This window comes from Streptomyces exfoliatus (assembly GCF_000725545.1).
GTDB classification, from domain to species: domain Bacteria; phylum Actinomycetota; class Actinomycetes; order Streptomycetales; family Streptomycetaceae; genus Streptomyces; species Streptomyces exfoliatus.
This window is the reverse complement of sequence record NZ_JNZP01000017.1, coordinates 112733-170177: the sequence shown is the minus strand read 5'-3', so window position 1 is coordinate 170177 and position 57445 is coordinate 112733. Positions and strand designations below refer to the sequence as shown.

Here is a 57445-nt window from a genome sequence, read left to right as displayed (position 1 = left end):
CCAGTAGTGCGGGATGCCGGCCTCGGCGTACTTGCGGAGCTTTACGGTGCGATCGCGGTGGGCGGATTCGGGGGAGACGGCCTCGACGACGAGTTTCACGTTCTCCGGGGCGTACCAGGTGCGGTCGGGTTCGTAGGGCAGGTCCGTCAGTAAGAGGTCCGGCTCGGGGCGGTTGCGGGCGTCGAGGCGGATCGTCATCTCCCGTTCGACCTCGAAGCCGGCCGGCGCCTGCGCCATGAGTGTGGTGGTCAGGGCGGTGACGAGGCGGCCGTGCCAGGCACGCTGGGGCGACATCATGAAGACGAGTGCTCCGTCGATGAGCTCGGTGTGGCGGGGCGCCTCGGGGAGGCGGTCCAGGTCCTCCGCGAACCAGCCCTCCGCGCGTGGCGGACGCATCCAGTCGGGCAGTGCGGTCATGGGACAACCCTAGCGATCGTGGCTGTCATGGAGAGGTGTAGTACTGCTCAATCCACGGAGACGTTCCGGCGCGCTCCGGTCGCTTGAGCTGGGCACGGGAAAGAGGGGCGGGGCGTGGGGGGCGGGATGTGCGGGAGGCGGTGGCCGAAGGGGCGCGGTTGTATGCGGCGGCTCAGGTGGTGTGCGGTGATCACGGTAGGGCCGTCGAGGCGGTGCAGGAGGCGCTGAAGCCGCTCCAGGATGAGGCGGTGGCGTGGGAGCTCGATGCCACCCCTGTTGCCCGGCTCCAGCAGGTCACTGAGGGCCGGCTGCGCTTGGAGAGCATCGAGCGGAGCGGACTGAGGACGGTCGGCCGCGTGCTCGAAGCGGGCCCCTACCGCTTGCGGCAGATTCCCGGGATCGGTCAACGGACCGCAGACCAGATCCTCGCGGCCGCCCAGCGCCTGTCCGAGGCCGTGCACGAGGCCGTTGCCGTTCGCATCGATGTGGACCGGCCGGAGCCGCGGACCACCGCACTCGTCATTGCCCTGAACCTCTTGGTGGAGGCGGGTCAGACGGGCGACGGGCGGTCGGCATGGCCGAAGGCCTGTCGCAACGGCTCGGTCCGCTGCTGGCCGACGCCAGACCGGCGGCTGGACGGTTCCGGATGTTCCTTTGCCTGGGTCGACTTCGAGCTGCGCTCCGCCGAGTACTACAGCCTGCTCGCCGAGATCCCCGGTCGGGCGCCGGACGTGGGCGCTGCCCAGGGGTTCCTGCCCGACGAGCTCGCCGAGCGGGTACGGCGCCAGCGCCTCGACGATTCCGGCCTGCGCGTCTCACTGCGCGGGTACCAGGAGTTTCGGTGCGAGGTTCGTCCTCGCTCAACGCAAAGTGGTGCTCGGCGACGAGATGGGGCTCGGTAAGACCATCCAGGCGATCGCGGCGCTGACGCATCTGGCCACCAAGGGACAGAGCCACTTCATGGTCGTCTGTCCGCCGAGCGTCCTGGTGAACTGGGTACGCGAGGTCGAGGCCCGCAGCACGCTGCGGTGCATGCTCCTGCATGGCCCCGACCGCCATGAAGCGTTCGCCGACTGGAAGGGGCGGGGCGGGGTCGGGGTGACCGCCTTCGACGCGCTACGCGGATTCCCCACCCCGGGTGGCGGCGAGGTCGGGATGCTCGTGGTGGACGAGGCGCACTCGGTGAAGAACCCGAAGACGCTGCGGGCCCAGGCGGTCGCCCAGTGGGTGGAGCGCTGTGAGCACGCCCTCTTCATGACCGGCACCCCGATGGAGAACCGGGTCGGGGAGTTCCGCAACCTGATTCGGATGCTCCGTCCCGGCCTTGCCGAATCTCTGAGGGAGAGGGACGCCTCGATGGGCCCGGTCGCCTTCCGTAGGGCCTTGCACCCGTCTATCTACGGCGCAACCAGAGGGATGTACTGGCGGAGCTGCCCACCCTCCCATGCACCGATGAATGGGAGGAGTTGAGCGTCTCCGACGAGGAGGCCTACCGGGAGGCGGTGCGCGCCGGCAACTTCATGGCGATGCGCAGGGCCGCGTACACGCGCCCCGAGAAGTCGGCCAAGCTGGGGCGGCTCGGCGAGATCGTCCGGGAGGCCGGCGAGAACGGGCAGAAGACCGTGGTCTTTTCCTACTTCAAGGACGTGCTGGGCATGGTGGGGGAGGCCCTCGCCGGCGGTGTGCCTGTTCACGGTCCGCTCACCGGTGGAGTCCCGTCCGTGCGACGGCAGCAAGTCGTCGACGACTTTGCGGCGGTGCCCGGGCCCGCGGTACTGCTGGCGCAGATCCAGGCGGGGGGCACCGGCCTCAATATGCAGGCTGCGTCCGTGGTCGTCATCTGCGAACCTCAGATCAAGCCGACCCTTGTAGGAGCGGGGCGTGCGGTGTCCTGTCGTGATTCGGACAGTGCGGGCGGTACGGAGAACTCCACGTCACAGGTGACCCCTCCACCCCACGTATCCTCGACTGTTGGGGAAACGGGGGCGAGGGATCCGGAGGTATGACAGGTGGAGTTCCGGCTGCTCGGCTCCGTCGCGCTGGTGACGGAGGACGGGGACGTAGCCTTGGGGCCCGCCAAGCGGTCCAGCCTGCTCGTCATGCTTCTGCTGCGGCCCAACAGCGCCGTCAACGTCGGTCAGCTGATCGACGCGCTGTGGGAGGAGGAGCCGCCCACCCACGCCAAGACCGTGCTCCAGGGGCACGTCTCGCGGCTGCGGGCGCTGCTCGCCGAGCACGGGGCGGAGGCGTACGGGGTCGAGCTGGCCACCCAGGGCTCGGCGTACGTGCTGCGGATGCCCGAGTCGCTGGTGGACGCGCACCGGTTCGAGGAGCTCGTGGGGCTCGCCCAGGTGCAGCGGCGGCCCGCCGACGCGGTCCGGATGCTGCGGGAGGCACTGTCGTACTGGCAGGGGCCCGCGCTCACCGGAACCGTGCACAGCAGGCCCCTCGAGGCGGCGGCCGGCGGCCTGGAGGAGATGCGGCTCGGCTCGGTGGAGGCGCTGGCCGAGGCGTACGGGGAACTCGGGGAGCACGCGAGAGCCGCCGCCGTCCTCCGTACCGAGGCCGTCGCCCATCCGCTGCGGGAGTCCCTCGCCGCCGCGCTGATGCTGGCCCTCGGCCGTTCGGGCCGCCAGTCGGACGCGATCGACTGGTACCACCGCACCCGGCGGCTGCTCGCCGAGGAGCTGGGCGTCGACCCCGGCGAGACGCTCAGCGAGGCGTACGCGACGCTGCTCCGCTCCGCCGGACCGGTCTCCGTGCCCCGCCCCGCCGTCCCGGCCGCCCAGCTCCCCGCGCCCGAGGGGCTGCCGCGGGCGCCGCGCGGGTTCACCGGGCGCGGCGCCGAACTCGCCGCGCTCGACCGGGCGGTCCTCGGCGGGGACGGTCCCGTCTGTCTCGTCACCGGCCCTGCCGGTGTCGGCAAGACGGCCTTCGCCGTGCACTGGGCGTACGAGCGGCGCGCCGACTACCCCGACGGGCGGATCTTCGCCGATCTGCGCGGCTTCAGCGACACCGCGGCGCCCGAGACCGCCGCCGTACTGCGTGAGTTCCTGCTCGCGCTCGGCGTCGCGCCGCAGCGGATCCCGGAGACCGTCGAGGCGCGCGGCGCGCTGTTCCGTTCGCTGACCTCCGGCCGCCGGCTGCTCGTCGTCCTCGACAACGCCCGCTCCTCCGAGCAGGTCAGGCCGCTGCTGCCCGGCGGCGACCACTGCACCACGCTCGTCACCAGCCGCGACCGGCTCGGCGGCCTCATCGCCTCCGACGCGGCCCGGCCGGTCCCGCTCGGGCACCTCCCGCCGGCCGATTCGGCGGCCCTGCTCACCACCGTCCTCGGCGAGACGCGGGTCGCCGCCGAACCGGCCGCCGCCGCCCGGCTCGCCGGGCTCTGCGACGGACTGCCGCTCGCGCTGCGCGTGACGGCGGCCCGCCTGGCCGAACGGCCGGGGTGGACGCTCGACGCGATGGTCGGCGAACTCGCCGACGAACAGGGCAGGCTCCTGCTGCTCGACGTCGAGGACCGGGGCGTCTCCGCGGCGCTCCGGCTCACCGTGCAGCAGCTGCCCGACTCCGCGGCCCGGCTGTTCCGTGCCATCGGCCTGCACACCGGCTCCGACCTGGACCGGTTCGCGGCGGGCGCGCTCGCCGGGACGTCTCCCACGCAGGCCTCAGTCGACCTGGACCGGCTCGCCGCCGCCCATCTGCTCACCGAGGCGGTGCCCGGCCGCTGGACGCCGCACGACCTGGTGCGCCTGTACGCCCGCCATCTCGCCCCGGACGCCGACCCCGAGGGCCTGCCCCGCCTCCTCGACCACTACCTCTACACCGGCCTCGCCGCCGACGCCGCCGCCGAGCCGGGCTCCCAGCCCTGCTACTCGCTGCCCGCCGACGCCCGGCGGCCCGCCGCCACGCGGGAGTTCGAGGACAGGACGGCGGCCCTCGACTGGTACGTGGCCGAGCGCCCCGCCCTGGAGGGCGCGGTCGCCGCCGCGGCGGCCCTCGGCCTGCACGACCGGGCCTGGCGGCTCGCCCTGGTGCAGTGGCCGCTGATGCTCATGCGGATCGGGGACGGCTGGACGCCCCTCCTGGAGGCCGGGCTCCTCTCGGCCGAGGCCGTGGGCGACTTCGACGCACAGTCGCGGGTGCGCGCGCTGCTCGGCTGGATCCTGCACGAGGAGGGTCGGGACGCCGAGGCGCTCGTCCATCTGGAGAAGGCGCCCGGCCTGGCCGCCCGGGCCGGCGACACGGTCAGCGAGGCCATCGCCTACGTCAACTACGCGGCCGTCCTGGACTCCACAGGGGAGCACGAGCGCGCCGGGCTGCTCATGGTCCACGCGGTGTCGCTCGCCGACCGCACGAACCATCCCTCCACCCAGGCGCTCACCCTCCAGCACCTCGCGGGGCACTGCCTGAAGGCGGAGGACTACGAGGCCGCGCTCGCCCACACGATTCGCGCCGGGGAACTCGTCGCACCGGACGCGGTCGTCGTCCAGGCGCAGCTGCAGATCGTCCGGGGCGAGGCGCTGGCGGGCACCGGTCGCCTTGAGGAGGCCGCTGACCAGCTGGAACGCGCGATCGTGGCGGCCGACGCGGCCGGTTTTCCCGAGGGTTCGGCGCGGGCGGCGGCGCGTCTCTCGCGCCTGTCAGCGGAACGTTAGCGGTACGCAAGCGGGACGGCAGCGCGGAACGGGAAGCTGAACACAGCACCGAGTACGTGCATTGACCAACCGCGGTCACCGCGGATATCGCGCTTCACGGGGGAGAACCACCATGCGTACCCACAAGTCCACCGTCCTGGCCGCCGCCGCCTTCGCCGCCCTCTCGCTCGGGCTGACCGCCTGCGGCGGCGGTGACGCCGGCGCCAAGGACGCGGGGAGCGCGAGCTCCTCGCAGTCGGCGGCAGGCACCACCGGCACCACCACCGGCGGTGGCACGGCCGCGGCCGGCGAGGCGGACCAGACCGGCGCCAAGAGCGGCTCCGGTTCCACGGGCGGCTCCACCGCCACCGGCGGCTCCACCTCCGGAGGCACCGGCACGACCGGCTCCACGGCCGGCGGCTCCACCACCGGCGGCAAGACGTCGGCCACGGCGCCCGCCTGCGCCTACGGCGACGTCAAGGTCACGGCGGCGAAGGCCGACGAGGTCCCGACCGAGCACATCGTCCTCACCGCCACCAACACCTCCAGCCGCTCCTGCACCCTCCTCCAGTACCCGCTGATCGCCTTCGGCCCGATCCAGACCGCCAAGGACGTCCCGGCCGTCGCGAAGAGCAAGCCGGCCGCGCCGGTCGTCCTGAAGCCCGGCGCGCCCGCGTACGCCAACGTGCGCATCGCGCTCGGCGGCGCCCACGAGGACAACAAGGTGGTGCGGGAGTTCAACGTGAACCTCTTCGCCGCCGGCGGCCCGGCCGAGGGCAGCATCGTCGTCAAGGCGCCCGCGGGCGGCCTCGCGGTCGACGAGGCCGTCGCGAAGACGGGCTACTGGACGTACGAGCTCCGCAACGGCGCCGACGAGTTCTAGTCCGCAGCAAGAGCACTCCACGGCCGGTTCCTCGGCATCCGGCCGCCCTCGGTCTCCCGTGCCCCCTGCCCCCGGACCCCCTGCCCCCGGCCCTCGGTCCGGCGCCGGGGGCCCGGGGGCCGGTCCGTGGTGCGACGCGCCCGAATCGGCGCCCGTCAGCACCGCCTGATTGACTGTCAGGCGGCCCGACAGCTGACGCAACGGAGTTCTCCATGTCCTACCCCGAGCCTCGCTACCACGGCGAGACCGGTGAGATCAGCGCCTCCTTCCGGCCCGCCGGAGCGCCCGCCGACCTCACCGCGCAGAACGGGACCGAGACGCGCTATCTGGCCACCACCGCCTCCACGGGCGGTGAGTTCGGGCTCTACCGCGTCGACATGACCCCGAAGGCGGGCGGACCCGCCACGCACTTCCACCGGGGGATCTCGGAGACCTTCTTCGTCCTCGACGGGACCCTCCGGCTCTACGACGGGGACCGCTGGATCGACGCGACCAAGGGCGACTTCCTGTACGTGCCGACCGGCGGGCTGCACGCGTTCCGCAACGACTCCGACGAGCCGACCTCGTTCCTGATCCTCTTCGCGCCGGGGGCGCCCCGCGAGGAGTACTTCGAGAAGGTCTCGACGGTCGCGACGATGGCGGACGAGGAACGCACCGCCTTCTTCGTGAAGCACGACACCTACTGGACGGACTGAGTGCCCCTTCAGAGACCGCGGTCCCTGAAGGGCGGCGCCGGCTCTTCGTAACGCCACAATGAATTCACACGTGACGCAAGTGGCGGGAGGGGAACCGGCGCACTCGCGCATTCCGGGGCGCACGGGTCGTCGCGGCGAGGACAACGCCAGGTGAGCGCGTCCGTGGGCGACTCGACCCGGCATCGGTGGCCCGGGTGGGCGGCCATGACGATCAGCATGTCGGCTGTGTGGCGCGGTTGTTGCGGCTGCGGCGTGACTCTTGTGCGATTCCTATGGATCCGCCAATCTTTCGCTCGGCAGCCGGATGTTCGAGACGGTGCGGACACCTCGTGTCCTCCTTGTCATGTCCCTGCCATTCCCCCACAGCAGCGCACCACCAATGAGGAGGACCCCTCACATGTCAGTGATGCGTGACTCACGCCGCCGAGTCGCCACCGCAGCGGCCATAGCCGTCGCCGCCCTCGCCCTCGGCTCCCTCTCCACCCTCCCGGCCGTCGCCTCACCGGCCGCCGCGGAGGGTGTCATCGAGAACGCCGGAGCCGAAGGCACCATCGCGGGCAGCTACATCGTCACCCTCGACGAGTCGGCCCAGGCCGAGACCGCCGAGGGCCGCGCCGTGGCTTCCAAGTTCGGCGCGAAGATCAAGAGAACGTACACCTCGGCCATCAACGGCTACTCCGTCGAGCTCTCCGAGGCGCAGGCGCGGAAGCTGGCGGCCGACCCGGCCGTCAAGTCCGTCGTCCAGAACCGTGTCTTCACGATCGACGCCACGCAGCCCTCGCCGCCGTCCTGGGGCCTGGACCGGATCGACCAGAAGGCCCTTCCGCTGAACCAGAGCTACACCTACCCGGACACCGCCGGTTCGGGCGTCACGGCGTACATCATCGACACCGGTGTGCGCATCTCCCACACCGACTTCGGCGGCCGCGCCTTCAACGGCTTCGACGCCGTCGACAACGACAACGTCGCGCAGGACGGCAACGGCCACGGCACCCACGTCGCCGGCACCGTCGCGGGCACGGCGTACGGTGTCGCCAAGAAGGCCAAGATCGTCGGCGTCCGCGTGCTCGACAACAACGGCTCCGGCACCACCGCCGGCGTCGTCGCGGGCATCGACTGGGTGACCCGGAACGCCGTCAAGCCGGCCGTCGCCAACATGAGCCTCGGCGGAGGCGTCGACTCCACCCTCGACGCGGCCGTCCGCAACTCCATCGCGTCCGGCGTCACGTACGCCGTCGCCGCCGGCAACAGCAACGCCAACGCGTCGAACTACTCCCCGGCAAGGGTGACCGAGGCGCTCACGGTCGGCTCCACGACCAGCTCCGACGCCCGCTCCAGCTTCTCCAACTACGGCACCGTCGTGGACATCTTCGCCCCGGGTTCGTCCATCACCTCGGCGTGGAACACCGGCGACTCCGCCACCAACTCGATCTCCGGTACGTCGATGGCGTCCCCGCACGTCGCCGGCGCGGCCGCGCTGTACCTCGGGAACAACCCGACGTCCACCCCGGCCCAGGTGGGCACCGCGCTGGTGAACGCCGCCACGCCCAACGTGGTGACCAACCCGGGCACCGGCTCCCCGAACCGCCTGCTGTACGTCGGTGACGGCACCACCACCCCGCCGCCCACCGGCCCGAAGTTCGAGAACACCGGTGACTACGCCATCGCCGACAACGCGACCGTCGAGTCCCCGGTCACCGTCAGCGGCGTCGCGGGCAACGCTCCCTCCACCCTCCAGGTGCCGGTGAACATCGTCCACACCTACATCGGTGACCTCCAGGTCCAGCTGATCGCCCCCGACGGCTCGGCGTACACGCTGAAGGCCTTCGGGACCGGCGGCAGCGCGGACAACATCAACACCGCGTACTCGGTGAACGCCTCCTCGGAGGTCGCCAACGGCACGTGGAAGCTGCGGGTCACGGACAACGCGTCCATCGACACGGGCAAGATCGACTCCTGGGGCCTGCAGTTCTGAGGCCGCTGGTGAGTGACTGACGACGGAGGGGCGGTCGCCTGCGGGCGGCCGCCCCTTCCGTCCGCCGCCACCGAGCACGCCCGTTCCTTCCGTCCGCCGCCACCGTCCTACGGTTCCTTCCGTCCGCCGCCGAGTCCTGTCGCCCCTTCCTGTCGGCGGCCCTTCCGTCCGCCCCGCCCGACCGTCCTGTCCGGCCCTCCACGTACGATGCGCGCTCGATCGTTTGTTCGCGCCGCCCGCCCCGAAACAGGAGCCCGTACCCGTGGAGCCGACCCAGCCGCCCCCGCCGCCGCCGTCACCTCAGGGGGGCCCGCAGCAGGGAGGATGGCCCGCCCCAGGCCCGTACACCTCCCCAGGGATGCCGTACGCGGCCGGCCCCTACGGCGGCGGCCCCGGCATGCCCGGCATCGGCCCCTACGGCATGCCCCGGCGCACCACCAACGGCCTCGCCATCGGCTCCCTCGTCTCCGGCATCGTCTGCTGTCTGCCGCCCCTCGGCCTCGTCCTCGGGCTCCTGGCCCTCCCGCAGATCCGGAAGCGGGACCAGTCGGGCAAGGGACTGGCCATCGCGGGCATCGCCCTCTCCGCCGTCAGCTGTCTGCTGCTCGTCGTCGGCCTCGTCACCGGAGGCTTCAACTCGGTCTGGAGCGGCTTCAAGGAGGGCATGGACGAGGCGTCCCGCTCGAAGTCGCCGCTCGCGCTGCGGACCGGCCAGTGCTTCAACGACGACGGCACGTCGGAGGAGTACACGGAGGAGGTCGAGATCGTCGACTGCGACCGGCCGCACGACGGCGAGGTCACCGGCGGCTTCAAGGTCACCGGCTTCGACAAGTGGCCCGGCGAGAAGGCGATCGACAAGATCGCGGTGGAGCGCTGCGAGCCCCTCAACGCCGCCTACGCCATGGACACCTGGGCCGTCCCCGAGCACGTCTGGCTCTACTACTACCTGCCGAGCAAGGAGAGCTGGCGCCTCGGCGACCGCTTGGTCACCTGCACCCTCGCCACCGAGGAGGAGCCCTTCAGCGGCTCGCTGCGCTCCGACGCCGGCAGCCTGAACGGCGACCAGGAGCACTTCCTGAAGACCGTCAACCCGATCGAGACGGCCATGTACCGGGAGCCGGAGGAGGATCCGGACGAGGACTTCACCGGCAACAAGGCGTGGGCGGGGGAGATGCTCGCCGCGATCGACGCGGCCCGCGCGGGACTCGGACGGCACTCCTGGACCGGGGCCTCCACGGCTCCGGTCGCGGAACTCCGCAAGGACCTCGACGCGGCCTCGAAGGCATGGGGCAAGCTCGCCAAGGCGTCCGACGCGGACGCCTACTGGGAGGCGTACGACGCGGCCTGGGAGGTCCTGCCCGACGGCGCGGACGCACGGGCCGCGCTCGGCCTGACGGACACCCCGCCGGAGGGCGGCGGCGAGGGCACCACGGCCTGAGCCGAGTCGAGCCGGGGTACGCGCGCGTGCGGGTGGATACGTGAACGGGGCCGGGCTCCCTCGGGAGGCCCGGCCCCGTCGCGTGCGGACCTGTGCGGTGGTCCGGGGAGCGGCGGCCCGTGACCGACCGCCGCTCCCGGCCCACCGCGGGCGGCGGGGCCGGTCCGCGGTTCAGGGGCCCGGCCGCCGCGGGGGCGGCCGGGGAAGGGCAGGCGCCGGAACGTCGGCGCCGAGGATGCCGGCGCCGGGTGTCAGCGCCGGGTGAGGCCCCGGTCGATGGCGGTGATCAGCTCGCCGTCCGGGGTGTCCCCGTCGAGCGACCAGACCATCGCGCCGCCGAGCCCGTGCTGCCGGACGTAGGACGCCTTGGTGCGCAGCACGGCCGGGTCGTCGTACGTCCACAGGGTGGTGCCGTCGAAGAGCCAGGCGTGGCCGTTCCGATGGCCCCGGTGCAGCGTGTACGTCCCCGATTCGGCCAGCTTCTTCAGGAACTTGTAGTCCTCGGATCCGGCCGCCCAGGTCGCCGGGGCGGGGCCGGTCGCCGGCTGACCGAGGCCGTCGCCGCCGCCGGTGACGCCCGTCCAGCCCTGGCCGTAGAACGGCATGCCCACCACGAGCTTGTGGGCGGGGGCGCCGCGCCGGAGCCAGGCCTTGACGGTCTGGTCGACGCTGAAGTCGTTCTTGGCGAAGAGCGCGGACTGCTGGGCGGTCGTCTTCTCGCCGGAGACGTGGAAGTCGTACCCCTGGAGGTTCACGAAGTCGAAGTACCGCATGAGGGCGGGGACTTCGAAGCCCGCGTCGATCTTGGCGGGCGCGGTGGGCACGTACGCGCTGAGCTCGTAGTGCCTGCGCTGCGGCAGTGAGCCTCCGTAGGCGTCGAGCTGGGTGCGGAACTCCCGTACGAGCTTGGTGAAGTTGGGCTTGTCCTCGGGGCGGACGACGTTGCCCGGGGCGCCGTCCGAACCCGGCCACTCCCAGTCCAGGTCGATGCCGTCGAAGACGCCGGCGGCCGCTCCCGCGCCGCCGCGGGTGCCGTCGACGGGCAGGTCGCCCTTGATGTACGTGTCGACGCAGGAGGCGACGAGGGCCTTGCGGCCCGCGTCCGTGCGTACGGCGTCGGAGAAGTGGGCCGAGCCGCTCCAGCCGCCCAGTGAGATCATGACCTTGAGGCCGGGGTTCTTCGCCTTGAGCTCGCGCAGCTCGTTGAAGCTTCCGGCCAGCCGCTGGTCGGCGGTGTCGCCGACGCCGTCCACCGAGGCCGCGGCGTCGACGGGGCGCACGTAGTCGGCCCAGGGGTCGGAGCCGGGGGCGTTGCCCATGAGGCACTTGCCGTCAGGGCCGATCACGCCGAAGGCGTAGTTGATGTGGCTGAGTTTGGCGGCGGTGCCACTCGTATCCAGATCCTTTACCTGGAAGTCGCGTCCGTAGACGCCCCATTGGGTGAAGTAGCCGATGCGCTTCAGCTCGGGCCTGTGCCCGGCGGACTGATGCGCTCCCGCTGTGGGGGTCAGGGTGGCGAGGAGGCCGAGAGCGGCGGCGGTGGCCGCGGCGAAGGTCAGCTTGGTCATGGCTCTGGGACGCATGGGCTCGTTCCTGTGCGAGGCGGGATGGCGCGTGCGGTGGGAGCGTGCGGAGGGTGTGTACGGAGAGGTGGGAACGAAAGGGCGGGAGCGAAGGGGCGGGAGCGAAGGGTGCGTGCGGGGCGTGCTGGCAGGAACGTATTGGTATGGACCAATGCGGGTCAAGGGTTCGAACGTCACCTACCGGGGGTGACCGTGGGTAGCAAGGTTTGCCGGTGATGCGTCATCACATCGAGTGAAACTTTGGCCCATGCTTGCGGATCGCGACCCTCGGTCGTCAGTCTGTAGCTGTAAGTCAACCTGAGGGGAGTGTCCAGTGACGTTCGGTGAGCAGCCCGCCTATCTGCGCGTGGCGAGCGATCTGCGGGAGAAGATCGCCAACGGCTCGCTTCCGCCGCATACCCGCCTCCCCTCGCAGGCGCGCATCCGCGAGGAGTACGGGGTGTCGGACACCGTCGCGCTGGAGGCCCGCAAGGTGCTCATGGCCGAGGGGCTCGTGGAGGGGCGCTCGGGTTCGGGCACCTATGTGCGGGAGCGCCCGGTGCCGCGCCGGATCGCCCGCTCCGGCTACCGCCCCGCGTCCGGCGCGAGCCCCTTCCGGCAGGAGCAGGCGGCTGACGGGGCCCGCGGCACCTGGGAGTCGGGCAGCGAGCAGGAGCCGGCGAGCGCCGAGGTCGCCGAGCGGCTCGGCATCGAGCCGGGGGAGCGGGTGATGCGCACGCGGTACGTCTACCGGGACGGGGGCGAGCCCATGATGGTCGCCACCTCCTGGGAGCCGCTCGCCGTCACCGGCCGGACGCCCGTGATGCTGCCCGAGGAGGGCCCGCTGGGCGGCTGCGGGGTCGTCGAGCGGATGGCCGCCATCGACGTGGTCGTGGACAACGTGGTGGAGGAGGTCGGGGCCCGGCCGGGACTGGCCGAGGAGCTCTTGGCGCTCGGCGGGGTGCCGGGGCATGTGGTGATGGTGGTGGAGCGGACGTACTACGCCTCGGGGCGGGCAGTGGAGACGGCGGACGTCGTCGTCCCCGCCGACCGCTACCGGCTCTCGTACCACCTGCCCGTGCGGTGAACCGCCGGTGCGGGGAGCCGTCGGCGGAGGTTCAGGTGACCGCCCCCGCCCGGTGACCACACCCCCGCCCGGTCAGCGAACGTCGTCGTCCGGGCGGTGTCATCGCGAGTTAACGGGGTGTCAACTCGCGTAACCGGCCGGCAATCGCCCGTCGTCGGCGACCGTCACGACCGGCCCCTAATTTCCTCGTCCGTACCCGCGATCCGGTCGGACGACAGGAACCCTCATGACGGACACCGTCACCACCCCCACCTCGGAGCCCGGCGCGGTGGCGCCGCCTCCCGGTCCCCGCCGCAGCTACGCCAAGCTGGCCGCCGACGAGAGCCGCGAGGACTACTCGCTGCGCTACGCCCCCCACTCCTTCCGGCGCTGGTCGCCCGCGACCGTGGCCGGAACAGCCCTCGGCGGCATCGCCTACCTCGCCGACTTCGCGATCGGCGCCTCGATCGTCTTCACCTACGGCTTCGGCAGCGGACTCGCCTCGATCCTCACGGCCGCCACGCTCATCTTCCTCACCGGGATACCCATCGCCCGGGCGTGCGCCACGTACGGCCTGGACATGGACCTGATCACCCGCGGCGCCGGCTTCGGCTACTTCGGCTCGACCCTCACCTCCCTCATCTACGCCTCCTTCACCTTCATCTTCTTCGCGCTCGAAGGCTCGATCATGGCCCAGGCCATGCACCAGGCGGTGGGCCTGCCGGTCGAGATCGGCTATCTGATCACCACCCTGATCGTCATCCCGATCGTCTTCCGCGGCATGGGCGCCCTGGCCAAGGTCCAGGCCTGGACCCAGCCGATCTGGATCGTCGGCATGGTGCTGCCCTTCGTCGTCCTGGCCTTCGAGGCCCCCGACGCCTGGGGCGCCTTCGCCTCCTTCGGCGGTACGGAGGGCGCCGGGGCGGGCTTCTCGTGGATCGGGTTCGGCCTCGGCACGGGCGTCGCGCTCTCCCTGATCGCCCAGATCGGCGAGCAGGCCGACTACCTGCGCTTCATGCCCGCGAAGACGGAGACGAACAAGCGCCGGTGGAACCTGGCCGTGCTCGCCGCCGGACCCGGATGGGTCGTGATCGGGGCCGCCAAGCAGCTCGGCGGCGCCTTCCTCGCCTTCGTCGCCCTGGAGGCCGTCGGCAAGACGCACGCCCTCGAACCGATCGCCCCTCAGATCGAGGCCCTCAAGCCCTGGCTCGGGACGTTCGCCCTGCCCGCCGCCGCGCTCTTCGTGATCGTCTCCCAGGTCAAGATCAACGTCACCAACGCCTACAGCGGCTCGCTGTCCTGGTCGAACTTCTTCTCCCGCGTCACCCACCGGCACCCCGGGCGCGTCTGGTACATCTTCCTCAACCTCGCCATCGCGCTGACGCTGATGGAGATGAACATGTTCGCGGCCCTGAACAAGCTGCTCGGCTTCTACTCCAACGTCGGCATCGCCTGGATCGCGGCGGTCGCCGCCGACCTGGTCATCAACAAGCGGGCCGGCTGGAGCCCCCCGTACATCGAGTTCAAGCGGGCCTATCTGTACGCCGTGAACCCGGCCGGCTTCGGCGCCATGGTCATCGCCTCGGTCGTCTCGATCCTCGCGTTCTTCGGCCTCTTCGGCACGTACGCCCAGGCCTTCTCCACCTTCATCGCGGCCGGTCTCGCCGTCGTCCTCTGCCCCCTGATCGCCTGGGCGACCAAGGGCCGTTACTACCTGGCCCGTCCCAACACGGTGAACGGCCCGGGGGCGGCGGCCGTCGACGAGCGGTCGACCCACCTCTGTGCCGAGTGCGAGACGGCCTACGAGCTGCCCGACATCGCCGACTGCCCGGTGCGGTCCGGCCCCGTCTGCTCCCTCTGCTGCTCGCTCGACGCGACGTGCGGGGACGTCTGCCGCAAGGGCCCCCAGAGCGCGGGCGCTCCCGTCCTCATGCCGGTGCCGACCGTGCCCACGGCGGCCACCGCGGCGGCTCCCGCCGGGACTCAGGGGACGGCTCCCGGGGTGTGACCTTCGGCCTCCCTCCGTCGGTTCCCGGCCGATCCGTATCTCTTTGTGCAATTGCGTATCCGCTGTGTGAAGGTCAGGCGTAAGCTCGGGCATATGCGGATTGCGGTTTCCCGGAGATCCTTGACGGTGCCCGGACCGGCGGAGGGAGAAGCCTGATGGCCGACAGTGGTCCCGTCCTCGTCTGGGTCGTCATTCGGCAGGACGACAACGGCAACCGCTACCGGGTGGGCCGGTACGCGACGAAGGACGAAGCGCAGAGGATCGCGGACAGTCTCGACGACCGCGGCCACAAGCAGCTCTACTCGGTCGAGTACATCGGCAGCCCCGCCCTCTGAGCCGCTCGGCCCCCGGCGCCAGGATGCGTCGGGGGTCTCGTGCGCCGGTACATCCTGGCGACGGCCGCGCACTGCAGCGCCATGGACGCCGCCATGGCCAGGCAGACGCCGGGCAGCCCCGAGCCCGACAGGCCGTACGCGAGGGCCAGTTGAAGCCCCACCCCGCACGTGGTGATCCGCGCGAGGGCGCCGCTGCCGCCGCTGCCTTCGAACACGCCGCCCAGCGTGATGAAGCAGGCGAGCATCACCAGGTACGGCCCCAGGCATCGCAGGTAGACCGTGCCCGCCTCGGCCACCGCGCCCTCGCCGCCGAACGCCCGCATGATCCACGGCCCGGCGGCGAGCAGCGTCAGCGCGGCCGTGAGCCCCAGTGCCCCGGCGAGGAGCAGTGCCTGCCGTCCGATCGCCCATCGCTCGTCGCGTCCGGAGCCGAGGAGATGGGCGGTGCGGATCGAGGCGGCCTGCCGTACCGCGTAGAAGCTCATGGTCGCGACGTACATCGCCTTGGTCGCGATCCCGTAGGCGGCGACTTCCGCGACGCCGATCCGGGCGACGACGGCCACCAGGGCGAGTGCGCCGGTCATCCGCACGACGAAATCGGCCGACATGGGGACCCCCGTTGCCGCGACCCTGCGGGCATCGGCACTCGACGACCCGCCCCCGTTCAGGGCCGCCCCGGCCGCCTGACGGAGGACGGCGTCGCGGCGCAGTGCCATGAGACCGCAGACGAGGGCGACCGTCCGGCCCAGCACCGTGGCGATCGCGGCCCCGCGGACCCCGAGGCCCAGCCCGAGGATGAACAGGGGATCCAGTACGAGGATCAGCCCGTTGGCGAGCAGGGCGAGCCTCATCGGGGTACGGGTGTCGCCCGCGCCTTTGAGGATGCCGTCGATGACGTTGGTCGCGAAGAACACCGCGATTCCCGGCAGCGCGATCGAGAGGTAGCCGGTGGCCAGGAGTGCCGAGCCGTCCTCGCCGCCACCGAGCACGAGTCGGGCGAGCGGCTCACGGCACAGGAACCCGCCCACGGCGACGACGGGTGTGACGATCGCCCACAGAGCCCAGCCGCCGCGCACGGCGGAGCGCATCGCCGCCGGATCCTCCGCGCCCCTGGCCCGCGCGACCAGGACGGTCGTGCCGGAGCCGGCGACGAGGATGACGCCGAGCAGCAGGTTCTCCAGGCTGGTGGCGGCGGCCACCGCGGCCACGGCCGCCCCGCCGAGCCTCGCCACCCAGACCATGTTGATGATCCCGGCCGTGACGCCCGCGAGCAGTTCGAAGTAGACCGGATACGCCAGCGACACCAGCGTGCGCCGGTGGTCTGTCGCCTCCACGCCCCCGGACTTCGCGCCCCCTGACTTCATGGGCCCTGGCTTCATGACGCGCGCCCCCTCTTTTCGCTGTACCTCGAATCGAGGTGCAGCGAAAAGAGGTAGCATGACTGCACGGGGCCGGCAAACATCCGGACAGGTGCGGGAAGGCGGTCGGCGCGTGCTGGAGCTGTCGATTCTGGGTTTCCTCCACGAGGAGCCCTTGCACGGCTACGAGCTGAAGGCCCGCATCCAGGGCCTCAGTGGCCACATCCGCCCAGTCAGTGACGGCGCGCTCTACCCGGCCATCACCCGACTGGTGAAGGCGGGTCTGATCGAGCAGCGCACCGAGCCGGGCAGCGGGGCGGCACCCCGGCGGATCCTGTCCCTCACCGACGCGGGCCGCGCCGACCTGCATGCCCGGCTCCGGCACCCCAAGGACGTCGAAATCACCGACGGCCAGCGCTTCTTCACGGTGCTCTCGTTCCTGCGGCACCTCCCCGACCGGGCGGAGCAGGCCGCGGTCCTCCGCCGCCGGCAGGCCTTCCTCGACACTCCGGCGAGCTTCTTCTACCGCGACGGCGAGCCGGTGCGGGCTGAGCAGGCACCGGACCTCTTCCGCCAGGGCATGCTGCGCATCGCCCGCGCCACCGGCACCGAGGAGAAGAAGTGGCTGGCCGAGGCGATCGGAAGCCTGGAGGGCTGACGGAGGTCGTCTCGCTAGGGTCCTGCCTGACGAGGGTTCCGGACGGCGAAGGCGGAGTGATGACGATTCTGATCGACACGGTGGCGTGGGTGCGGGTGGAGAACGGCAGGATCCTCTGCGCCAGGCCCCGGGGGAAGGACGTCTTCTACATCCCCGGCGGCAAGCGGGAGGGCGCGGAGACCGACCTGGAGACCCTGCTCCGTGAGATCAAGGAGGAGCTGACCGTGCTCCTCGACCCGGACAGCGCGGTGCACGTCGGTACGTACGAGGCCGAGGTGCCCGATCTGCCCGGCGGCGCCGTGGTGCGCATGAGCTGCTACACCGCCGACTATCACGGGACGTTGGCGGTGAGCGCCGAGATCGAGGAGATGGCCTGGTTCTCGTACGCGGACCGCCCCTCGGTCCCACCGGTCGACCAGCTGCTCTTCGACGACCTCAAGGCCGCCGGCCAACTGGCGTGAGCGTGCGTCGGGCCGGGGTCTCCTCTCGGCTCACCGGAGCGCGCGGCGGCGTCTCTCTACGCCGTTCGTGCCACCGTGCGCCCGCTGCTGCGCCCAGCGCGATATCACGCCCCATTTATCGGGTATGTCCTGATTGACTCGTTGAAAGAGGACGTGTGCCTTCCTGCTGACGTACGGCTGGGGAAGTGATCGGGTGTGATCGACACCGACGGCTACCGCGCCGAGTGGAACTTCCCGGCGGAGGCGAACGCCGTGCGCACGGCCCGCCATGCCGTGCGCGAGACCCTGCGGGCCTGGGAACTCGACGCGGCCCTCGGCGATGTGACCGTCCTGCTGGTCAGCGAGCTGGTGACCAACTCCCTGCGGTACGCCTCCGGCCCGATCGGCGTCCGGCTGGTCCGCCCGCGCCTGGACGACGCCGACCCGGCACACCCGCCCGCCCTGCTCGTGGAGGTTTCCGATCCGCTTCCGGATCCGCCGACCGAACGCGCCCCCGGACCCGACGACGAAGGCGGCCGAGGCCTCGGTCTCGTGGCCTGTTCCGCGCGACGCTGGGGGACCCGCAAGGGAAGGACCGGCAAAACCGTATGGTTCGAGCTGGCTCTGCCTGGTGAGTAAACAGGGAGGGACAACGATCACGGACACTCGGCACGAGGCGAACGAGACCACCCTGTGATCGTGAACGTCGTGCCGTCGGGGCCCGCTGTATTGAATACTTCGGGCATGGCCGGTCCGGTGCGGTGAGCTGGAGGGGACGGTCGCGTGAGCGAGATACCTGAGACGGCGAGTGGCGGCGTCATGTGGCAGAGCAGCCCGCCCGGCTCCATCTATGACTACATCCGGGTGGCCTCCTTCTCGATCGGGCCCGACGGCCTCGTCGAGCAGTGGAGCCGACGGGCCGTGGACCTCTTCGGGGTCACCGCCGAGGAGGCCAGGGGCAAGGACCCCGTGGAGGCCTTCATGCCCGCCGACCTGCGCGAGCGCGGCCACCGGCGGGTCAGGGAGATCCTCGACGGCAAGGAGTGGACAGGCCTCGTCCCCTTCCGGATGCCCGGCGACGACCGGCCCCACGGCATCGCCGAGATGTACGTCATGCCCAGCGAGACCCAGTCCGGGGAACGGGCCGCGCTCTGCATAGTCGTCGACGTCCGCGCCCTCCGCCGTATCGAGACCGACCTCGCCGCCTCCCAGGCGATATTCGGCCAATCCCCCTTCGGCTTTCTCCTCTTCGGCACCGACCTCACCGTGAAGCGGGCCAACCGCCGCTTCGCCACCGTCTTCGGCGGCTCCGCCGAGGACCACCGCGGCCGGACCGTCCACGACTACCTCAACCGGTCCGAGGCCGACCGGATGACCGCCGCCCTCCGCAGCGTCCTGGAGACGGGCGAGGCCGTCACCGACTTCGAGATCGTCGGCGCCGCCCCCGGAGCCAGGGACCGCCGCCACTGGTCCATCAACCTCTACCGGGTGCACAGCGGATCCGGCCGCCCCATCGGCGTGGCCGGGCTCGGCATCGACGTCACCCGCCGCCACAACGCGGCCAGGGAAGCGGCCAGCGCCCGCCGCAACCTGGCCCTCCTCAACGAGGCCGGCGCCCGCATCGGCAACTCCCTCGACCTGGAGGCCACCGCCCGCGAACTGCTCGACGTCGCCGTCCCCGGCTTCTGTGACCTGGCCTCCGTCGACCTCTACCAGGGCCTGCTGACCGGCGACGAGGCACCGCCAGGCCGGTGGGGAAGCTCCCACGACGTCGGCTACGGGGCCGGCAGCGCCGAACTCCGCAGGGTCGCCGTCGCCAGCGCCGTCTCCGACACCCCCCTCAGAACCGACGGACGGCACGACCAGGACCGCGGCTGTTGCGGACCCGAACCCATCGAGGTCGGCGCCGTCCACCGCTACCCCTTCAACTCGCCGTGCGCGGGCGCCCTGCGCACCAGCCGCCTCCGGACCGTGCCGGGCGCCGACGGCGACATCGTCCAGTCCACCCTGGTCGTCCCGATGGTCGCCCACGACATCGTCGTCGGCCTCGTCCAGTTCTCCCGCACCAAGGGCAGCGAACCCTTCGGGGAGCGCGACCGGGCCCTCGCCGTCGAACTCGCCGCCCGCGCCGCCGTCTGCATCGACAACGCGCGCCTCTACCGCCGCGAGCACGAGCGCGCCCTGATCCTCCAGCGCAGCCTGCTCCCGCCCGGCGACCCCGAGGCGGCCGGGCTCGACATCGCCTGCCGCTACCTCCCCGGTACCACCGCCACCGAGGTCGGCGGGGACTGGTTCGACGTCATCGAACTCCCCGGCCACCGCACCGCCCTCGTCATCGGGGACGTCATGGGCCGGGGCCTGCGCGCCGCCGTCGCCATGGGCGAACTCCGCACCGCCGTCCGCACCCTCGCCCAGCTCGACCTGGAACCGGCCGAGGTCCTCTCCCACCTCGACGAGATCGCCCGCGGCCTCGGCGCGCCCATCGGCGCCCAGCAGTCCCGCACCCACAAGTCCCGCGGCCCCGAACTCTCCGAGGTCTACCTCGCCACCTGCGTCTACGCCGTCTACGACCCGGTCACCCGCCGCTGCACCTTCGCCAACGCCGGGCACCTCCCGCCGGTGCTCGTCGAACCCGGCGAGGCGGCCAGGCTGCTCGACGTACCCCCCGGGATGCCGCTCGGCGTCGGCGGCGAGCCCTTCGAGGAGGTCGAGGTCGAACTGCCGGAAGGCGCCCTCCTCGCCCTCTACACCGACGGGCTCGTCGAATCCCGCGACCACCCCCTCGACGAGGGCCTGAGCGCCTTCCGGCGCGCCCTCACCGACCCCGCCCGCCCCCTGGAGGACGTCTGCGACCGGGTCCTCAACACCTTGGAGACCGGACACGGCGAGGACGACATCGCCCTCCTCATGGCCAGGATCCAGGGCCTGCCCACCGAGGCGGTCGGCGACTGGCGGCTCCCCAGGGAACCCCGGTCGGTCGGCAGGGCGCGGGAACTCGCCCGCACCCAGCTCAAGGCCTGGGACCTCGAACCCCTCGTCGACACCGTCGAACTCCTCGTCAGCGAGCTCGTCACCAACGCGCTGCGCTACGGCGAGGGAGAGATCCGGCTGCGGCTGCTCCGCGACCGCACCCTCGTCTGCGAGGTCTGGGACGCCGGTCTGGTCCAGCCGCGGCGCCGCCGCGCCAAGGACACCGACGAGGGCGGGCGCGGCCTCCAGCTGGTGGGACTGCTCAGCTCCTCCTGGGGCTCGCGGCGCACCCCGCGCGGCAAGACCGTCTGGTTCGAACTGGCCCTGCCGGACGGCGAAGGCGCGGGGGAACCCACCGTGGAACAACTCCTCAGCATGTTCTGACCGCCGCCGCACCCGGCCGGCCGCACGGCGCAGCCACGTACCGATCAGCCCTTGAGCGCGGCCAGCCGGGCCTCGATCTCGGCGCTGTCGCCCAGCGCGTCCAGCTGCTCGAACTGGGCGTCCAGCGAAGAGGCGGCGAGCTCCTGCTTGCCCATCGCCCGCGCCTCCTCCCGGCGCACCTTGTCCTCGAAGCGGCTCAGCTCGCTGGTCGGGTCGAGGAGGTCGATGCTCTTCACCGCGTCCATCATCGTGTTCTGAGCCTGGGCCGACCGGGCGCGGGCCACCAGCTCGTCGCGCTTCGCCTGCAACTCGCCGAGCTTGGCCTTCATCTGGTCCAGGCCCGTCCTGAGCTTCGACACCACCTCGGTCTGCGCGGCGATCGTCGGCTCCGCCGTCCTCGCCTCCTTCTCCGACTGGAGCTGGCGGCCCAGCGCCACCTTCGCCAGGTTGTCGAAGCGGTCCGCCTCCGCCGTCCGCCCGCCGCCCCGCAGCTCGTCGGCCTTCCGGCTGGCGGCGAGCGCCTTGCCGCCCCACTCCTTCGCCGCCGTCACGTCCTCCTGATGGTCCTGCTCCATCAGCCGGAGATTGCCGATGGTCGAGGCCACCGCCTCCTCCGCCTCCGCGATGTTGTTCGAGTAGTCGCGGATCAGCTGGTCCAGCATCTTCTGCGGATCCTCCGCCTGGTCCAGCAGCGCGTTGATGTTGGCCTTCGCCAGCTGGGTCACGCGGCCGAGAACGGTCTGCTTGGTCATCGCTCTTCTCCTTGGGTTCCTCGAGAGGGAAAGACGAGGGCAGGACACGGCTCGCGCCGCCCTCAGAAACGGCCGCCGCCGCCCAGCCGGCCGCGCGTGCCGCTGCCGCCGAAGCTGCCGGGCCCGCCGCCGAAGCCTCCGCCCCCGAACCCCCCGCCCGAACCCCCACCGAACCCCCCACGTCCGCCTCCCCTTCCCCCGCCGAACAGTCCGCCGAGGATGATGCCGCCGAGCACGGCCCCGCCGAGCCCGCCGCCACCGCTTCCTCCTACTCCTGATACACCGCCCAGGCCGTTCGGGTTCCCATAGGTCCGGACGTCCTGCTCGGCCAGGTCCTGGGCGCGCCGCGCGAGCACGTCCGCCTGCTGGGCCTCCGCGAGGGCGGCCTGCGGGTCGCCGGCGTCACCGAGGCCACGCGCCTTCTCCCAGCGGCGCTGCGCCTCGGCAAGGCGCGTACGGGCCTCGCTGCCCACGGCGCCCCGATGGGTGGTGATGTAGTCCGAGGCCGCCCCGATCGCCGAGCGGGCCGTCAGCATCACCTGATCGAGGAGCGCGCGGGCGCGCCGGCTGCCCGATTCGCGCTCCCGCGCGCCCTCCAGGGCCTCGTCGAGCGCCGCGTCGGCCTCCTCGACCCGGCGCAGGGCGTCGAGCGGGTCGTACCGCCCGGTGTCCACGACGCGCCGCACCTCCGCGACCACCGACTCGGCGCGGGCGATCCGGCCCTGGAGATCGGCCGTGGACACCCCTTCGGCCGTCCCCTTCAACAGGCCCCGGGCGTCCGCGAGGTCCGCGTCCGTCTCCGTCAGGGCGCCCGGCAGCCTGCCCACCGCCTCGGCCAGCTCCTGCGCCCGCCGGTCCACGGCCTCGATCAGCCGGGCCGCCTGGTCCACGGCGCCCTCGGCCGCCCGGATGTGCACGGCGGCCCCGCCGTTGTCACCGGCGTCGATCTGCTGACGGGCCTGGTTGACATGGGTCGTCGCGAACACGAGCCGGTCCTTGGCCTGTTCGGCGGCGCTCGCGACGGGCGCGGCGGCCGTCTCCGCGTACCGCTCCCGCATCGCCGTGAGCGCCGCCTCGGCCGTGCCCGTCCGCCCGGTCTGCTCACGGAAGGCGGCCTCGACCGCGTCCAGCGCCTCGGGCGCGCTCCGCTCCAGGGCCCGGAGCCGGTCGAAGTCCTCGCTCTCCGCGTCGAGGCGGGCGTTCGCCTCCCCGCAGCGCCGCAGGATCTCCTCCAGCATGGACCGGCGGGTCGAGTCGTCCTCGGGAAAGGCGTCGTCGAGCTTCTGCCGCAGCCGGAACGAGGCCGTCAGCTGCTCCCCGGCGAAGGTGACCGCCTCGGTGAAGGGACGTACCGCCTCCTCGCCGAACTGGGCGGAGGCGAAACCCAGTTCCTCCTGACTGGTGCGGACGGCGTCGTCGGTGGCGACCAGCGTCCTGCGGGCCTCGCCGTCGAGCTCGTCGAGGGACGGCGGCGCGGGCTCCTTCGGGGCGCCCCAGCCCTGACCGCCCTGTGGCGTGGTGCGGGTCTCCGTCCGCCGGCGCCGCTTGACGTACGCGTACGCCCCCACGGCCCCTGCGCCGCCGACGAGGACCAGCGGCAGGAGCAGGTCGGCCCCCGAGGTCCCCTCGTCGGCCGCGCCGCCCGGGTCGGTCGGCCCCGGTGTGATGGTCGGAGCGGGGACGGGCTGTCCCGCGAGGACGGCCGCGTACCCGTCGGCGGCACCGATGGCGGCCCCCGCCCAGTCGTTCTGCCGCAGCGCCGGTTCGATCGCGGTCCGCGACACCTCGTCGAGCTGGCCCTGCGTGAAGCGCGAGCCGGGGTCGGCGGAGTAGCCGTACTGGCGGTCGTGGGTGGCGACGGCGAGCAGGACGTCGTCCGTCCCGAGGCCGTTGCGCTCCGCCGTGGCGTCGGCCCAGGTCTGCCCCGAGCGGCCGGAGAAGTCCCGTACGTAGACGACGAAGAGCTGGACGCGCCGGTCGTCGTAGAGCCGGTCGAGGGCCTGGACCACGGAGGGGCGCCGGTCGCCGAGGGCGCCCACGCGGTCGGTGATCTGGCCGTCCCGGGACAGGACGAGGGGGTCGTCGGCGTGGGCACCGTGAACGGCGGGCACGAGGAGCCACCACGCCGCCACCAGTACCGCGAGAAGGGCTCGGGTGGCTTTTCGTGTCACAAAGGGGAGGTTATGTCCGCGTATGTCACCCCGCGACCGGACGACTGGAGGGCTGGACCGGCAAACGTCCGGGCGGCCGGCCGGACGGACATCCGGACGAGCGGAGGCCGGCCGTCCGTACGGAAACCATTCTGCACAGCCCGGCGTCACTGTCAGTAGCCGCCGCTACGGTGTGAGGCGGTGGTACCAGTGACACGACGGCTCTTGGGGGACTCGGGTGAGTGGACGGCTGAGGAGTATGTGGCGAAGGGGGCGCTGGTTCGTGCTCGGGCTCGTCCTCGTCCTCGTGGTGCCCCCGCTGTTCGGCGCGCTCGCCCTGCGCGTCAGTTACGCGGGCGACCTCAGGGAGGACGCCCGGACGCGGGGCAAGGACGCCATCTGGCTCGGACACGCGTGGGTCGACGGGCGGCGCAAGGACGCCGACCTCGCCGCGTTCGCCGAGCGGATCAAGGGCACGGGCATACGCGACCTGTACGTCCACGCCGGACCCCTGGAGCACGACGGCACCCTGCCCGCCGCCCGGTACCCCCGTGCGAAGTGGCTCATCGACGCGGTGCACCGCACGATGCCCGGGATACGCGTGCAGGCGTGGCTCGGCGACATTCTGGCCACCGAGGGGCCCGACGGACTCCACCTGGAGAAGGCCGGGTCCCGGGCCGCCGTGGTCACCTCGGCCCGGCAGATCCTGGACGCCGGCTTCGACGGGGTCCACTTCGACCTGGAGCCGCTGCTGTCCGACGACGCCCACTACCTCTCCCTCCTCGACGACCTCGGGAAGCTGACCCGGTCGCGGACGGCGCTGCTCTCGGTCGCCGCCCACCAGATCGACCCGCTGCCCGGCCTCCACTCGGTGAACGGCGCGGTCAGCGGCAGCGAGAAGTGGTGGTCGCAGGAGTTCTTCGGCCAGGTGGCCCGGCGCGTCGACCAGATCGCCGTCATGTCGTACGACACCTGGATGCCGCTGGAGAGCCTCTACGGCGGATACGTCGCCCAGCAGACCAGCCTCGCCCTCGAAGTCACCCCCGAGTCGACCGACCTGCTGATGGGCCTCCCCTTCTTCCACGAGGACGACCTCGGTCACCACGACAACGCGGAGACCGTCGACGCGGCCGTCAGGGGCACCAGACTCGGCCTCGGGCGCACCGACCCCGGCCGTCAGCGCTTCGGCGTCGCGCTCTACGTCGACTTCGCCGCGAAGGAGGGCGACTGGGCGGCCTACCGTGCGGGCTGGCACTGACGCCGCCGAGCCGGTGGTGCAGGATGGGGCGCATGGCCCGGGGAGGCCGTGGCCGAGGGGGGAGCACGTCATGACCAGCCGTCTGCTGATGCCGGTCCGCGCCGATCGAACCCGCGGGGGAGCGGTCCCGGAGGCTCCCGCGGCCGCCGAGGTCGCCGGGTCCACCCGGCCCACCGCGATCCTGGACCTCGGTGACCCCCTGGTCCGCGCCCTCACGGCGCGGGTGCGGAGCGAGTCCGAGGCGCGGGGAGCGGTCACGGACCGCGCCCGGCTCCAGGTGGCCCACGGGATCATCGCCGCGACGGTACGGCCGGTGTACTCCGTGGAGGACCTGCGCCGGGTGTCGCGGACGCTACGGCTCGGCCGTGGCTCCTGCAGCCAGCGGATGGCGGCCCTGGAGGCGGTCGCCCGGTCGCTCGGCGTGCCGACCAGGGTGCGGGGCCTGCTCGTCGACGGTCACTTCTGGTACCCGCGCTTCCCGAAGCTGCGCCGGTTCGTGCCCGAGGAGGTAGTCCTGGCCTGGCCCGAGTTCCGGCTCGACGGCACCTGGGTGCCCATCGCCGAGCTGTTCACCGGTCAGGCCCCGCCCGAGCAGGGCGGCGGCTCCGGCGGAGGTTTCACCAACTCCGGCCCCGAGACGCTCTTCGAGGCCGTCGCCCGGACCGGCGTCGACTGGGACGCCCCGGCCGCCTGCGCCGGCACCGCGCCCTGCGACCTGTCCGCCCACCTCCGCACGGACCTCGGCCGCTTCACCTCGCGCGACGAGCTGTTCGCCCGGCACGGCCAGACCCTGTGCCTCCCCGCCCGCACTCTGGCCCTCCTCCGCCTTGCGAGGCGTTCCCTGGGCCCTGCGGGCCTGGGGAGACCCCATGCACCAGACCCCGCTCCCTGATCCGGCCTGATCCAAACGAAAAACCCTAGGCCTTCCGCCGCCTGATGGTGTTGCCGAGCCACACGAGCGGGTCGTACTTCCGGTCCACGACCCGCTCCTTCATCGGGATCAGCGCGTTGTCCGTGATGCGGATGGACTCCGGGCACACCTCCGTACAGCACTTGGTGATGTTGCAGTAGCCGAGCCCGTGCTCCTCCTGCGCCGTCCGCCGCCGGTCGGTGCCGGCCTCCTCCGCCGCGTCCAGCGGGTGCATGTCGAGCTCCGCGATCCGCATGAGGAAGCGGGGCCCCGCGAAGGCCTCCTTGTTCTCCTCGTGGTCGCGGACGACATGGCAGGTGTCCTGGCACAGGAAGCACTCGATGCACTTCCTGAACTCCTGCGAGCGCTCGACGTCCTCCTGCCGCATCCGGTACTCGCCAGGACCGAGCCCGGCCGGCGGTACGAAGGCCGGGATCTCCCGCGCCTTCGCGTAGTTGAAGGAGACGTCCGTGACCAGGTCGCGGACGACGGGGAAGGCGCGCATCGGCGTCACGGTGATCACCTCGTCCCGTGCGAACACCGACATCCTGGTCATGCAGAGCAGTCGCGGCCGGCCGTTGATCTCGGCCGAGCACGACCCGCACTTGCCCGCCTTGCAGTTCCAGCGCACCGCGAGGTCCGGTGTCTGGGTGGCCTGCAGGCGGTGCACGACGTCGAGGACGACCTCCCCGTCGTGCACCTCCACCGTGTAGTCGGTCAGCTCGCCGCCGTCGGCGTCGCCCCGCCAGATCCGGAAGCTCGCGTCGTACGTACTCATGCGCCAAGGCCCCCTTCCAGTTCGTCCTCGGCGAGGTACTTGGCCAGCTCCTCCTGCTCGAAGAGCGCGAGCAGGTCGGACCGGATCGGCTCCGTGAGGGTCCGTTCGAGCGCGATCCCGCCCCCGTCCGACGTCCGGCACAGCAGGTTCACCGGCCGCCAGGCGCGGTCCATCGCCGGGTAGTCCTCGCGGGTGTGCCCGCCCCGGGACTCGGTGCGTTCCAGGGCGGCGCGGGCCACGCACTCGCCGACGAGCAGCATGTTCCGCAGGTCCAGGGCCAGGTGCCAGCCGGGGTTGAACTGCCGGTGGCCCTCGACCGAGATCCGGCGGGCCCGCGCGCGCAGGGCGGCGATCCGTTCCAGGGCCTCGGCCATCTCGCCCTCCCGCCGGATGATCCCGACGAGGTCGTTCATCGTCTGCTGGAGCTCCTGGTGGAGCGTGTACGGGTTCTCGGGAGCGTGCCCGTCGGGCCCGGCGAACGGAGCCAGTGCCTCCGCCGCCGCGGCCTCGACGTCCGCCGCCTCGACACGCGCGGCCACGACCCTGCCGGAGGCGCCCGACATCGCGTACCGCGCCGCGTGCAGACCGGCCCGCCGTCCGAAGACCAGCAGGTCGGAGAGGGAGTTCCCGCCGAGCCGGTTGGAGCCGTGCATGCCGCCGGCGACCTCTCCCGCGGCGAAGAGCCCCGGCACGCCGACCGTCGCCGCCGTCTCCGAGTCGACGGCGACCCCGCCCATCACGTAGTGGCAGGTCGGCCCGACCTCCATCGCCTCCGCCGTGATGTCGACGTCGGCCAGCTCCTTGAACTGGTGGTACATCGAGGGCAGCCGGCGCCGGATCGCGTCGGCCGGCATCCGGGTCGACACGTCCAGGAACACCCCGCCGTGCGGAGAGCCGCGTCCCGCCTTCACCTCGGAGTTGATGGCCCGGGCCACCTCGTCGCGCGGCAGCAGTTCGGGCGGGCGCCGGTTGTGGTCGGGGTCCTCGTACCAGCGGTCGCCCTCCTCCTCCGTCTCCGCGTACTTCTCCTTGAAGACGTCGGGGACGTAGTCGAACATGAAGCGCCGGCCGTCGGAGTTCCGCAGCACCCCGCCGTCGCCGCGGACGGACTCGGTGACGAGGATGCCCTTCACCGACGGCGGCCAGACCATGCCGGTCGGGTGGAACTGCACGAACTCCATGTTGACCAGGGGCGCGCCGGCGAGCAGCGCGAGCGCGTGCCCGTCGCCCGTGTACTCCCACGAGTTGGACGTCACCTTGAAGGACTTGCCGATGCCGCCGGTCGCGAGGACGACGGAGGGCGCTTCCAGGACGAGGAAGCGGCCGGTCTCCCGTTCGTAGCAGAACACCCCGGCGACCTTCCCGTCGGCGTCCTTCAGGACCCGGGTGACGGTGAACTCCTGGAAGACCTTCAGGCGCGACTCGTGGTCGCCGGTCTCGCGGTGGTCCTCCTGCTGGAGTCCCACGGTCTTCTGCTGGAGGGTGCGGAGCAGTTCGAGGCCTGTCCTGTCGCCGACGTGGGCGAGCCTCGGGTACTCGTGGCCGCCGAAGTTGCGCTGGGAGATCCGGCCGTCCGGTGTGCGGTCGAAGAGCGCGCCCCAGGTCTCCAGCTCCCAGACCCGCTCGGGTGCCTCCTGGGCGTGCAGCTCGGCCATCCGCCACTGGTTGAGGAACTTGCCGCCGCGCATGGTGTCGCGGAAGTGGGTCTTCCAGTCGTCCTGCGGGTGGACGTTGGCCATGGAGGCGGCGATGCCGCCCTCGGCCATCACGGTGTGCGCCTTGCCGAACAGGGACTTGCAGATGACGGCCGTACGGGCGCCCGCACGGCGTGCCTCGATCGCGGCGCGCAGTCCCGCGCCGCCCGCGCCGACCACGACCACGTCCCACTGCTCTCGCTCGACGTGCGTCATCTCAGAAGAACCTCGGGTCGTCGAAGGTGCCGGTGGCGAGCAGGTACACGTACAGGTCGCAGAGGGCGACGCTGATGAGGGAGGACCAGGCGAGCAGCATGTGGCGGGCGTTCAGCCGGCCCGTCCAGGTCCACAGCCGGTAGCGGACGGGATGCTTCGAGAAGTGCCGCAGACGGCCGCCGACGATGTGCCGACAGGAGTGGCAGGAGAGGGTGTACGCCCAGATGAGAGCGATGTTGACGAGGAAGAGGAGCGTCCCGAGCCCGGCGTGGCCCCATGCGTAGTCGGCGTTCCGGAAGGTGAGCACGGTGTCGTACGTGAGGATTCCGGCCACCGGAAGGGCCGCGTAGAAGAAGTACCGGTGGAGGTTCTGCAGGATCAGCGGGAGGCGGGTCTCGCCGGTGTACGTCCGGTGGGGCTCGGCGACCGCGCAGGCCGGGGGAGACGCCCAGAAGCCGCGGTAGTACGCCTTCCGGTAGTAGTAGCAGGTCAGCCGGAAGCCCAGGGGGAAGACGAGGATCAGCAGGGCGGGGGAGAGCCCCCACCAGCTGCCGAAGACCTCCCAGTTCGGGCCGCCGCGCATGGGGACGCAGTTCTCCGCCAGACAGGGCGAGTAGAACGGCGAGACGTAGGGCGCCGCGTAGTAGTCGGCGTTGGCGAACGCCCGCCAGGTCGAGTACGCGACGAAGGCGAGCAGTCCGGCGGCGGTGGCGGCGGGGGAGAGCCACCAGCGGTCGGTGCGCAGATGGCGGGCGGCGATGGAGGCGCGCCCCGCGGAGCGCACCCCCGTCGCGGCCCCGGGGGGTTCCGTACCTGTGGCCAACAGGGCCTCCTCGGCTCTACGGCTCTACGGCTCTAGGCCCCAAGCAGTCCCGGCCCCAAGCTCTCCGGGCCCCAACGGGCCTCTACACGTCTCTACGGCGCGTGGCGGTCGCGTGCTCCCAGTCCCTCGTCGTCGGTGTCCGTCCACAGCCCGGAGTCGTACGGGGCGTCGGGGATGGTCACCAGACCCTCGGCGCGGGCCTCGGACGAGGACGGCGACGGGGGCGCGCCCGGCTCGCCTCCGACCCGGCGTTCCAGCTCTTCGACCGTGTGTTCCAGGTCTTGCAGGCGGCGCTTGACGGCCGCCAGGTCGTCCTGAACGGACATGGTTGCCCTCACTTCCACGAGCGCGGGTCACACGCGAGTGTCGCGCGTCACATCCCGCTTGTGAAGCCGTGTGTACGTGATTCCACCCGTCCGGAGCGCCCCGGTCTCCGGCGGTTTGGGCCGCACGGGTGGTGTTTTCCGGACGTGCCGCCGTGTCGTCGTGGCCGGATCCGCTTCGTCCTTTTCAGTGTATGAGCAATAGGTGTGATCATCTCCAAATGGAATGAATCTGGACGAAGGGGTACAAGTCATGTCCCAGATCGGCGCCCCTCGCGGGAGGACATGCTCCAGGAGCCCCCGCTCCCGCACGCTCCGCTCCGTCGCCACCCTCACCAGCGCCGTCCTCGCCGTCACCGTCCTCGCCGGGTGCAGCTCTGGCGACGACGCCGGCGAGGCCCCGGCCGCGGCCGCGGACAACGCGCCCACCGCGCGCGACCAGGTCGCCGACGGAGGCACCGTGCGCTGGGCCGTCGACGCGCTGCCCACCACCTTCAACACCTTCCAGGCCGACGCCGACGGCACCACCTCCCGCGTCGCCGGGGCCGTACTCCCCTCCCTCTACACGCTCGACGAGCGCGGCAGGCCCCGGATGAACCCCGACTACCTGGAGTCCGCGCAGGTCGTCGAGACGGAGCCCAAGCAGGTCGTCCTCTACAAGCTGCACCAGCAGGCGGTGTGGAGCGACGGACGCGAGATCGGCGCGCCCGACTTCGTGGCCCAGTGGCGGGCGCTGAGCGGCCGCGACACGGCGTACTGGACCGCCCGCAACTCCGGCTACGAGCGGATCGAGAAGATCGAGCGGGGGAAGAACGACCTGGAGGTACGGGTCACCTTCTCCAAGCCCTACGCCGACTGGCAGTCCCTCTTCACCCCGCTCTACCCGAAGCAGGTGATGGGCTCCCCGGGCTCCTTCAACGACGGAGCCCGCACCACCCTCAAGGCCACCGCAGGACCGTTCCTGCTGAAGGGGGTCGACCGCAAGAACGGCAACGTGACCCTCACCCGCAACCCCCGCTGGTGGGGCGCGCCCGTCAAGCTCGACAGCCTCGTGCTCAAGGCCGTCCCTCGGGCCGACCGGGCGGACGCCCTCGCCGCGGGCACCCTCGACCTGGCCGAGATCGACCGGTCCACCGCCGAGCGGATCGCCCTCGCGCTCCGCGACGCCCGCGCCGGACGCGGTGGCGCGCAGGCGGCCCTCGCCCACGGCCCCGGATCCGCGATCACCCCCTCCAAGGCGCTGTGGTCCTGGGCCCTCGCCCACGGCTCCGACGAGGAGAAGGCGGAGGAGGTCCAGGCCGCCCGCAAGGAGAACCAGCAGGCCATCGCCGCCTACGCGAGCGCGCAGGACACCCTGGCGACGTACGTGGTCCGCAAGTCCCTGGAGCCCGCCTACACCCAGCTCTCGCTGAACGGCGAGTCCGGGCCGCTCGCGGACGAGCGGGTACGGCGCGCGGTGGCCCGTGCCATCAACCGCCAGGAGTTGGCCGAATCCGTACTCAAGCCGCTCGGCCTCCCCGCGAGCCCCCCCGGCAGCCACCTGGCCCTCGCCGGCCAGGCGGCGTACGCGGACAGCAGTGACGCCCTCGGCGACCAGGACACCAAGGAGGCGCGGGCGCTCCTCGCCGACGCCGGCTGGGTCCCGGGCGGGGCGGTACGGAAGCCCGCGGGCACCAAGGCGGGCAGCGAGGCCGAGAAGAAGGCGGGCGAGAAGGACGCCAAGAAGGAGACGGGCGAGAAGACGGGCGAGAAGACGGGCGAGAAGACGGGCGAGAAGGACGCCGATAAGGAGGACGCCAAGAAGAAGGACGCCGACGCCGCCTCCGACGAAGGCCTCTACATCGTCGGGGACGACAAGCCGGGCGAGCGCCGTGCCGCCCCCGCCCCCGTCATCGGCGCCGGCGGCCCCGAGAGCGGCACCCACGTCCTCGCCCCGGCCCCCGCCGCCGCCCGCCAGAGCGCCGCCCTCCTGGCCCGCGCCGAGGCACTCGACACCGGTACGGGCTCCGGCGCCCGCGCCGCCCACCCGGCCGCCAGGACCGACAAGGGCGTCGCCGGGGCCTACGCCCCGCGCGGCACCGCCGCCCCCGCGACCGTGCCCGAGGCCACCAAGGCCCTCGGAAAGGACGGCAAGCCGCTCAGCCTCCGCTTCGTCCTGCCGTCGGGACCCGGCTCCGAGTCGCTGCGGGCGGTCGGCGACCGGATCGTCCGGATGCTCGACGCGGTCGGCATCCGCACCGAGGTCACCAAGGTCTCCGACGACAGCTTCTTCAAGGACCACGTGGCCTCGGGCGACTACGACCTGGCCCTCTACTCCTGGCCCGCCTCCGCCTTCCCCGCGACGGACGCCCGGCCGATCTTCGCCAAGCCCGAGCCGGCCTCGGACGGCTCCCTGCTCGTCGAGCAGAACTACTCGCGGGTCGGCACCGACCGCATCGACCAGCTCTTCGACCAGGCGGCGGGCACGCTCGACGAGGAGGAGGCCCGCGAACTCGTGCGTCAGGCCGACGCACGGATCTGGGCCGCCGCCGGCTCCATCCCCCTCTACCAGCGGCCCCAGCTCGTCGCCGCGAAGGCCGATCTGGTGAACGCCGGCGCCTGGGGTCTCGCCGGACCCCGTTACCAGGACATCGGTTTCAAGAAGACCGAAACGACCAAGGGTACCGAGCGAAACCGCTGAAACCACAGGTCACAAGCTCAGAAGCTGCTCAATTTCCTTGCCCGCCGGTGATCCCGGCGGGCAGGATCGCGTCGGCCCCTTGACCCGGCCGCACGACCTCCCCACACCCCCTGCGCATCCCGCCCGACCTTCTCGGATCTTGGCCGGGGAAGCCCCTTGCGCGGCAGCCCCGTACCATAGGACATAGCCGTGGCGCGTCCGCCCGGTGGGCGTACGAGGAACTGACGCCGCATCCCACGATCCGAGAGAAGCGCAAGCACCCATGCCCACGCGCCACGACATCCGTAACGTCGCCATCGTCGCCCACGTCGACCACGGCAAGACGACCATCGTCGACGCCATGCTCAAGCAGGCCGGTGCCTTCGCCGCCCACCAGCAGCTCGACGACCGCATGATGGACTCGAACGACCTGGAGCGTGAGAAGGGCATCACGATCCTCGCCAAGAACACGGCGGTGAAGTATCACCCCAAGGACGGCGGGGCCCCGATCACGATCAACATCATCGACACCCCCGGCCACGCCGACTTCGGTGGCGAGGTCGAGCGCGGTCTGTCGATGGTGGACGCGGTCGTCCTCCTCGTGGACGCCTCCGAGGGTCCGCTCCCGCAGACCCGCTTCGTGCTGCGCAAGGCGCTCCAGCAGCGCAAGCCGGTCATCCTCTGCATCAACAAGACGGACCGCCCGGACTCCCGGATCGACGAGGTCGTCAACGAGACCTACGACCTCTTCCTCGACCTGGACGCGGACGAGGACCAGATCGAGTTCCCGATCGTCTACGCCTGCGGCCGTGACGGCATCGCCTCGCTGACCAAGCCGGAGAACGGCACGGTCCCCGCGGACAGCGACAGCCTGGAGCCGTTCTTCGCCACCATCCTGGAGCACGTCCCGGCCCCGGTGTACGACGAGGAGGCCCCCCTCCAGGCCCACGTCACCAACCTGGACGCCGACAACTTCCTCGGCCGCATCGCGCTGCTCCGCGTCGAGCAGGGCGAGCTGCGCAAGGGCCAGACGGTCGCGTGGATCAAGCGTGACGGCACGATCTCCAACGTCCGCATCACCGAGCTGATGATGACCGAGGCGCTCACCCGCAAGCCCGCCGAGGTCGCGGGCCCCGGTGACATCTGCGCCGTCGCCGGTATCCCCGACATCATGATCGGCGAGACCCTGGCCGACCCGGAGAACCCGATCGCGCTGCCGCTGATCACGGTCGACCAGCCGGCCATCTCCATGACCATCGGTACGAACACCTCGCCGCTCGTCGGCCGCGGTGGCACCGGCAAGGGCGCGGACGCCAAGTCCGCGGTCAAGCAGCGCAAGGTCACCGCCCGCCAGGTCAAGGACCGTCTGGACCGCGAGCTGATCGGTAACGTCTCGCTCCGCGTCCTCGACACCGAGCGTCCCGACGCCTGGGAGGTCCAGGGCCGTGGTGAGCTGGCGCTCGCCATCCTGGTCGAGCAGATGCGCCGCGAGGGCTTCGAGCTCACCATCGGCAAGCCGCAGGTCGTCACGAAGCTCGTCGACGGCAAGGTGCACGAGCCCGTCGAGCGTCTGACGGTCGACGTGCCCGAGGAGCACATGGGCGCGGTCACGCAGCTCATGGGCGTCCGCAAGGGCCGCATGGACAACATGTCGAACCACGGCTCCGGCTGGGTCCGCATGGAGTTCGTCGTTCCGTCCCGTGGCCTCATCGGCTTCCGTACGGAGTTCCTCACCAACACCCGCGGTACGGGTATCGCCCACTCGATCCACGAGGGCCACGAGCCGTGGTTCGGCACGCTGACGACCCGTAACAACGGTTCGCTGGTCGCCGACCGCGCCGGCGCCGTCACCGCCTTCGCGATGACGAACCTCCAGGAGCGCGGCGTCCTGTTCACCGACCCCGGCACCGAGGTGTACGAGGGCATGATCGTCGGCGAGAACTCGCGCTCCGACGACATGGACGTGAACATCACCAAGGAGAAGAAGCTCACCAACATGCGCTCCGCCTCCGCCGACTCCTTCGAGGCGATCGTCCCGCCGCGGAAGCTGTCCCTGGAGCAGTCGCTGGAGTTCTGCCGCGACGACGAGTGCGTCGAGGTCACCCCGGAGGCCGTGCGTATCCGCAAGGTCATCCTGGACCAGAACGCGCGTGGTCGCGCGTCCTCCCGCGCCAAGAACGGCTGACCCGGCCGATCGGCCGACGCCGAACGCCCGGCCGGATTCCTCCGGCCGGGCGTTCGGCGTTCTGCGTTCGGCGGGGCGTCCCCCGCCTTGTGGTGCTCCCCCGCTACGCAGCTCCCCCTGCTACGCGGCTTCCCCCGACGCCCGGGTGGTCAGCCCGGACGTTCGGTACGGCTCAGGTCAGCAGTAGCGCTTGGCGTACGCGGCGAGGCTGCCGGCCGGGACGCTGGTGCCGCACTTGAGGCCGCCCTCGGTGGCCACGGTGAAGCTGACGGCCTTGCCGTAGTTGCCGGTGTTCACCCAGCGGGTGCCGCGGTCGCAGCGGAACTGGGTGTAGTAGCCCTGGGTCTTGACGGTGCCCGCGTACAGGACGTACTTGCCGCGGGAGGACAGCCGGTGGGTGATGGACTCGGCCGTGGTCTTGGTCTTCGAGCCCTCGGCCTTCAGCTCCACGCCGACCTTTCCGCTGAGGCTGGCCAGCGCGACGCTGCCGCTGACCTCGACGCCCGCGGTGGCGGTGACGGAAGCCGTGATGGTGGTGACGGACGAAGCGCTGACGGTCTTGGTCACGATGCCGCCGGTGTAGTGCTCGATCGCCTTGCGGTGGGTGACGACCGGAGCCTTGCTGACGGTGGACCAGGTGTACTTCTGCGTCCCCGGGCTGCACATCATCTCGGCGGCCTGGGCGTTGCCGGCCGGCAGCAGGGCCAGCGTGGCGGCGGACAGACAGGTGGTGACAAGGCCTGCCGTGAACTTGTTACGCATGGTGTTCCCCTCGTGTGGTGCCGCTCGGTCGAAGCGGCGGTGCGACCCGTGGTCAGCGGGTCGGAGGGGAGTCTTGCGGCTCGCCGGAGACATAGGACACAGTTTTGAGCAACTTCTGAGGTTGACGGGCCCGTTGGGCCGGTCGGTGCGACCCGCCGAGGGGCGCGAGAAGCCGGGATCGGATGCCCGGCCGAGTCAAACCGATTTCACGGCGAGGCGTCCGTATTCCGAACGTTGCTCTCCGGTACGTGTGTTAACAGTCCGTTTCGGGCGTGTCTGTCTGTGATTGGTTTGTCCGGATTTTGACCCCTAGCGCCTTGGTGATGTTGTCAAAACGAGACCGCTTAAGTGTGGTTTACAGCCCGGGCGTACTTAATAGTTGGCTCCATTGAGCTCGGGTCAATGGGTCACGCACTGTGGGGAGTGCCGACTCACGAGCACACTCGGGGCGCTGGAGTCCTGGGCCGTCAGGGGTGTCGGCCGTCTCCAGGAGCCCCTCTCGTAGTGACAAGTGGACTCATGAGGAGGAACCCATGCGCGGTGCCAAGAGCGCCAAGTGGGTATCGGGCGCGATCGTCGTCGCCCTGGCAGTAACCGCCTGTGGTGGCGGCACGGACAAGGAAGAGGGGGGCAAGGGCAAGGCCGGCGGCGAAGTAAGCGTCGGCATCTCCGAGCCGAAGCGCCTCGTTCCGCAGACGACGACCGAGTCCGAGGGCTCGCAGGTGCTGGACGCGCTGTTCCGTCCGCTCGTCAGCTACGACGCCAAGAACCAGCCGGTCGAGGACGCTGCCGAGTCGATCACGTCGACCGACAACCTGCTCTGGACCGTGAAGATCAAGCCGGGCCAGAAGTTCCACGACGGCACCCCGGTGACCGCCAAGAGCTACGTCCAGGGCTGGAACTGGGGCGCCTACGGCCCGAACGCGGCCGACGGCAACTACTTCTTCGCCACCATCGAGGGCTACGACGCCCTCAACCCGGCGGACCCGGACGGCGAGGAGGGCCCGAAGAAGGCCCCCGAGCCCTCCGCCAAGGAGATGTCGGGCCTCAAGGTCGTCGACGACACCACCTTCACGGTCAAGCTGGCGAAGCCCTTCGCCGACTACAAGACCGTCCTCGGCTACACGGTGTTCTACCCGCTGCCGGACGCTGCCATCGCCAACATCAAGGCGTACGAGCAGGCTCCGATCGGCCAGGGCGCCTTCAAGATCGAGGGCAAGTGGGACCACAACAAGTCGATCAAGGTCGTCAAGAACCCTGACTACACGGGCACGAACAAGCCCCTCGTGGACTCGGTGACGTACAAGATCTACCAGAAGCAGGAGACGATGTATAAGGACGTCGTCGCCGGCGCCCTGGACGTCATCCCGCAGGTCCCGAGCTCCGAGCTCGCGAACGCCCCGAAGCAGTTCGGTGAGCGCTTCAAGTCCTCCCCGGCCTCGACCTTCCAGTTCGTGTCGTTCCCGACGTACGACAAGAAGTACTCGAAGCCCGAGGTCCGCAAGGCGATCTCGATGGCCATCGACCGCGAAGAGATCACCAAGGTGATCCTCAACGACTCGCAGACCCCGGCGCGTTCCTTCGTGTCCCCGGTCGTCGGCGGCTACCGCGACAACACCTGCGGTGACTCCTGCAAGTTCGACCCGGCCGCTGCCAAGGCCCTTCTCGCGAAGGCCGGCGGCGTCGAGGGCAACAAGATCAACATCGGCTACAACGGCGATGGTGCTCACAAGGAGTGGGTCGAGGCGACCTGCAACCAGATCAAGAAGAACCTCGGCGTCGACTGCGTCGGCACTCCCGTGCCGCAGTTCGCCGAGCTGCTGAAGCAGGTCGAGCAGAAGAAGTTCTCCGGCATGTTCCGCATGGGCTGGATCATGGACTACCCGTCCATGGAGAACTACCTGGGCCCGCTGTTCACCACCGGTGGTTCCTCGAACTACTACGGCTACAGCAACAAGAAGTTCGACAAGCTGGTCGAGGACGGCCGCGCGGCGAAGTCGTCCGAGGAAGCCATCAAGCTGTGGCAGCAGGCCGAGGACATCCTCGTCCAGGACATGCCGGTGATCCCGCTCCGCTTCGGTAAGAACGTCTTCGCGCACAGCAAGAAGGTCGCGAACGTCGAGATGGACCTCTTCAACCGGGTCGACGTCACCAAGATCTCCAAGGCCTAACGGCCTCAGGCATCTGACCCACATTTAAGAGTCGAGAACGGCGGCGGGGGCCGGCAACACCAGCCCCCGCCGCTTCTCGCGAGGAGGATCCATGGGCCGGTTCGTCATCCGACGAATCCTTCAGATGGTGCCCGTCTTCATCGGCACCACGTTGATCGTCTATTTTCTCGTCACGCAGATGGGTGGCGACCCCATCCAGAACCTGTACGGCGAGAAGCCCGTACCCGACAACATCAGAGCGACGCTCACCGCTCAGTACCACCTGGACGACCCGTTCTTCGTCCGGTACTGGTACTACTTCACGGGTCTGCTCCAGGGCGACTTCGGTGAGTCCATCAACCAAGGCCGGCCCATCGTCGAGCTCCTGGCCGAGGCCTGGCCCGAGACGCTGAAGGTCGCCGGTGTGGCCTTCACCTTCGAGCTCATCATCGGCGTCATCGCCGGTGTGCTCGCCGGTATGCGCCGCGGCAGCTTCATCGACAACCTGGTGCTCGTCTCCACCCTGTTCGTCATCGCCGTCCCGATCTTCGTGCTCGGTAACGTCAGCCAGACCTTCCTCGGGCAGGAATGGGGACTGTTCCCCGTCTCCAGTACCGATGACGGATTCATCAGCTACGTGCTGCCGGGTCTGGTGCTCGGTTCGGTCTCGCTCGCCTACATCGCGCGTCTGGCACGGGCATCGGTCGCGGAGAACCTCCGCGCCGACTACATCCGTACCGCGAAGGCCAAGGGCCTGCCGAAGAGCCGGGTCATCGGCATCCACGTACTGCGCAACTCGCTGATCCCGGTCGTCACCTACCTGGGCGCCGACCTCGGCTCCCTCATGGGCGGCGCGATCGTCACCGAGGGCATCTTCAACATCCCCGGCGTGGGCTACCAGCTGTTCACCTCGCTGAACGTGGAGGACGGTCCGGCGGTCGTCGGGTTCGTCAGCCTGCTGGTGCTCGTCTACCTGATCTCCGCGCTGGTCGTGGACATGCTGTACGCCGTGCTTGACCCGAGGATTCGCTATGAGTGACACGACCCAGAAGACCGACACGGCCGTCGAGGACCCCGTCGGCCCCATCGCGCCTGCCCCGGCCCCGGACAAGCAGGACAAGACCCGCAGTCTCGCGCAGGACGCCTTCCGGGACCTGGTCCGCAACCCGATGTTCATCGTCTCGGCGGTCCTCATCTTCGGCATCGTGTCGATCGCCGCCTTCCCGGGCCTCTTCACCAGTGTCGACCCGCTCGCGTGCGACCTGAAGCACTCGATGGAGGGCCCCAGCGGCAGCGCCTGGTTCGGCTACAACTTCCAGGGCTGCGACGTCTATTCGCAGACCATCCACGGCACCCGCAACTCGGTGATCGTGGGTGTGCTGACGACCATCTTCTCCCTGGTCATCGGCGGCCTCGTCGGTGTGCTCGGCGGCTTCTTCGGCAAGTGGACGGACGCCCTCCTCTCGTTCGTCACCAACGTCTTCTTCGGGCTGCCGCTGCTGCTCGCCGCGATCGTCATCCTGAACAACTTCCGTGACGACAAGGGCATGCGCAACGCCGGCGTGATGGCCGTGGTCCTCACGCTGACCGTGGTCGGCTGGATGTCCATGGCCCGCGTCATGCGCGGCGCCGTCATGCAGGTCAAGCAGGCCGACTACGTGGCCGCCGCTCGCTCGCTCGGTGCCTCCACCTCGCGGATGATGTTCCGTCACGTGCTGCCGAACTCCATCACCCCGCTGATCGTGGTCGCCACGATCTCGCTCGGTGCGGTCATCGGTGCGGAAGCGACCCTGAGCTTCCTCGGTATCGGCATCAGGCCCCCGGCCATCTCCTGGGGCGTGATGATCTCCGAGGCCCAGCAGCGCATCTCGTCGGGTCTGCACCCGCTGCTGTTCCCGTCCGGAATGCTCACTATCACGGTGCTCGCCTTCATCATGCTCGGCGATGCGGTCCGTGACGCCTTCGACCCGAAGCTGCGCTGAGAGTAAGGACGAACGCAGTGACCACCATCGACAAGACCGCGAGCGTTCCCGCGCCGCGCGACGGCGCGACCCACGACGGTCCGCTCCTCGACGTGCGCGACCTGCACGTGGAGTTCCGCACCCGTGAGGGCGTCGCAAAGGCCGTGAACGGTGTCTCGTACTCCGTGAACGCCGGCGAGACCCTCGCCGTCCTCGGCGAGTCCGGTTCCGGCAAGTCCGTGACCGCGCAGGCCATCATGGGCATCCTCGACACCCCGCCCGGGTTCGTGACCAAGGGAGAGATCGTCTTCCGTGGTCAGGACATGCTCAAGATGTCCGAGGAAGAGCACCGCAAGGTGCGTGGCAGCAAGATCGCCATGATCTTCCAGGACGCGCTGTCCTCGCTCAACCCCGTGCTCAGCGTCGGCTACCAGCTCGGCGAGATGTTCCGGGTGCACCAGGGCCTCTCCAAGAAGGAGGCCAAGGTCAAGGCGATCGAGCTGATGGACCGGGTGAAGATCCCGGCCGCCGCGGCTCGCGTCAACGACTACCCGCACCAGTTCTCCGGCGGTATGCGCCAGCGCATCATGATCGCGATGGCGCTCGCCCTGGAGCCAGACCTGATCATCGCGGACGAGCCCACCACGGCGCTCGACGTGACGGTCCAGGCCCAGGTGATGGACCTCCTCGCGGAGCTCCAGCGCGAGTACAACATGGGTCTGATCCTCATCACCCACGACCTCGGCGTCGTCGCCGACGTCGCGGACAAGATCGCCGTGATGTACGCGGGACGGATCGTCGAGCAGGCGCCGGTGCACGAGATCTACAAGCGCCCGGCCCACCCCTACACCAAGGGTCTCCTCGCCTCGATCCCGCGCCTGGACCAGAAGGGCCAGGAGCTGTACGCGATCAAGGGTCTGCCGCCCAACCTGCTGAAGATCCCGTCCGGTTGCGCCTTCAACCCGCGCTGCCCGAAGGCGGACGACGTCTGCCGTACGGACGTGCCGGCGCTCGTGCCGGTGACCGAGCAGGACGGCACGGACCTTCCGGGCCGTGGCAGCGCCTGCCACTTCTGGAAGGAGACGATCCATGGCTGACCTCAGCAAGAACGACGAGGCCGTGGCGGCGTCCGAGGCGGAGGCCGTAGCCGCCATCGAGGCTCCGGTCGAGCGTGGCGAGCCGATCCTCCAGGTCCGCGACCTGAAGAAGCACTTCCCGCTGACGCAGGGCATCCTCTTCAAGCGCCAGGTCGGCGCGGTCAAGGCCGTGGACGGGGTCTCCTTCGACCTCTACCAGGGCGAGACCCTCGGCATCGTGGGCGAGTCCGGCTGTGGCAAGTCCACGGTCGCCAAGCTCCTGATGAACCTGGAGCGGGCCACCGCCGGCGAGGTCTTCTACAAGGGCCAGGACATCACCAAGCTGTCCGGGCGCGCGCTGAAGGCCGTCCGCCGCAACATCCAGATGGTGTTCCAGGACCCGTACACCTCGCTCAACCCGCGGATGACGGTCGGCGACATCATCGGTGAGCCCTTCGACATCCACCCCGAGGTGGCCCCGAAGGGTGACCGGCGCCGCAAGGTGCAGGAGCTGCTCGACGTCGTCGGTCTGAACCCCGAGTACATCAACCGCTACCCGCACCAGTTCTCCGGCGGTCAGCGCCAGCGCATCGGCATCGCCCGCGGCCTCGCGCTCAACCCGGAGATCATCATCTGCGACGAGCCGGTCTCGGCCCTGGACGTCTCCGTCCAGGCGCAGGTCATCAACCTGATGGAGAAGCTCCAGGACGAGTACAACCTGTCCTACCTCTTCATCGCGCACGACCTGTCGATCGTCCGGCACATCTCGGACCGGGTCGGCGTCATGTACCTCGGCAAGATGGCCGAGATCGGTACGGACGAGCAGATCTACGAGCACCCGACGCACCCCTACACGCAGGCGCTGCTCTCCGCGGTGCCGGTGCCGGACCCGGAGGCCCGCGCGCACCGCGAGCGGATCATCCTCACCGGTGACGTCCCCTCGCCGGCGAACCCGCCGTCGGGCTGCAGCTTCCGCACCCGGTGCTGGAAGGCGCAGGACAAGTGCGCCGAGGAGATCCCGCTCCTCGCGATCCCCGAGCCCTTCCAGGGCAAGGACACCCCGGCGGCTCACTTCTCGGCGTGCCACTTCGCCGAGGAGAAGAACGTCGTGGCGGCGCACTGACGCGCCGGACACCTGACACACCGAAGGGCGCCCCGGTCCAGTACGGACCGGGGCGCCCTTCGGCGTACGGCCGCCGGAGTCGCCCGCCCATGGGGCGTCAGTCATCCGGGTGCAGTAAAAGTGCAGCACCGTCAATATCGGGTGATATTGGGGCCTAAGTCATACTTAGGACATTCGGGAGGCACTCCATGCGCGGAGCCACGCACGCCAAGTGGGCCGCACTGGCCACCGCAGTCGCCCTCGCGGCGACCGCCTGCGGTGGCGGCGACGACAGCGGCGGCGGAGGTGCCGACGGCATCGTGAGTTCCTCGTGGGGCGACCCGCAGAACCCGCTGGAACCCGCCAACACCAACGAGGTCCAGGGTGGCAAGGTCCTCTCCATGATCTTCCGCGGGCTCAAGCAGTACGACCCGAAGACCGGCGAGGCGAAGGACATGCTCGCCGAGAAGATCGAGACCACCGACTCGACCAACTTCACCATCACGGTCAAGGACGGCTGGACCTTCTCCAACGGCGAGAAGGTCACCGCCCAGTCGTTCGTCGACGCCTGGAACTACGGCGCCCACCTGAAGAACAACCAGAAGAACGCCTACTTCTTCGGCCAGATCGAGGGCTACGACCAGGTCCACCCCGAGAAGGGCGAGCCCACCGCCGAGACCATGTCCGGCCTCAAGGTCACCGGCCCGCAGACCTTCACGGTGAAGCTGACCCAGAAGTTCTCCACCTGGCCCGTCACCTTGGGATACGCGGCCTTCGCACCGCTGCCGAAGGCGTTCTTCGACGACCACGCAGGCTGGCTCTCGAAGCCCGTCGGCAACGGCCCGTACACCGTCGACTCGTACTCCAAGGGCTCCCAGATGGCCCTCAAGCGCTGGGACGCCTACCCCGGCACCGACAAGGCGCAGAACGGCGGCGTGACCCTCAAGGTCTACACCGACAACAACACCGCCTACACCGACCTGACGGCCGGAAACCTCGACCTCGTCGACGACGTCCCCGCCTCCCAGCTCAAGAACGTCGAGGCCGACCTCGGCGACCGCTACATCAACGTCCCCGCCGGCATCATCCAGACCCTGTCCTTCCCCTTCTACGACCCGGCCTGGAACAAGCCCGGACAGGAGAAGCTCCGCCAGGGCCTCTCCCGGGCCATCGACCGCGCCCAGATCACCGAGACGATCTTCCAGAAGACCCGCACCCCCGCGGTCGACTGGACCTCCCCCGTCCTCGGCGAGGAGGGCGGCTACAAGGACATCTGCGGCGACCTGTGCAAGTACGACGCGGCCGAGGCGAAGAAGCTCGTCGCGGAGGGCGGCGGCATCCCCGGCGGCACCATGAAGATCTCGTACAACGCCGACACCGGCTCCCACAAGGAATGGGTCGACGCGGTCTGCAACTCCATCAACCGCGCCCTCGGCAACGACCAGGCCTGCGTCGGCAACCCCATCGGCACCTTCGCCGACTACCGCAACCAGGTCACCACGCAGAAGCTGAAGGGCCCCTTCCGCGCCGGCTGGCAGATGGACTACCCGCTCATCCAGAACTTCCTGCAGCCGCTCTACTACACCAACGCCTCGTCCAACGACGGCAAGTACACCGACCCCGAGTTCGACAAGCTCGTCGACCAGGCCAACGCCGAGTCGGACACCGCGAAGGCCGTCGGACTCTTCCAGCAGGCCGAGGAAGTCCTCCGCGACGACATGGGCGCCATCCCGCTCTGGTACCAGAACGGCAGCGCCGGCTACTCGGACCGGGTCACCAACGTCTCCCTGAACCCCTTCAGCGTCCCGGTCTACGACCAGATCAAGGTCAACTGACGCCGTAGCAGGTCGGAGGCGTACGGCCCGGCCCGCGGACCCCCCGCGCCGGGCCGTACGCCTTCCCGGCACCCTCCACCCGGAGCCAACCCCCGGAGCCCCCCATGGGTCGTTATGTGATCCGGCGACTGCTGCAGATGATCCCGGTCTTCTTCGGCGCCACGCTGCTTATCTTCCTGATGGTGAACGTGATGGGCGATCCCATCGCCGGACTGTGCGGCGACCGCCAGTGCGACCCGGCGACGGCGGCCCAGCTCGAGAAGGAGTTCGGCCTCGACAAGCCCGTCTGGCAGCAATACCTGACCTACATGGGCAACGTCTTCACCGGCGACTTCGGCACGGCCTTCAACGGCCAGGAGGTCACCGAGCTGATGGCGAGCGCCTTCCCGGTCACCATCCGGCTCACCATCGTCGCCATCTTCTTCGAGATCGTCATCGGCATCAGCCTCGGCGTCCTCACCGGCCTCAAGCGCGGCCGGCCCGTCGACACCACCGTGCTGCTGCTGACCCTGGTCGTCATCTCCGTGCCGACCTTCGTCACCGGCCTGCTGCTCCAGCTCCTCCTCGGCGTGAAGTGGGGCTGGATCAAACCGGCCGTCTCCACCGACGCGGACTTCGGCGAGCTGATCGTCCCCGGGCTCGTCCTCGCCTCGGTTTCCCTCGCGTACGTCACCCGGCTCACCCGGACCTCCATCGCCGAGAACAAACGAGCCGACTACGTCCGCACCGCCGTCGCCAAGGGCCTGCCCCGCCGCCGGGTCATCACCCGCCACCTGCTGCGCAACAGCCTCATCCCCGTGGTGACCTTCATCGGCACCGACATCGGCGCATTGATGGGCGGAGCGATCGTCACCGAACGGATCTTCAACATCCACGGCGTCGGCTACCAGCTCTACCAGGGCATCCTGCGCCAGAACACCCAGACCGTGGTCGGTTTCGTGACCGTCCTCGTCCTGGTCTTCCTGGTGGCGAACCTGCTCGTCGACCTCCTGTACGCCGTCCTTGACCCGAGGATCCGCTATGCCTGAGCAGCCTCAGCCGTTCGACGACGGCCGCGCGATCAACCACACCGGTGCCGGAGGCGGGACCGACCTCGCGATGGACGAGGGCGAGAGCCTGGAGAAGACGCCGGGCGGCCCGGAAGGCACCGGCCCCGACAGGAAGCCCCGCTCCCTGTGGTCCGACGCCTGGCACGACCTCCGCCGGAACCCGATCTTCATCATCTCCGGGCTGATCATCGTCTTCCTGGTGATCATCTCCATCTGGCCCCAGCTCATCGCCAGCGGCAACCCGCTCGACTGCGACCTGTCCAAGGCCCAGGAGGGCTCTCAGCCCGGCCACCCCTTCGGCTTCAACGGCCAGGGCTGCGACGTCTACACCCGTACGGTCTACGGAGCCAGGGCCTCCGTCCAGGTCGGCCTCTTCGCCACCCTCGGCGTCACCCTCCTCGGCTCCGTCCTCGGCGGCCTCGCCGGCTTCTACGGCGGCGCCTGGGACGGCTTCCTCTCCCGCATCACCGACGTCTTCTTCGCCATCCCCGTCATCCTCGGCGGCCTCGTCCTGCTCTCCGTCGTCAGCAACAACAGCGTCTGGCCCGTCATCGGCTTCATGGTGCTCCTCGGCTGGCCGCAGCTCTCCCGCATCGCCCGCGGCTCCGTCATCACCGTCAAGCAGAACGACTACGTGCAGGCCGCCCGCGCGCTCGGCGCCTCCAACTCGCGCATGATGCTCCGGCACATCACGCCCAACGCGCTCGCGCCCGTCATCGTCGTCGCGACCATCGCCCTCGGCACGTACATCTCGCTGGAGGCCACGCTCTCCTTCCTCGGCGTCGGCCTCAAGCCCCCCACCGTCTCCTGGGGCATCGACATCTCCTCGGCCGCCCCCTACGTGCGCAACGCCCCGCAGATGCTGCTCTGGCCCTCCGGCGCGCTCGCCATCACCGTGCTCGCCTTCATCATGCTCGGCGACGCCGTCCGCGACGCCCTCGACCCCAAGCTGAGGTAGGGACCCATGCTGCTCGAAGTGCGCGACCTGCACGTGGAGTTCCACACCCGCGAGGGCGTCGCCAAGGCGGTCAACGGCGTCGACTACTCCGTCGACGCGGGGGAGACCCTCGCCGTCCTCGGCGAGTCGGGATCCGGCAAGTCCGTCACCGCCCAGGCCGTCATGGGCATCCTCGACGTCCCCCCGGGCAAGATCACCCAGGGCGAGATCCTCTTCCAGGGCCAGGACCTCCTGAAGCTCAAGGAGGAGGACCGGCGCAAGGTCCGCGGCGCCAAGATGGCGATGATCTTCCAGGACGCCCTGTCCTCCCTCAACCCCGTCCTCAGCGTCGGCGACCAGCTCGGCGAGATGTTCCAGGTCCACAAGGGGATGTCGCGCAAGGACTCCAAGGCCAAGGCCGTCGAGCTGATGGACCGGGTCCGCATCCCCGCCGCCAAGGAACGCGTCGGCCAGTACCCCCACCAGTTCTCCGGCGGCATGCGCCAGCGCATCATGATCGCGATGGCGCTCGCCCTCGAACCCGAGCTGATCATCGCCGACGAGCCCACCACCGCCCTCGACGTCACCGTCCAGGCCCAGGTCATGGACCTGCTCGCCGAGCTCCAGCGCGAACTCCACATGGGCCTCATCCTCATCACCCACGACCTCGGCGTCGTCGCCGACGTCGCCGACAAGATCGCCGTCATGTACGCGGGCCGGATCGTCGAACGCGCCCCCGTCCACGAGATCTACAAGGCCCCCGCCCACCCCTACACCAAGGGCCTCCTCGAATCGATCCCGCGCCTGGACCAGAAGGGCCAGGAGCTGTACGCGATCAAGGGACTGCCGCCCAACCTGCTCAACATCCCGCCAGGCTGCGCCTTCAACCCGCGCTGCCCCCTGGCCCGGGACCGCTGCCGCACCGAGGTACCCCCTTTGTACGAGGTGACCGAGTCCCCGGTGCCGCGCTCCAGCGCCTGCCACTTCTGGAAGGAGTGCCTCCATGGCTGAGGCCATCCTCGAAGTCCGGGACCTGCACAAGCACTACCCCCTCACGCAGGGCATCGTCTTCAAGAAGCAGGTCGGCGCCGTCAGGGCCGTCGACGGCGTCGACTTCGACCTCGCCGCCGGAGAGACCCTCGGCATCGTCGGCGAATCCGGCTGCGGCAAGTCGACCGTCGCGAAGATGCTGGTCAACCTGGAACGGCCGACGTCCGGCTCGATCCGCTACAAGGGCGAGGACATCAGCAAGCTCTCCCCGCGCGCGCTCAAGGCCGTCCGCCGCAACATCCAGATGGTGTTCCAGGACCCGTACACCTCGCTCAACCCGCGCATGACCGTCGGCGACATCATCGGCGAGCCGTACGAGATCCACCCCGAGGTCGCGCCCAAGGGCTCCCGCCGGCAGAAGGTCCAGGACCTCCTGGACGTCGTCGGCCTCAACCCCGAGTACATCAACCGCTACCCGCACCAGTTCTCCGGCGGCCAGCGCCAGCGCATCGGCATCGCCCGCGGCCTCGCCCTCCAGCCCGAGATCATCGTCGCCGACGAACCGGTGTCGGCGCTCGACGTCTCCGTCCAGGCCCAGGTCGTCAACCTCCTCGACAACCTCCAGACCGAGTTCTCCCTGTCGTACGTGTTCATCGCCCACGACCTGTCGATCGTGCGGCACATCTCCGACCGGGTCGGCGTCATGTACCTCGGCCGGATCGTCGAGATCGGCACCGACGCCCAGATCTACGACCACCCCACCCACCCCTACACGCAGGCGCTGCTCTCCGCGGTCCCCGTCCCCGACCCCGAGGCGCGGGCCCACCGCGAACGCATCATCCTCACCGGCGACGTCCCCTCGCCGGCCAACATCCCCTCCGGCTGCCGCTTCCGCACCCGCTGCTGGAAGGCCCAGGAACGCTGCACCCTGGAAGTCCCGCTCCTCGCCGTACCGGCGGTCTTCCGCCTCACCGACAGCCCGGCGAAGCACGACTCGGCCTGCCACTTCGCCGAGGAGAAGCAGGTGGTCCCGCCGGAGCCGGGTGCCGACGGATCCAACGGCTCCGACGGCTCTGGCGGATCCAAAATCCTTTAACCCACAGGCAACTCGGCGGAATCGGATCCGATATACGGACACCCCAGACTCGACAACGTACGGCCGTGCGGGTGCCGTAAGCCGGCCGGAGCGTCATGGCGCCCCGGCCGGCTGCTCCCCGTCACACCCGGGACACCACCCGACCCACCCGGGATCCGCGGAACCGCTTGTTTCGGTCGTTGGCAACCGTGAGTATCGGAACCGTGACTGTGACACGACCGGCACGACTCACAGGCGCCGCGCTCTGCGCCGCGCTCGCCCTCATCGCCGCCGTGTGGATCCTCAAGGACCTCGCCGTGCTCGGTTCACCCGCCGACCTCGCGTGGTACTGGGCGGGGGACCACCACTTCCTCATCCGCGGTCGCTCCGCCACCTCCCTCGTCGACCCGGTGCTCCTCGCCGTCTCCGCGGCCGCCGCCGTCGCCGCCCTCCGCTCACGCCACGCCGCCTCCGCGCTCGCCGCGACCGGCACCGTCACCCTCGCCCTGCGGCTCCCCGGACTCTGGGCGCCCGGCACCGGCGCCCTCGTCACCGCGCTCCTCGCCCTCGCCCTCGCCGTGGGCCTGATCGTCACCGCCGCCGCCGGCCGACGCCCCGTCACCGCCTCCTACGAACAGCCGGCCACCCGCCCCCGTACCGGCCCCGCCGTCGCCGCCGGAGCGCTCCTCGCCGTCTCCGCGCTCCTCGTGGTCCTGTGGGAGCTGTACTGGGCCACCGAACTGCCCCTGGAGATCACCGTCGACCGGTTCACCGGCGGCCGGTCCGTCATCAAGGCGGCCCTCGCGCCCCCGCCCGGCTGGCTCTCCCTCGTCCTCCTCGCCCTCTACGGCACGGCCGCCGTCGCCGCCCTCGCACGCGCCCGCCACAGCCGCGCCTTCGCGCTGCTCGCCGGGGTGTTCCTCGCGGCCGGCGGCCTCGCCGAGGTCGCCAGGACGGCCAGGTACGAACTCGTCGGCCGCCTCGGAGACCTCCCGACCGCCGACCTGCTCGCCGTCCTCGACGCGTACGTCGGACTGCTCGCCGGCCTCGCCGTACTCGCCCTTCTCGCCGGGCGCGGCGCCCCCGCCGCCGCGCCCGCCCCCTACCCGCCGGCCGCCATGCCGCCCCCGGCCCCGCCCTACCCGCCGCCGCCCGGCTGGTAGCTCAGCCTTCCTGGCGCAGCCCCAGGGACCGCCGCAGGAAGTCCACCTGCAACAGGAGCAGGTTCTCCGCCACCTGCTCCTGCGGTGTCATGTGGGTGACCCCGGTCAGCGGCAGCACCTCGTGCGGCCGGCCCGCCGCGAGGAGCGCGGAGGACAGCCGCAGCGCGTGCGCGACCACCACGTTGTCGTCCGCGAGACCGTGGACGATCATCATCGGCCGCACCGGGACCTCCGGCCCGGACAGACCGTCGTCGGTGAGCAGCGAGTGCGCCGCGTACACCTCCGGATCGTCCTGCGGAGTGCCGAGGTACCGCTCCGTGTAGTGGGTGTCGTACAGCCGCCAGTCCGTCACCGGCGCCCCCACGACGGCCGCGTGGAACACGTCGGGCCGCTGGAGCACCGCCCGCGCCGCCAGATACCCGCCGTACGACCAGCCGCGGATCGCCACGCGCTCCAGATCGAGCGGGAAGCGCCCGGCGAGGCCCTGGAGCGCCTCCACCTGGTCGTCCAGGGTGGGCGAGAAGTCCCGCGCGATCGCCTTCTCCCAGGCGGGGGAGCGGCCCGGCGTGCCCCGCCCGTCCGCCACGACCACCGCGAAGCCCTGGTCGGCGAACCACTGGGACGTCAGATGCGCGTTGTGCGCGGCGACCACCCGCGGCCCGTGCGGACCGCCGTACGGATCCATCAGGACCGGCAGCGGCCCGTCGCCCTCCTCGTACCCGGAGGGCAGCAGCACCGCGCACGGGATCCGCCGGGCTCCCGACTCCGTGAGCCGCACGCGGGCGCCGATCACCGGTTCCATCGCGTACGAGCCCACCACCGCGACCCGCTTGCCGTCCCGCAGCACCCGCGCCACGCTCCCCGGCGCCTCCGGCCGCGCCGACACGAGCACGGTCACCGCCCCGGTCCGCACCGCGCCGTGTACCCCGACGCCCTCCGACAGCCGCTCCACGCCCCGGCCGGTCACCCGGTACACATGGATCTCGCCGGTATCCATGGCAGCCGCGCCCTCACCCGCGGAGGCCGACACGAGGACGTCGTCGGACCCGATGTCCAGCACCGCCCGGACGTGCAGGTCGGCGCCGGTCAGGACCTCGTCCCCCACGGACAGGGCGCGGGCCCCGGTCTCGTCCGAGACCCGCACGAGCCGCCCGTCCGGAGCCCACGCCGGCACCCCGGACAGCAGCTCCAGCCACACCGGATCGCTCTCCGCCCGTACGGTCGTCGTCTCCCCGCTCTCCGGGTCCACCGCCAGGTACAACTGCTCACGCTGGTCCCGCGCCTGTACGAGGAGCAGCGGTGCCCCGGCCGCCGACCAGTGGACCCGCGCCAGGTACGGGTACCGCTCCCGGTCCCACCGCACCTCCGTACGGGACCCGTCGAGGCCCAGGACGAACAGCCCGACCTCCGCGTTTGCCGTACCGGCCGCCGGGTACGCCACCGACTGCGGCTCCCGGTCCGGGTGCGCCGGGTCGGCGATCCACCAGCGCCGTACCGCCCGGTCGTCGGCCCGCGCGACGAGCAGCCGGTCCGAGTCGGGGGACCACCAGAAACCCCGGTCCCTGGACATCTCCTCCGAGGCGATGAATTCGGCCAATCCGTAGGTGACATGACCGTCCTCAGGAACGGCCAGCTCCCGGTCGCCCGAACCATCCGCCGCCACCACCCGCAGCGCGCCCTCCGCCACGTACGCCACCAGGCGACCGTCCGGCGAAGGCCGGGGGTCGATCACCGGGCCGGGCACCGGCAGCTCCCGCGCCGTCCCCGCCCTCAGCTCCGCCGCGAACAGCCGCCCCGACAGGGCGAAGGCCGCCAACTCCACGGCCCCGTCCACCGCGTACGCCACCACGCCGCCCGAGCCCTCCCGGCTCCGCTCACGGCGGGCCCGCTCCTGGGGCGAGAGCTCCTCCTCGGCGCCCGCGAGCAGCACCTCGGGGTCGGCCGCCACCCGCTCCACGGGGGCGCCGCCGTCCCTAGGCAGGTCGAGGACCCAGAGCCGGTGCGAACGGTCCGTCCCCGAAGCGGACCTGACGAACACGACGCGCTCCCCGTCGGGGGAGATCGAGAAGGCACGCGGGACCCCCAGGGTGAACCGCTGGGTCCTGGCGTGCTGGCGGGGGAAGGAGAGCCCGGCCGAGGGTGTGGCCGGCTGCTGCGAAGGCAAGGTCATGCGGCTGAAACTAGCGCTGTGCGCCCCCCTCGTGCCTCCGTCCGCCGATCGATGTCGTCGCACGGATAGTTATGATCCGTAGCGCTAGGTGGGTATGCATCCGATCGGCATGCCCTCTGGCACATGCTGATCGACCGAACCGCTCGAATATCCGACCAAGAAGTGTGGAGGTGAACCGCCGTGGCACTCTCGATCTCCGTGGTGGTGCTGCTGGCGATCGTCGTCTTCCTTCTCATCCGGAAATCCGGACTGAAGGCCGGACACGCGGCGGTCTGCGCCCTCCTGGGCTTCTATCTGGCGAGCTCGTCCATCGCCCCGTCCATCAGCACCCTCACCACGAACGTGGCGAACATGGTCGGCGGTCTCAAGTTCTGAGCCCGGTCCTCTGAGGTGTCCTGCCCCCTGGGCGGGGCACGTACCGACCTGCGACCCGGTCCGACCTCGTAGGGTGGGGACATGTCCGATCTCCCCGCCCGCCGTCTGCTGCTCGTGCACGCGCACCCGGACGACGAGTCGATCAACAACGGCGCCACCATGGCCAGGTACGCGGCCGAAGGCGCCCTCGTCACCCTGGTCACCTGCACGCTCGGCGAGGAGGGCGAGGTCATCCCGCCCGGCCTCGCCCACCTGGCTCCCGACCGGGAGGACCGGCTCGGCCCGCATCGCGTACGCGAACTCGCCGCCGCGATGATCGCGCTCGGTGTCACCGACCACCGCTTCCTCGGCGGCCCCGGGCGCTTCCGCGACTCCGGAATGATGGGCGCCGAACAGAACAAGCGCGACAACGCCTTCTGGAACACCGACGTCGACACCGCGGCCCCCCACCTCGTCGAGGTGATCAGGGAGACCCGCCCGCAGGTCCTCGTCACCTACGACCCCGACGGCGGCTACGGCCACCCGGACCACATCCAGGCCCACCGGGTCGCCATGCGCGCCGCCGAGCTCGCCGCCGACCCGGACTACCGCCCCGACCTCGGCCCCGCCCACCGGATCGCCAAGATCTACTGGAACCGCGTCCCGCGCCCCGTCGCCGCAGCCGCCTTCGCCCGGCTGCACGCCGAAGGCTCCCCCTTCCCCGCCGTCGCCGCGATCGACGACGTCCCCGGCGTCGTCGACGAGGACCGGATCACCGCCCAGATCGAGGCGAGCCCCGAGCACGCCGCCCGCAAGAGCGCGGCGATGGCCGCACACGTCACCCAAGTCGCCGTCGCCGGCCCGTTCTTCGCGCTCTCCAACGACCTGGGGCAGCCGATCTTCACCACCGAGTACTACGAGTTGGCGCACGGCACCCCCGGCGCTCCCGCGGGCGAACGCGAGACCGACCTCTTCGCGGGGGTGACCGCGTGAACACCTCCACCCCCGGCACGTTCACCGTCTCACGCAACGCCCGTTATGCCTGGTACGCGGGCCTCGCCGTCCTCGGCGTGCTCGTCGGCACCGCGGGCGCCCTCGTCCAAGCCGCCTGGCTTCCCGGCGGCTTGATCCTCGCGCTGCTCGCGACCGGTGCCCTCTTCTACGGCGGACTGCGCGCGACGGGCACCCAGGTCGGCGTCGCCGCCGGCGGAGGCGGCTGGCTCCTCGCCGTCATCCTGCTCAGCCTCGGACGCCCCGAGGGCGACGGGGTGTTCGGCGGAGGCGTCGGCGAGCTGCTCTTCCTCTTCGGAGGCATGGCGCTCGCTGTGATGTGCACCACGCTCTCCCGGCTGCCGCGACCTGCCCCGTGAACAGGAGGACTTGAGTCCGGGGACGCCCTGACTTGGGCCGGAATGACCGTCGTCCTTCACCCAGGGGTCGGGTATATGACGGCGGCGGCCAGTATGGTGGTGCGCGCCGCCGAACCGCCCGGGTTACACGAGCATCAGCAAGAGCGGGCGGTGGAGCCAACCGGGAGATCCTGCTTTGAGTCGTGAAACTGGTCGAGAGACTGACAGTTCGTCCTCCGGCGCCCAGGGGCGCGGTGGAGCCGCGTACCCGTCGGGTACACCGCCGTACGGATCCCGCCAGTATCCGTCGCTCCACCCCTCGCAGGACGCGCCGGAGGAGACCGCCGTGCCCGCGCCGCCGGAGGAGCCCAAGACCGAGACGACCCTGACGACCCGGATCCGGATCAACATCCCGGGTTCGCGGCCGATTCCGCCGGTCGTCGTCCGCAAGACGGTCAACGAGACGTCCGCGCCGGAACCGGCTGCCGCCGTGGAGCCCGAGCCGGAGCCCGAGCCGGTGGCGGCGGCCCCGGAGCCGCCGCAGGCCGAACAGGCGCCGAAGGGGAAGGAGACCAGCGACTGGTTCGCCCCGCGCAAGGCGGGGTCCCCGGGCCCGGCCCCCGCGCCCGCGCTGCCGTCGGCACCCGCTCCGACCCCGAAGCCCGCCCCGGCCCTCGCCGGACCGGACGCCCAGGGCACCGGCTTCGCCGGCTCGGCGACCTCCGGCGTCCCGACGGTCGGCAACACCCCGTCGAGCCGCCCGGTCACGGCGTCCCAGTCCACCCCCGGCAACCCGTTGTACGACAGCGGCACCCCGGCGGCGGGAACGCCGAGGTACGACGGCACGCCCGCGGGCGGTACGCCGATGTACGACGGGCCCCAGGGGTACGACGGCGCCCAGGGCGCCGGAGCCCCCCGCTACGACGGCACCCCCGCCGCCGGAACCCCCCTGTACACCGGCACGCCGCCCACCGGCACGCCCGCGTACCGGGGCCCGGGCGCGCCGACCGGCCCCACCACGGGCCCGGTCACCGGCACCGCCAACCTGGGCGGCCCCGGACCCGTGGCCGGCCAGGGCCAGAGGCCGGGCCGAGGTCAGGGACCGAGGCCCGGGCAGGGACAGCGGCCCGGCCAGGGCCAGGGTGCGGGCTCCCCGTTCCCCGGCGGCGCCCCCCGCATGTCCGACGACACCGCGATCCTCACCCCCCAGGCCCCGGCGCCGGCCTCCGGCCCCGGAGCGCCCCACGGCAACGGCCACGTCTCCGGTGACACCCTCACCAGCGGCATCCCCGTCGTCCCGCCGAAGGCGGCCCGCCCCGACCTCACCCCGCGCATCGAGGAGCAGGCGACCCCGGCCGCCGCGCCCGCACCGCGCCCGGCACCGGCGCCCAGCCGCGCCCCGGCGAAGAAGGGCCGCTCCAAGCTGGTCCTCGTCGCCGCCGGCGTCTTCGGCCTCGCAGGCGTCGCCTACGGCGCCGGACTCCTCCTCAATCACTCCGACGTCCCCAAGGGCACCACGGTGCTCGGCGTGGACATCGGCGGCGGTACGAAGGAAGAGGCCGTCAACAAGCTGGAGCGCGCCCTGGGCAAGCGCGCCGACACCCCGCTCCAGCTCAGCCTGGGCGGCCAGAAGGTCCAGCTGGCCCCGGAGAAGGCGGGCCTGGCACTCGACAGCCAGGAGACCGTCCGCGCCGCCGCAGGCAGTGACTACAACCCCGTCTCGGTCATCGGCTCGCTCTTCGGCGGCGAGCGGGTCGCCAAGCCGGTCTTCCCGGTCGACGAGGAGAAGCTCGCCGTCGCCCTGCGCGACCTCGCCGGCAACTCCGCCTCGGCCACCGACGGCACCATCCTGTTCGCCCCGAACAAGGTGACCGCCGTCGAGGGCAAGCCAGGCAAGGGCCTCGACCTCCAGCGCTCGATGATCTCCGTGAAGGACGCCTTCCGCGCCCAGGTGGAGACCGGCCAGAACAAGCTGGTCGAACTGCCGGTCACCACCCGCCAGCCCAGCATCACCAAGGCCGAGCTGGACCGGGCGATGAAGGAGTTCGCCACCCCCGCCATGTCCGACCTGATCCGGATCTACGCGGGCGGCAAGTACATCGACTTCGGCCCGGCCCGGTCGCTGCCGCAGATCCTCTCCATGAAGGCCGTCGACGGCCGCCTGGTCGAGGTCTACGACAAGAAGGCGATCGACCGACTCCTCGACGGCGCCTTCGACGGAATCATGATCACCAAGGGCGACGGCACCAAGCACGAGGTCTCGGCCGACGACGTGGCCTACGTGATGCGCGACGCGCTGCGCGGCAAGACCAAGGCGGAGCGCACGAAGACCATCGACCTCAGCGGCGAGGGCTGACAGCCCCCGCCCCCGGCTCCGAGCCCCCGCCCCCTCCCGGGACGGGGGCTCGCCCGTATCGAGGGCACGCGCGCGGTGATCACCACGCGCCCCCGTACCGCTCCTTCCTCGCCCGCAGCCAGGCCTGCATCTCCCGGGTCTCGGCGGGGGAGGCGGCCCGCAGGTCGTCGGCCCGGATCGTCGCCACGAAGCGCGTGAACCGCACCCGCCGCTGTTCACCGTCCACACCGATGACCTTGCCGGGCCCGTAGACGTCGGTCCCGGTATGGGCGACGAAGCTGCCCGTGCCGTGAGGGACTGCCATGGCGCACCTTTCGCTCTGTGTGTCGTACCGCTCACACAGTGCCGTGCCTCCGGCCGTCCCGGAGAGGGAGGCGCGCGCGACGGGCAGCCGTCAGTAGTGGGAGACGAGGACGGCCGAGAGGGCGAGGGCGCCGGGGAGGGCCTGGGCGAAGAGGATGCGGCGGTTGGCGGTGGCGGCACCGTAGACGCCGGCGATGACGACGCAGGACAGGAAGAAGACGCGGACGCGGAACCCGGTCGGGTCGTCGGCGATCAGACCCCAGACCAGCCCGGCGGCGAGGAAGCCGTTGTAGAGGCCCTGGTTGGCGGCCATGGAGGCGGTGTCGCGGGCCATCGTGGCGTCGAAGCCGGAGAAGCGACGACCGGTCGACTTCTGCCACAGGAACATCTCCATCACCATGATGTAGGCGTGGAGCAGGGCGACGAGGGCGACGAGGATGTCGGCGGTCAGCGGCATGGCCGCATTCTGCCGCCGGACGGGCGGGGCCCGGCCCGCGACGCGTCCGTGCGGACGACAACTCCGCCTTGCCGGCGGCAAGGGGCCCTCAGGAGAGGCGTTCCGGGCGATGGCGGCGGCCACGTGCCGACCCACCCGGAACGACGCCCCCGTGGTCCGCTTCAATCGGGCCCATGACCCACTCACTCGGCTCCGTCTCCGCGCCCTCCGGAGTGCTGGTCCTCGCCATGCGGGGCGGTATGACCTGCGGGGCCCTGTCCGACGTGCCCGCCGACGTCGACCCGCGCGAGGCGCGGGCCGCCGCCGCCCGTATGGTGACGCAGCTGGTCAGGCAGTTCCACGAGACAGATGTCGACGTGGTGTGGGAACCGCCCCACGACGACCGTTCCTGGACCGCGCGGGTACGGGTCCTGGGAGACGCCGAAAAGGAGTCGCGGCTCTGACCGGCCGCCCCCTAAGATCGTCCGCAAGGGCGGGGTCGTAGCACAGAGGTAATGCGCCGCGATGGCATCTCGGAGGACGCCGGTTCGAATCCGGTCGCCCCGCCCCCTTCACGTGCCGGACCGGCGCGGGCCCGTCAGTTCAGGCGCGCCCGTGCCGCCTGGGCCCTTCGGCGGATCGTCGTCGCCGACTCCGGGTCCACCGCGTCCATCACGCGCGCGTACGCCTCCATCTCCGCCGCCCCCTTCACGAACTCCCCGCGCTGTACGAGCAGCTCGGCGCGCTCGTAGCGGAGCCTGGCCGGGTGGGAGGGGAGCAGCAGGGAGAGTTCCACCGCCCACAGGGCCACGTCGGAGCGTTCCGGGCGGGGGGCGGCCCAGGCGCGGATGTTGTTGAGGACCCGCAGCACGATCGCGCCGGGCTCGGCGGGCCGGAGCATCGAGCGGTCGAGCGCCTCGCCCGTCGCGCTGGTCACCAGGAGCTCGGCGTCGGCGCCCGTCATGGCGCGTCCGCCGGCGAAGGGGTCGGCGAGGTTCAGGTCGGCCGGGTCGCCGAAGCCGACGACGAAGTGGCCGGGCAGCCCGAGGCCGTACACGGGGGCGCCGGCCCGGCGTGCGACCTCCATCCAGACGACGGACAGCAGGATGGGCAGGCCCCTGCGGCGTCGGAGCACCTCGTGGAGGAGGGAGGACTCCAGGCGCTGGTAGTCGGCGGGGACGCCCTCGAAGCCCTCGTGGCGGCCGAGCAGCGCGGCGAGCTCGCCGCTCCAGTCGCCGGTGATCCGGGTCGCGTACGGGAGGAGTCCGGCGAGGCGGTCGAGTTCGATCTCGGCCGCGTCGAGGTCGTGCCGGGTGACGGTGGGGTCGGCCACCGCCCCGATGAGGAGGCAGAGCCGTGCGAGGTCGGGCCGCTCGGACCGGGCCTCCTCCGCGAACTCCCGCCGCCAGTCGACCCGCTCCCCCTCCCCGGCGCCGTCTTCCGGCCCGTCCGGTGGTGGTACGTCCTCCGTCACGCCTCGACCCATCGGTAGTGGTGGTAGTGGTGGTGGGGCGCGAACCCCATGCCGTCGTACAGCGCCCGGGCGCCGTCGTTGTCGGTCTCCACCTGGAGCCAGGCCGCCGACGCGCCCTCGTCGAGTGCCTGCCGGGCGAGCGCCGTCATGACGGAGGTCGCCAGGCCCCGGCGCCGCTGGTCGGGGGCGACCTCGACGGCCATGAAGCCCGCCCAGCGCCCGTCGACCACGCAGCGCCCGATCGCCGCCGGTATCTCTCCCGTGCCCGCCACGGACGCGAACCACACACTCGGTCCCGAGGTGAGGACGGAGCGCACGCCCGGGCCCGG

General features: G+C 71.0%; 47 protein-coding genes, 1 tRNA gene and 1 pseudogene (2 of these 49 cut by a window edge). 34 read left to right on the top strand and 15 right to left on the bottom strand.

The features are described 5' to 3' along the window. On the bottom strand, positions 1–417 hold the 5' portion of the coding sequence (locus tag IO20_RS0121400) for a Uma2 family endonuclease (protein WP_030548669.1). It extends 165 nt beyond the left edge of the window; 417 of the gene's 582 nt are visible here — the first part of the coding sequence; it begins with the start codon at positions 415–417; the stop codon falls past the left edge of the window. A 158-nt stretch (positions 418–575) separates the two neighbouring features. Between IO20_RS0121400 and IO20_RS36760 the strand changes: the two are divergent. The 6 genes and pseudogenes from IO20_RS36760 to IO20_RS0121370 form a co-directional block, all read left to right on the top strand. Then, positions 576–2285, top strand: a pseudogene (locus IO20_RS36760) (DEAD/DEAH box helicase); the annotation flags it as partial. Positions 2286–2426: 141 nt separating this feature from the next. Continuing rightward, entirely contained in the window at positions 2427–5075 is a 2649-nt protein-coding gene (locus IO20_RS0121390; protein ID WP_030548667.1) for an AfsR/SARP family transcriptional regulator, read from the top strand. A gap of 112 nt (positions 5076–5187) precedes the next feature. Then, positions 5188–5937 carry a DUF4232 domain-containing protein gene (locus IO20_RS0121385; protein ID WP_030548664.1) on the top strand — a complete coding sequence of 250 codons (750 nt, stop codon included), beginning with the start codon at positions 5188–5190 and terminating at the stop codon, positions 5935–5937. 212 nt (positions 5938–6149) lie between these two features. After that, on the top strand, positions 6150–6632 hold the full coding sequence (locus IO20_RS0121380) for a cupin domain-containing protein (RefSeq protein ID WP_030548662.1): 483 nt from the start codon (positions 6150–6152) through the stop codon (positions 6630–6632). Between the two features lie 397 nt (positions 6633–7029). Then, a complete protein-coding gene (locus IO20_RS0121375; RefSeq protein WP_030548660.1) occupies positions 7030–8607 on the top strand; it encodes a S8 family peptidase in 1578 nt (525 codons plus the stop codon). Positions 8608–8965: 358 nt separating this feature from the next. Next, positions 8966–10045: a DUF4190 domain-containing protein gene (locus IO20_RS0121370; RefSeq protein ID WP_051874369.1), complete on the top strand. Its 1080-nt coding sequence runs from the start codon at positions 8966–8968 to the stop codon at positions 10043–10045. Between the two features lie 251 nt (positions 10046–10296). On the opposite strand, the gene IO20_RS0121365 is transcribed toward IO20_RS0121370, so the two are convergent. After that, entirely contained in the window at positions 10297–11628 is a 1332-nt protein-coding gene (locus IO20_RS0121365) for a glycoside hydrolase family 18 protein (RefSeq protein ID WP_030548656.1), read from the bottom strand. A gap of 313 nt (positions 11629–11941) precedes the next feature. Between IO20_RS0121365 and IO20_RS0121360 the strand changes: the two genes are divergently transcribed. From IO20_RS0121360 to IO20_RS0121350, 3 genes are all read left to right on the top strand, one after another. Next, complete coding sequence (locus tag IO20_RS0121360; RefSeq protein ID WP_030548654.1) at positions 11942–12694, top strand: GntR family transcriptional regulator; 753 nt, start codon at positions 11942–11944, stop codon at positions 12692–12694. Positions 12695–12920: 226 nt separating this feature from the next. Next, positions 12921–14681 carry a purine-cytosine permease family protein gene (locus tag IO20_RS0121355; protein ID WP_051874368.1) on the top strand — a complete coding sequence of 587 codons (1761 nt, stop codon included), beginning with the start codon at positions 12921–12923 and terminating at the stop codon, positions 14679–14681. 155 nt (positions 14682–14836) lie between these two features. Next, a complete protein-coding gene (locus IO20_RS0121350; protein ID WP_030548652.1) occupies positions 14837–15016 on the top strand; it encodes an SPOR domain-containing protein in 180 nt (59 codons plus the stop codon). On the opposite strand, the gene IO20_RS0121345 is transcribed toward IO20_RS0121350, so the two are convergent. Then, on the bottom strand, positions 14980–16350 hold the full coding sequence (locus IO20_RS0121345) for an MATE family efflux transporter (RefSeq protein ID WP_051874394.1): 1371 nt from the start codon (positions 16348–16350) through the stop codon (positions 14980–14982). The genes IO20_RS0121350 and IO20_RS0121345 overlap by 37 nt on opposite strands. A 157-nt stretch (positions 16351–16507) precedes the next feature. On the opposite strand from IO20_RS0121345, the gene IO20_RS0121340 reads away from it, so the two are divergent. The 4 genes from IO20_RS0121340 to IO20_RS0121325 all read left to right on the top strand — a co-directional run bounded on the left by IO20_RS0121340 (position 16508) and on the right by IO20_RS0121325 (position 20826). Further along, on the top strand, positions 16508–17032 hold the full coding sequence (locus tag IO20_RS0121340) for a PadR family transcriptional regulator (RefSeq protein WP_030548648.1): 525 nt from the start codon (positions 16508–16510) through the stop codon (positions 17030–17032). Between the two features lie 59 nt (positions 17033–17091). Continuing rightward, positions 17092–17493, top strand: a complete 402-nt coding sequence (locus tag IO20_RS0121335) for an NUDIX hydrolase (protein WP_030548646.1) — start codon at positions 17092–17094, stop codon at positions 17491–17493. Between the two features lie 195 nt (positions 17494–17688). Beyond that, the gene (locus IO20_RS0121330) at positions 17689–18111 is read left to right on the top strand and encodes an ATP-binding protein (protein WP_030548644.1); all 423 of its coding nucleotides are present in this window, start codon (positions 17689–17691) and stop codon (positions 18109–18111) included. 180 nt (positions 18112–18291) lie between these two features. Next, entirely contained in the window at positions 18292–20826 is a 2535-nt protein-coding gene (locus IO20_RS0121325) for a SpoIIE family protein phosphatase (RefSeq protein WP_211270404.1), read from the top strand. A 44-nt stretch (positions 20827–20870) separates the two neighbouring features. Here IO20_RS0121325 and IO20_RS0121320 read toward each other — a convergent pair whose 3' ends face one another. Continuing rightward, the gene (locus IO20_RS0121320; protein ID WP_030548640.1) at positions 20871–21578 is read right to left on the bottom strand and encodes a PspA/IM30 family protein; all 708 of its coding nucleotides are present in this window, start codon (positions 21576–21578) and stop codon (positions 20871–20873) included. Positions 21579–21640: 62 nt separating this feature from the next. Continuing rightward, complete coding sequence (locus tag IO20_RS0121315) at positions 21641–23749, bottom strand: TPM domain-containing protein (RefSeq protein WP_030548638.1); 2109 nt, start codon at positions 23747–23749, stop codon at positions 21641–21643. A 217-nt stretch (positions 23750–23966) separates the two neighbouring features. On the opposite strand from IO20_RS0121315, the gene IO20_RS0121310 reads away from it, so the two are divergent. After that, a complete protein-coding gene (locus tag IO20_RS0121310) occupies positions 23967–24986 on the top strand; it encodes a glycoside hydrolase family 18 protein (RefSeq protein ID WP_423667541.1) in 1020 nt (339 codons plus the stop codon). Between the two features lie 70 nt (positions 24987–25056). Continuing rightward, complete coding sequence (locus tag IO20_RS0121305) at positions 25057–25878, top strand: transglutaminase-like domain-containing protein (RefSeq protein WP_031127529.1); 822 nt, start codon at positions 25057–25059, stop codon at positions 25876–25878. Between the two features lie 25 nt (positions 25879–25903). Here IO20_RS0121305 and IO20_RS0121300 read toward each other — a convergent pair whose 3' ends face one another. The 4 genes from IO20_RS0121300 to IO20_RS0121285 all read right to left on the bottom strand — a co-directional run bounded on the left by IO20_RS0121300 (position 25904) and on the right by IO20_RS0121285 (position 29733). Next, the gene (locus tag IO20_RS0121300; protein WP_030548632.1) at positions 25904–26674 is read right to left on the bottom strand and encodes a succinate dehydrogenase/fumarate reductase iron-sulfur subunit; all 771 of its coding nucleotides are present in this window, start codon (positions 26672–26674) and stop codon (positions 25904–25906) included. Continuing rightward, positions 26671–28584, bottom strand: coding sequence for a fumarate reductase/succinate dehydrogenase flavoprotein subunit (locus tag IO20_RS0121295; RefSeq protein WP_030548630.1), 1914 nt, complete (start codon positions 28582–28584; stop codon positions 26671–26673). Before IO20_RS0121295 ends, IO20_RS0121300 begins: the two co-directional genes overlap by 4 nt. Position 28585: 1 nt before the next feature. Further along, positions 28586–29407 (bottom strand): hypothetical protein, encoded by an 822-nt coding sequence (locus IO20_RS0121290; RefSeq protein ID WP_030548628.1) that lies wholly within the window; start codon positions 29405–29407, stop codon positions 28586–28588. Between the two features lie 92 nt (positions 29408–29499). Next, a complete protein-coding gene (locus tag IO20_RS0121285) occupies positions 29500–29733 on the bottom strand; it encodes a hypothetical protein (RefSeq protein WP_030548626.1) in 234 nt (77 codons plus the stop codon). A gap of 250 nt (positions 29734–29983) precedes the next feature. On the opposite strand from IO20_RS0121285, the gene IO20_RS0121280 reads away from it, so the two are divergent. Both IO20_RS0121280 and typA read left to right on the top strand, forming a co-directional pair. After that, the gene (locus tag IO20_RS0121280; protein WP_030548624.1) at positions 29984–32410 is read left to right on the top strand and encodes an ABC transporter family substrate-binding protein; all 2427 of its coding nucleotides are present in this window, start codon (positions 29984–29986) and stop codon (positions 32408–32410) included. Between the two features lie 262 nt (positions 32411–32672). Next, positions 32673–34574, top strand: coding sequence for a translational GTPase TypA (gene typA, locus IO20_RS0121275; RefSeq protein ID WP_030207694.1), 1902 nt, complete (start codon positions 32673–32675; stop codon positions 34572–34574). Between the two features lie 177 nt (positions 34575–34751). Here the strand turns inward: typA and IO20_RS0121270 are convergent, their stop codons facing one another. Next, a complete protein-coding gene (locus tag IO20_RS0121270) occupies positions 34752–35336 on the bottom strand; it encodes a hypothetical protein (protein WP_030207693.1) in 585 nt (194 codons plus the stop codon). 533 nt (positions 35337–35869) lie between these two features. Here IO20_RS0121270 and IO20_RS0121265 point away from each other — a divergent pair. The 11 genes from IO20_RS0121265 (at position 35870) to IO20_RS0121215 (ending at position 48674) form a co-directional block, all read left to right on the top strand. Then, the gene (locus tag IO20_RS0121265; protein WP_030548621.1) at positions 35870–37507 is read left to right on the top strand and encodes a peptide ABC transporter substrate-binding protein; all 1638 of its coding nucleotides are present in this window, start codon (positions 35870–35872) and stop codon (positions 37505–37507) included. Positions 37508–37598: 91 nt separating this feature from the next. Next, positions 37599–38525, top strand: coding sequence for an ABC transporter permease (locus IO20_RS0121260; RefSeq protein WP_030548619.1), 927 nt, complete (start codon positions 37599–37601; stop codon positions 38523–38525). After that, positions 38518–39468: an ABC transporter permease gene (locus IO20_RS0121255; RefSeq protein ID WP_030548617.1), complete on the top strand. Its 951-nt coding sequence runs from the start codon at positions 38518–38520 to the stop codon at positions 39466–39468. The genes IO20_RS0121260 and IO20_RS0121255 overlap by 8 nt, the downstream gene beginning before the upstream one ends. 17 nt (positions 39469–39485) lie before the next feature. After that, positions 39486–40544 (top strand): ABC transporter ATP-binding protein, encoded by a 1059-nt coding sequence (locus tag IO20_RS0121250; protein WP_030548615.1) that lies wholly within the window; start codon positions 39486–39488, stop codon positions 40542–40544. Next, entirely contained in the window at positions 40537–41646 is a 1110-nt protein-coding gene (locus IO20_RS0121245; RefSeq protein ID WP_030548613.1) for an ABC transporter ATP-binding protein, read from the top strand. Before IO20_RS0121250 ends, IO20_RS0121245 begins: the two co-directional genes overlap by 8 nt. Positions 41647–41834: 188 nt before the next feature. Continuing rightward, complete coding sequence (locus tag IO20_RS0121240) at positions 41835–43460, top strand: peptide ABC transporter substrate-binding protein (protein WP_030548610.1); 1626 nt, start codon at positions 41835–41837, stop codon at positions 43458–43460. A gap of 104 nt (positions 43461–43564) precedes the next feature. Then, on the top strand, positions 43565–44488 hold the full coding sequence (locus IO20_RS0121235) for an ABC transporter permease (RefSeq protein ID WP_030548608.1): 924 nt from the start codon (positions 43565–43567) through the stop codon (positions 44486–44488). Next, positions 44481–45467 (top strand): ABC transporter permease, encoded by a 987-nt coding sequence (locus IO20_RS0121230; protein WP_030548606.1) that lies wholly within the window; start codon positions 44481–44483, stop codon positions 45465–45467. The genes IO20_RS0121235 and IO20_RS0121230 overlap by 8 nt, the downstream gene beginning before the upstream one ends. A gap of 6 nt (positions 45468–45473) precedes the next feature. Continuing rightward, positions 45474–46457, top strand: a complete 984-nt coding sequence (locus tag IO20_RS0121225; protein WP_030548604.1) for an ABC transporter ATP-binding protein — start codon at positions 45474–45476, stop codon at positions 46455–46457. Then, positions 46450–47532: an ABC transporter ATP-binding protein gene (locus IO20_RS0121220; protein ID WP_051874367.1), complete on the top strand. Its 1083-nt coding sequence runs from the start codon at positions 46450–46452 to the stop codon at positions 47530–47532. The genes IO20_RS0121225 and IO20_RS0121220 overlap by 8 nt, the downstream gene beginning before the upstream one ends. A 203-nt stretch (positions 47533–47735) precedes the next feature. Next, positions 47736–48674, top strand: coding sequence for a hypothetical protein (locus tag IO20_RS0121215; RefSeq protein WP_030548600.1), 939 nt, complete (start codon positions 47736–47738; stop codon positions 48672–48674). A 1-nt stretch (position 48675) separates the two neighbouring features. Here IO20_RS0121215 and IO20_RS0121210 read toward each other — a convergent pair whose 3' ends face one another. Next, the gene (locus IO20_RS0121210) at positions 48676–50844 is read right to left on the bottom strand and encodes a S9 family peptidase (RefSeq protein ID WP_030548598.1); all 2169 of its coding nucleotides are present in this window, start codon (positions 50842–50844) and stop codon (positions 48676–48678) included. A gap of 180 nt (positions 50845–51024) precedes the next feature. Between IO20_RS0121210 and IO20_RS0121205 the strand changes: the two genes are divergently transcribed. From IO20_RS0121205 to IO20_RS0121190, 4 genes are all read left to right on the top strand, one after another. Further along, positions 51025–51219 carry a hypothetical protein gene (locus IO20_RS0121205; protein WP_030207665.1) on the top strand — a complete coding sequence of 65 codons (195 nt, stop codon included), beginning with the start codon at positions 51025–51027 and terminating at the stop codon, positions 51217–51219. Between the two features lie 81 nt (positions 51220–51300). Next, positions 51301–52191 (top strand): N-acetyl-1-D-myo-inositol-2-amino-2-deoxy-alpha-D-glucopyranoside deacetylase, encoded by an 891-nt coding sequence (gene mshB / locus IO20_RS0121200; protein ID WP_030548596.1) that lies wholly within the window; start codon positions 51301–51303, stop codon positions 52189–52191. Next, entirely contained in the window at positions 52188–52568 is a 381-nt protein-coding gene (locus IO20_RS0121195) for a DUF6113 family protein (protein ID WP_037635970.1), read from the top strand. The genes mshB and IO20_RS0121195 overlap by 4 nt, the downstream gene beginning before the upstream one ends. Before the next feature lie 175 nt (positions 52569–52743). Next, entirely contained in the window at positions 52744–54903 is a 2160-nt protein-coding gene (locus IO20_RS0121190) for a hypothetical protein (protein ID WP_030548592.1), read from the top strand. Positions 54904–54982: 79 nt separating this feature from the next. On the opposite strand, the gene IO20_RS0121185 is transcribed toward IO20_RS0121190, so the two are convergent. Then, a complete protein-coding gene (locus tag IO20_RS0121185) occupies positions 54983–55207 on the bottom strand; it encodes a hypothetical protein (protein WP_030548589.1) in 225 nt (74 codons plus the stop codon). Positions 55208–55297: 90 nt separating this feature from the next. Continuing rightward, positions 55298–55663 (bottom strand): DUF1304 domain-containing protein, encoded by a 366-nt coding sequence (locus IO20_RS0121180; RefSeq protein ID WP_030548587.1) that lies wholly within the window; start codon positions 55661–55663, stop codon positions 55298–55300. Between the two features lie 173 nt (positions 55664–55836). Between IO20_RS0121180 and IO20_RS0121175 the strand changes: the two genes are divergently transcribed. Both IO20_RS0121175 and IO20_RS0121170 read left to right on the top strand, forming a co-directional pair. Next, positions 55837–56106 carry a hypothetical protein gene (locus IO20_RS0121175; RefSeq protein WP_030548586.1) on the top strand — a complete coding sequence of 90 codons (270 nt, stop codon included), beginning with the start codon at positions 55837–55839 and terminating at the stop codon, positions 56104–56106. A gap of 29 nt (positions 56107–56135) precedes the next feature. After that, a tRNA-Ala gene (locus IO20_RS0121170) sits at positions 56136–56210 on the top strand. Between the two features lie 30 nt (positions 56211–56240). Here the strand turns inward: IO20_RS0121170 and IO20_RS0121165 are convergent. Both IO20_RS0121165 and IO20_RS0121160 read right to left on the bottom strand, forming a co-directional pair. Then, positions 56241–57128: a transglutaminase family protein gene (locus tag IO20_RS0121165; protein ID WP_051874366.1), complete on the bottom strand. Its 888-nt coding sequence runs from the start codon at positions 57126–57128 to the stop codon at positions 56241–56243. After that, a protein-coding gene (locus tag IO20_RS0121160; RefSeq protein ID WP_030548584.1) for a GNAT family N-acetyltransferase crosses the window boundary here: on the bottom strand, positions 57113–57445 show its 3' end. It continues 666 nt past the right edge of the window; the window shows 333 of its 999 coding nt (coding positions 667–999); the start codon falls outside the window, past its right edge; the stop codon is at positions 57113–57115. Before IO20_RS0121160 ends, IO20_RS0121165 begins: the two co-directional genes overlap by 16 nt.

Bases quoted from the DNA above. Each gene is read 5' to 3' on its own strand.
- IO20_RS0121375 (WP_030548660.1), top strand. From the start codon at position 7,030: ATGTCAGTGATGCGTGACTCACGCCGCCGAGTCGCCACCGCAGCGGCC.
- mshB (WP_030548596.1), top strand. From the start codon at position 51,301: ATGTCCGATCTCCCCGCCCGCCGTCTGCTGCTCGTGCACGCGCACCCG.
- typA (WP_030207694.1), top strand. From the start codon at position 32,673: ATGCCCACGCGCCACGACATCCGTAACGTCGCCATCGTCGCCCACGTC.
- IO20_RS0121370 (WP_051874369.1), top strand. From the start codon at position 8,966: ATGCCGTACGCGGCCGGCCCCTACGGCGGCGGCCCCGGCATGCCCGGC.
- IO20_RS0121185 (WP_030548589.1), bottom strand. From the start codon at position 55,207: ATGGCAGTCCCTCACGGCACGGGCAGCTTCGTCGCCCATACCGGGACC.
- IO20_RS0121240 (WP_030548610.1), top strand. From the start codon at position 41,835: ATGCGCGGAGCCACGCACGCCAAGTGGGCCGCACTGGCCACCGCAGTC.
- IO20_RS0121300 (WP_030548632.1), bottom strand. From the start codon at position 26,674: ATGAGTACGTACGACGCGAGCTTCCGGATCTGGCGGGGCGACGCCGAC.
- IO20_RS0121165 (WP_051874366.1), bottom strand. From the start codon at position 57,128: ATGGGTCGAGGCGTGACGGAGGACGTACCACCACCGGACGGGCCGGAA.
- IO20_RS0121380 (WP_030548662.1), top strand. From the start codon at position 6,150: ATGTCCTACCCCGAGCCTCGCTACCACGGCGAGACCGGTGAGATCAGC.
- IO20_RS0121325 (WP_211270404.1), top strand. From the start codon at position 18,292: ATGTGGCAGAGCAGCCCGCCCGGCTCCATCTATGACTACATCCGGGTG.
- IO20_RS0121335 (WP_030548646.1), top strand. From the start codon at position 17,092: ATGACGATTCTGATCGACACGGTGGCGTGGGTGCGGGTGGAGAACGGC.
- IO20_RS0121220 (WP_051874367.1), top strand. From the start codon at position 46,450: ATGGCTGAGGCCATCCTCGAAGTCCGGGACCTGCACAAGCACTACCCC.
- IO20_RS0121180 (WP_030548587.1), bottom strand. From the start codon at position 55,663: ATGCCGCTGACCGCCGACATCCTCGTCGCCCTCGTCGCCCTGCTCCAC.
- IO20_RS0121255 (WP_030548617.1), top strand. From the start codon at position 38,518: ATGAGTGACACGACCCAGAAGACCGACACGGCCGTCGAGGACCCCGTC.
- IO20_RS0121260 (WP_030548619.1), top strand. From the start codon at position 37,599: ATGGGCCGGTTCGTCATCCGACGAATCCTTCAGATGGTGCCCGTCTTC.
- IO20_RS0121295 (WP_030548630.1), bottom strand. From the start codon at position 28,584: ATGACGCACGTCGAGCGAGAGCAGTGGGACGTGGTCGTGGTCGGCGCG.
- IO20_RS0121385 (WP_030548664.1), top strand. From the start codon at position 5,188: ATGCGTACCCACAAGTCCACCGTCCTGGCCGCCGCCGCCTTCGCCGCC.
- IO20_RS0121355 (WP_051874368.1), top strand. From the start codon at position 12,921: ATGACGGACACCGTCACCACCCCCACCTCGGAGCCCGGCGCGGTGGCG.
- IO20_RS0121305 (WP_031127529.1), top strand. From the start codon at position 25,057: ATGACCAGCCGTCTGCTGATGCCGGTCCGCGCCGATCGAACCCGCGGG.
- IO20_RS0121350 (WP_030548652.1), top strand. From the start codon at position 14,837: ATGGCCGACAGTGGTCCCGTCCTCGTCTGGGTCGTCATTCGGCAGGAC.
- IO20_RS0121285 (WP_030548626.1), bottom strand. From the start codon at position 29,733: ATGTCCGTTCAGGACGACCTGGCGGCCGTCAAGCGCCGCCTGCAAGAC.
- IO20_RS0121225 (WP_030548604.1), top strand. From the start codon at position 45,474: ATGCTGCTCGAAGTGCGCGACCTGCACGTGGAGTTCCACACCCGCGAG.
- IO20_RS0121175 (WP_030548586.1), top strand. From the start codon at position 55,837: ATGACCCACTCACTCGGCTCCGTCTCCGCGCCCTCCGGAGTGCTGGTC.
- IO20_RS0121210 (WP_030548598.1), bottom strand. From the start codon at position 50,844: ATGACCTTGCCTTCGCAGCAGCCGGCCACACCCTCGGCCGGGCTCTCC.
- IO20_RS0121270 (WP_030207693.1), bottom strand. From the start codon at position 35,336: ATGCGTAACAAGTTCACGGCAGGCCTTGTCACCACCTGTCTGTCCGCC.
- IO20_RS0121265 (WP_030548621.1), top strand. From the start codon at position 35,870: ATGCGCGGTGCCAAGAGCGCCAAGTGGGTATCGGGCGCGATCGTCGTC.
- IO20_RS0121245 (WP_030548613.1), top strand. From the start codon at position 40,537: ATGGCTGACCTCAGCAAGAACGACGAGGCCGTGGCGGCGTCCGAGGCG.
- IO20_RS0121320 (WP_030548640.1), bottom strand. From the start codon at position 21,578: ATGACCAAGCAGACCGTTCTCGGCCGCGTGACCCAGCTGGCGAAGGCC.
- IO20_RS0121365 (WP_030548656.1), bottom strand. From the start codon at position 11,628: ATGCGTCCCAGAGCCATGACCAAGCTGACCTTCGCCGCGGCCACCGCC.
- IO20_RS0121230 (WP_030548606.1), top strand. From the start codon at position 44,481: ATGCCTGAGCAGCCTCAGCCGTTCGACGACGGCCGCGCGATCAACCAC.
- IO20_RS0121280 (WP_030548624.1), top strand. From the start codon at position 29,984: ATGTCCCAGATCGGCGCCCCTCGCGGGAGGACATGCTCCAGGAGCCCC.
- IO20_RS0121235 (WP_030548608.1), top strand. From the start codon at position 43,565: ATGGGTCGTTATGTGATCCGGCGACTGCTGCAGATGATCCCGGTCTTC.